Below are 53,612 nucleotides of genomic sequence, written 5' to 3' on the forward strand. Positions count from 1 at the left end.
GAAAGTGGAGCCGCCCATGATGAATATGGTGATCAGGAAGGTATGCTTGCGACCGACCAGATCGCCAAGGCGACCGAATACCAGCGCGCCGAATGGGCGCACCAGAAAGCCGGCAGCAAAGGCCAGCAGGGCAAAGATGAAGCTGGTCGTACTATCGCTGACAAAGAACTGCTTGGCGATAATCGGCGCCAGCGCACCATACAGATAAAAGTCGTACCACTCGAACACGGTACCGAGCGATGACCCGATGATGACCTTGCGTTCCTGCGGCGTAAGCGGCGCAGATGGATGCAGTGGGCGTGCCGCGGCGCCTCGCACCATGTTGGTCTCCTGAATTCTTTATTGTTATCGCTGGAAAGATTGCACCTTCACCAGCCTGTGGCTAGTCTGAGCCGTGTAACTTACGCAGTGCTTGCGGAGAACTTACCGCCCGCTTACAGAGGTTTTACGAACGACCGTGCTTATTTGTGCTATGCTGGGTTTTCTAACCTATACCGGAGACTTCGATGATGGATGCTGTAATCGTTTCGACTGCACGTACCCCGCTGGCCAAATCGTGGAAAGGCGCTTTCAATATGACCCATGGCGCCACGCTGGGCGGTCATGCTTTGCAGGCAGCCATCAGCCGTGCCGGACTGGAAGCAGGCGAAGTGGAAGATGTGCTGGTGGGCTGCGCCAATCCGGAAGGGGCCACCGGCGGCAACATCGCGCGCCAGATCGCGCTGCGCGCCGGCTGCCCGGTCAGCACGGCCGGCATGACCATCAACCGTTTCTGTTCCTCCGGCTTGCAGACCATCGCTACGGCGGCCCAGCGCATCATCGCGGGCGAAGGCGATATCTATGCGGCTGGCGGGGTGGAGTCGATTTCTTGCGTTCAGCAGGAAATGAATCTGCACATGTATAAGGAAGTGTGGCTGTCGCAACACAAACCCGAGGTGTACTGGCCCATGCTGCAAACGGCAGAAACGGTGGCCAAACGCTACAACATCAGCCGCCAGCGGCAGGATGAATATGGCGTGCAGAGCCAGCAGCGCGCGGCGGCGGCACAGGCTGCCGGCCTGTTCGACACCGAAATCGCGCCCATGACGACGGTGATGGGCGTGGCCGACAAGGCCAGCGGCATGCTGCTCTCGCGCGAAGTGACCATCAGTGCCGATGAAGGCATACGGGCCGATACCACCTACGAAGGCGTGGCGAAAATCCGCACGGCAGTGCCGGGCGGCGTGATCAGCGCCGGCAATGCCAGCCAGTTTTCCGATGGTGCTTCCATGGCCATCGTGATGAGCGCCGCCACTGCGGCGGCCAGGGGGCTGCAGCCGCTGGGCATCTTCCGTGGCTTTGCCGTTGCCGGCTGCGAGCCGGACGAAATGGGCATAGGCCCCGTGTATGCGATACCCAAGCTGCTCAAAAAAGCGGGCCTCAAGGTGGAAGATATCGGCCTGTGGGAGCTCAATGAAGCATTTGCCGTGCAGGTGCTGTATTGCGCCGACCAGCTCGGCATCCCCATGGATCGCCTCAACGTCAATGGCGGCGCGATCGCCGTGGGCCATCCGTATGGCGTATCGGGTGCCCGTCTGACCGGTCACGCGCTGATCGAAGGCAAGCGCCGCGGCGTCAAATATGTGGTGGTCACCATGTGCATAGGCGGCGGTCAGGGCGCGGCCGGCCTGTTCGAAGTGGTCTGAGCCGGCCTGCCTGCGGTGGTGCTGGCGGCCTAAAAGCGGTATGCTGCGCGCGACATCAACCAATTGGCGCGCGCAGCGCCGCACAGGAAAGCCATGATCAAGCACATCGTCATGTGGAAGCTCAAAGAGCACGCCGAAGGCGCCGACCGCGCCACCAATGCCGCCCGGATGAAAACCATGCTGGACGCTTGCGCCGGCATCGTGCCGGGCCTACTCAAGCTGGAAACCGTGGTGGCCCAGCCAGGGCTGGAAGCGACCTACGACGTGTTGCTGTACTCCGAATTTGCTGACAAGGCCGCGCTGGACGCCTATCAGCAGCATCCCCAACATGTGGCACTGAAGCCGTTCTTCGGCGCCGTGCGCGAAGCACGCCAGTGCATGGATTACGAGGTCTGAATCGCTATGCGTACTACTCAGGAATTATTCTCTCTGGCCGGTAAAACGGCATTGGTCACGGGCGGCTCGCGCGGGCTGGGCCTGCAAATGGCGCTGGCGCTGGGCGAACAGGGCGCCCGCGTGGTGATTTCTTCACGCAAACAGGCTGAGCTGGATCAGGCGGTGGCCTTCCTCGCGCAACGGGGCATCGCGGCCAGCGCGGTGGCGGCTGACCTGTCCAGCGAAGCGGACGCCGACGCACTGGTGACGGCGGCGCTGGCCCAGCTCGGTCATATCGACATTCTGATTAACAATGCCGGCGCCAGCTGGGGTGCTCCGGCCGAGGATCATCCGGTTGCTGCTTGGGACAAGGTGATGAACCTGAATATACGCGGCATTTTCCTCGTGTCGCAACTGGTCGGCAAGCGCTCGATGATTCCGCGCCAGTATGGCCGCATCATCAACATCGCGTCCATTGCCGGTCTGGCCGGCAACCCGCCCGGCACCATGCAGACCATCGCCTACAACACCTCCAAAGGCGCGGTGGTGAACTTCACCCGCACGCTGGCCGGCGAGTGGGGCCGCTTCGGCATTACCGTCAATGCGCTGGCGCCGGGCTTCTTCCCGTCCAAAATGACGCACGGCCTGCTGGCCCAGATGGGGGCCGACCAGCTGGCCAAAGATGCGCCGCTGGGTCGTCTGGGCGACGATGAAGACCTGAAAGGTGCGGCCGTGCTGTTCGCCTCCGATGCGGGCAAGCATATCACGGGCCAGATACTGGCGGTCGATGGCGGGGTGTCGGCAGTATGACGCAGAGTTTGACACTGGATATACCGGCAAGTTATCAGCGCATCGTACTGGCGGCCCGCCCACGCGGGCCCGTCGTGGCGGAAAACTTCCGGCTGGAGCAAGTGGCTGTGCCCGCACTGGCGGACGGTGAAGTGCTGCTGCGCAACCACTATCTGTCGCTAGACCCGTATATGCGTGGCCGCATGAGCGCGGCCAAGAGTTATGCCGCTTCGCAGGCACTGGACGAGACCATGATAGGCAATACCGTGGGGCAGGTGGTGGCCAGCCGCCATGCGGATTTTGCCGCCGGCGATTACGCTGCCGGTCTGCTGGGCTGGGCTGAAATGGGCGCAGCGCACGGCAGCGCTTTGCGCAAGCTCGATATCGCTCAGGTGCCGCTGTCGGTCTATCTGGGCGCTGCTGGCATGCCCGGCATGGCGGCCTGGTATGGCCTGACGCAGATCATCCTGCCCAAGGCCGGTGAAACCGTGGTGGTCTCCGCGGCCAGTGGCGCCGTGGGCAGCGTGGTCGGACAGCTGGCCAAGCTGCGCGGCTGCCGGGTGGTGGGCATCGCCGGTGGCGCTGCCAAATGCGCACATGTGCGCGATGTGCTGGGCTTTGATGCCTGTGTCGACTACAAGGCAGGCCGGCCGGAGGCCGATCTGGCCGCCGCAACGCCCGATGGGGTTGATGGCATCTTTGAAAATGTCGGCGGCGCTACTTTGGATGCGGCGCTGGCGCGCACCAATGCGTTTGCGCGCATTGCGCTGTGTGGCCTGATCGGCGGCTTCAACGGGCAGGAAATGCCGCTCAAGAATTCGCGCATCCTGCTGATTAAGCGCCTGTCGCTGCGCGGTTTCATCGTCACCGAGCATATGGAGCTGTGGCCGCAAGGCTTGCAGGAGCTGGCTGCGCTGGTTGCCGCCGGTCAGCTTAAATATCATGAAACCATTGCCGATGGGCTGGCCGCCGCGCCGCAGGCCTTCATCGGCCTGCTGCAAGGCCAGAATCTGGGCAAACAACTGGTGAGGCTGATCTGATGAGCGAGAATAAAATGACCGTAACGCTAGGCGACTGGCCGCGCATGAAAGAGCAGGCCCAGCGCATCCGTATGGAAGTGTTTGTGCAGGAGCAGAACGTTCCCGCCGAACTGGAAATGGACCAGATGGATGCGCTCTGCATCCATGCCATCGCCTACGACGCGGCAGGTGTAGCGGTAGGCACGGGCCGGCTGCTGCCTGATGGACATATAGGCCGGATGGCGGTGCGCAAAATCGCGCGCGGCAGTGGCGCCGGCGGGCTGATGCTGCAGGCGCTGATGGCGCGCGCATACGAACGGGGCGACCGCGTGCTGGCGCTGAGTGCCCAGACCCACGCCGCACCGTTCTACCTGCGCCATGGCTTTGTGGTCGAAGGCGACGAATTCTACGAAGCTGGCATTGCCCACATCAACATGGTGTATCGCTACTGAAAGGCAAGAACTGATGGCTGATTTTATTACCGCACTGAACCGCAACCCGCTCACGGGCCGTCTGGCCAAGGCGCTAGGACTGCCCAATCCGGTGGAACTGGCGCGTTGCGAGGCCGGGTATGATGCGGCGCCGTTTGCCGCTAAGCGCATCGTGCTGCGAGCGGCGGCCAACGGTTACGCGGAAGCAGCCTTGCTGGCTGCGCTGCGCTCCGGTGGCGGAGCGCCGCTGGCCCAGCCCGAAGAGGAAAAGATCGATATCGTGGTGTTCGATGCCACAGGCTGCGCCACGCCGGCCGATAGCCGCGCCCTGTATGAAACTTTCCACGCGCTGGCGCGCAAGCTGGCCGTGAACGGTCGGGTACTGATCGTCGCGGCGCTGCATGAAGCAGGCGCCGATCCGGTGGCGCTGGCTGCGGCACGCGGGGTGGAGGGCTTTGCCCGTTCGCTGGGCAAGGAACTGGGCCGCAAAGGCGTGACGGTGAATACGGCCTATGTGGCGCGTGATGCCGTGCAGCGGCTGGAAGGCGTGGTGCGCTTCTTCTGCGGCGTGCAGACCACCTATGTTTCCGGCCAGGCAGTCAGCGTGACCAGCACGGCGGCGGCGCCGGCACATCTGCCTTACAGCGCGGCACTGGCGGGCAAGGTGGCGCTGGTGACGGGGAGCGCACGCGGCATCGGTCTGGCGGTGGCGCAGCGGCTGCTGCAGGAGGGCGCGCAGGTGGTCTGCCTCGATGTGCCCGCAGTGGAGCAGGAACTACAGCAGACCTGTAGCCGCATAGGTGCCAGCGCGCTGGCGCTCGATATTACGGCAGACGATGCGCCTGCGCGCCTGTCCGCCTACTTCCGCGAGCATTTCGGCGGACTCGATATTCTGATCCACAACGCCGGCATCACGCGCGACCGCACCATCGCCAACATGACGCAAGCGCAGTGGGAACAGGTTGTGTCGGTGAATTTCGCCGCCATCACTGCGCTAGATGGCGTGCTGATGAACGATGGCACGCTGCGCGATGGTGGCCGTGTGGTCTGCCTGTCCTCGATCAGTGGCATCGCCGGTAATTTCGGCCAGACCAACTATGCCTATACCAAGGCGGCGCTGACGGCCTATGTGGCGGCGCAGGCGGGCCGGCTGGGCAAGCGCGGGATCTGCATGAATGCTGTGGCGCCCGGCTTTATCGAGACGGCGATGACGGCCAAGATGCCTTTCCTGATGCGGGAAATGGGGCGGCGCCTGAACTCAGTCCAGCAGGGCGGCCAGCCACGCGATGCGGCGGAACTGATTACCTTCCTCGCCACGCCCGGCGCATACGGTCTGACGGGCAATACCATCCGCGTCTGCGGACAAGGACTGATCGGCGCCTGAGCTGGCGCCGGTCTTTCTGCCACGGCAGCGGAGGTCTAGTGCACCTGTACTTCGTGCAGGGTAGCGGGCGCCTGCGCGTACAGCTTCACCACGGTGGAGGTGCGGGTGCCGTAAGCCGGGCTTTCGATGCGCACGGCCGACAGCATGCGTTCGACGTCGAGCGAGACACCGGTTTCCGGTAAGCGCATGTCCGGCGCCGTCGTAGTGTCGGACAGCATTTCGAAATAGGCTTCATCGGGCGCGCCCAGACATAGCAGGCTGGCGAACTGGGCTTTGGTCTTGACCACTTTCGGCCACGGTGCGTCCAGCAGCGCATTCGACAGGCCATACACGCCGGGCTCCAGCGGCTTGCCGTTGCGGGGATCGGCGTCGCCACGGTTGGCGTACCAGATCAGCGTCTTGCCGTCGCTGAGCACCAGATTGAAGCCGTTGTAGGCCTGTGCTCCGGGGCGGATCTGCGCCACGTATTCTTCCGGCGTCATACTGCCAGCCAGAAAATCAGCCACCAGCCTGCCGCGCGAAGGCGCATCGTCGCGGTGTTCGGCCGGTGCCCGTATATTGGTGATCGCGGCAAAGCGCGACGACGGGCCGCCATCCTCGGCGTGGGTAATGCCCATCCAGCTGCCACCGGCCTGCAGGTCGCGCCCCGCATAAATGCGCGGGTGCTCGGGCCAGTAGCCCGCCGCTGCGGTGGCGCGCTGATAGAATTCGTCGCGGTTGGCGGCGGCAATCAGCGGGACGGCCGGCACGACTTGCCATGCAAAGACGATCAGGCACATGGCACGACATCCACAAAAACTTCGCTATGGCGTTCACCGCTGATGTAGCGGCTCAGACCAGCCTGCGCAACGGCCTGAGCCAGCGTGTCGGCGAATTCCGGCGCGGTGGCGCCATACACTTCCATCCACGTCTGCACACCGTCCTTGCTTTCCGGGCGGCGCTTGAGAGCGGTCTGTACGCCACTGGCCGCAGCCAGACCGGCTTGCATGGCCTGTACTTGCGGCAGCAATGCATCCGCCAGCGTCTGGTCGACGCGGTAATAGATGTACAGATCCATATCAGACGTCGAGCGCGTCCAGCACGTAAGGCATGGGGTGGAATTCCAGCGCCGTCCCTTCGGCTGAGCCCAGCCGCACGGAAGCGGCTTCGATCGCGGCCAGCTTCATTTCCACCAGCGCGTCGATGCCGCCACGGCCGTTCGGCGCCGTGTTGACGATCATGCCGCAAGGCTGCTCGGGGTCTGCCGTGGCAAATACTTCGGCGCCGGCGACAGCGGCCGGATCCTGTATCGTCACCAGCGTGGTGCGGCGCTTGAGTTTGCCCAGATACTGGCTGCGTGCCACGATCTCCTGACCGGGATAGCAACCCTTCTTGAAGTTGACGCCGCCCAGCAGTTCGAAATTGACCATCTGCGGGACAAACTGTTCCTGTGTCGCTTTGCCGATCTGCGGCACGCCCGCGTGGATGGCGGACAGGTGCCATGCGGCGGCATCGCCCACCGTCAGACGCTCGGCCAGTTCCGGCAGGACGGTACGGGCCACATCCTTGCTCATCAGCCACTGGTAGCGCGCTGCGCCCAGAGCGTCGGCCAGACGGATTACCGTGCCCAGCGGATGGCTGATCTTGCTGTAAGGCCGCGCCGGCAGCGGTTCGAACCAGGTCTGCAGCACGGCTTCGGCCAGGCCGCCGCCCAGCCCGATGACGACTTCGTGCTCGGGCATTTCGCTTGCATCGCTGAGCTTGGTCTTGGCGCGCAGCACGAACATCGACAGGCGCTTCTGCACGGCGGCCTGGATTTCGCGCGGCAGTTGCAGCAGCAGGGTGCTACCGCTGCGCCACATGAGGAAGGACGCCAGCATGCGTCCCTTGGGCGAGCAGTAGCCGGCCAGTCGGGCTTCGTCGGCACCCAGATGTTCGACATCATTGGTCAGCTGGCCATGCAGGAAGTGGGCGGATTCCTCGCCGTCGAGGGCAATCAGACCCTGATCGAGTAGCGGCGCGACAAAGCCGGCGGCCAGCTGGGTGGTGTTCAGGGATTGCGCTTTGGGCGCTAATAATTCGTTCCAGATAGACATAATTTTTCGATTTAACGATTAAAGCATTATCATTACGGGCTCATTATAGTGATGTCGAGCAGATCGCGTCGGACACGGCGCAAAACATGACACTGGCGTTGCCAGCCAAGAACTGGCAAGCTGTGCGATTTAGTAGACAATAGACCCACAATCCCGTCCCGACCATGGCATTTGTTAAGAAAATAATCATATTGCTCTTTATGAGCGCGCTCGCCGGTGCAGGCTATTTTATGTACTGGTCGCAGCATCCCATCGTCGGGGATGAAGTCGAAGCGATAGAATTCTCCATTACTCCCGGTAGCGGTGCGCATGCTGCGGGGCAGCAGATCGCGGAAGCCGGTGCGCCGGTGCAGCCCTTGCTGTTCAACCTGCTGGCGCGGATCACCAGCAAGAGCAGCAAGCTCAAAGCCGGTACCTACGAACTCAAGCCCGGTACCACGCCGCTGGGATTGCTGGACCAGCTGGTGCGCGGCGAATTTGCCCAGGAACAGCTGACCATCATCGAAGGCTGGACCTTCCGCCAGATGCGCGCTGCCATCGCCGCCCATCAGGGCCTCAAGCACGACTCTATCGCCTTGTCCGACAAGGAGCTGCTGAGTGCCATCGGTTCGGAATACACCCAGGCGGAGGGCCTGTTCTTCCCCGATACCTATCTGTTTGCCAAAGGTTCGAGCGACCTGCATATCTACCGCCAGGCGCACGCCATGCTGCTGACCCGGCTCAACGATGCGTGGGCCCGGCGCGATCCGGCCTTGCCTTACAAGACGCCTTACGATGCGTTGATCATGGCTTCGATCGTGGAAAAGGAAACTGGCCAGAAGTCCGAACGCGGCATGATCGCCGGCGTGTTCGTCAACCGCCTTAAAATCGGCATGATGCTGCAGACCGATCCCACCGTGATCTACGGCATGGGCGCCCGCTACGACGGCAAGATCCGCAAATCGGATCTGGAAACGGACACGCCGTACAATACCTATACGCGCAACGGCCTGCCGCCTACGCCTATCGCTTTGCCGGGCGTGCAGTCGCTGGCAGCGGCGCTGGCGCCAGCTAAGACGGGCGCCCTGTATTTTGTTTCCAAGGGCAACGGCACCAGCCAGTTCTCCGATAATTTGACTGACCATAACCGGGCGGTCAACAAGTACCAAAGATAATCAATGACTCAACAACGCGGTAAATTCATCACTTTCGAAGGCATAGACGGTGCCGGAAAATCCACCCACATTGCCTTTGTCAGCGCCCATATCCAGCGCGCAGGTATAGCGCTGGTGAGCTCGCGTGAACCGGGCGGCACGCCACTGGGCGAAAAGCTGCGCGATCTGGTGCTGCACGAAAAAATGCATCTGGAAACCGAAGCGCTGCTGATGTTCGCCAGCCGGCGCGAGCATATTGCGCAGGTGATCGCGCCGGCACTGGAACGCGGCGCATGGGCGCTGTCCGACCGCTTCACCGATGCCAGCTTCGCCTATCAGGGCGGTGGCCGCGGCCTGGCCTTGAGCAAGCTCGATGCGCTCGAGCAGTGGGTGCATCCCGATCTGCAGCCGGACCTGACTTTCCTGTTCGATGTGCCGCTGGACGTGGCACGCGCGCGGCTCGATGCCACGCGCGATCTGGACAAGTTCGAGCAGGAAAAAGCGGATTTCTTTGCCGCTACCCGTAACGAGTACCTGCGCCGCGCGGCCCAGTTCCCGCAGCGTTTCCGTATCATCGATTCGACCCGCAGCATCGAAGCCATCCAGGCCGAACTGGCCAGCATACTTGATGCTTTGCTGGCTGCCTGAACGATGAGCGCGACCCTATACCCATGGCAGCAGGCCGCGTGGCAGCAGCTGCAGACGCTGCGCAGCCGCATGCCGCACGCTATCCTGTTCCACGGCGCTGCCGGTACCGGCAAGGCCGATTTCATCGAGCGCTTTGCCCAGAGTCTGCTGTGCGAGGCGGTGCTGGCGGACGGCCATGCCTGCGGCCATTGCGCGTCCTGCGGCTGGTTCCTGCAGGCGAATCACCCCGACTACCGGCGCATCCGGCCGGAAGCGCTGGAGGACGAACTGCCAGCCGACGGCGAGGACGGCGAGGGGGAAACCAAAAAGACCGCCAAGTCCAGCAAGACGCCATCGCGCGAGATCAAGATCGAGCAGATCCGTAATCTGGCCGACTTCATGAATATTTCCACCCACCGTCAGGGCTTGCGTGTGGTGGTGCTGTATCCGGCCGAAGCGCTCAATCTGCCTGCCTCGAATGCCTTGCTGAAGACGCTGGAAGAACCGCCACCGGGAACCGTGTTCCTGCTGTCGAGTAATAGTCTGGACCGCTTGCTACCTACTATTTTGTCGCGCTGCCGCAAGTTCGCGCTGCCCATGCCCAGCCATGCGGAGGCGCTGGCCTGGCTCAAGGCGCAGGGTGTGCCTGATGCCGATAGTTGGTTGCGCGAGCAGGGCGGTGCGCCACTGACGGCGCTGGCCCAGGCGGAAGGCGGCAACCGGGAGGAACTGGAAATACTGCTGCAGATGCTGGCCCGGCCCAGTGTGGAAAATGCGCTGCGGGTGGCGGACAAGCTACAGAAATTGCCACTTAGTACGCAGGTTTCCTGTTTGCAGCGCTGGCTTTATGATGTGTTTTCCTACAAACTGGCGGGAAATATCCGTTACTATCCGCGCTACCAGAAGGAACTGGCGCAACTGGCCGAGAAGATCCATGTGAGCCGGCTGCTGGCAGCGATCAAACGGGCTAACGAACGGCGCGCGGTGGCTGATCATCCCTTGTCGCCCAAGCTGTTCCTTGAGGATATGTTGCTCGATTATGCGGCTTGCTGCGCCTGAGGAAACCACCATGTCCACCGTCAACCCCATCACCCAGACTGCTGCGCCGCTGGCGCGGCCTACGGTGCTGTCGCTGGCGATCAAGGAAAAGGCTGCCCTGTATGCGGCCTACATGCCGTTTCTGAAGAACGGCGGCATGTTCGTGCCTACCCAGAAGCCCTACAAGATAGGCGACGAAATCTATCTGATCTTGTCGCTGATGGACGATCCGAATAAATACCCGATCGCCGGCAAAGTCGCATGGATTACCCCTGCTGGCGCCAATAACAACCGCGCCCAAGGGATAGGCGTGCATTTCCCCGACGACGAAAGCGGCCAGCGGGCCCGTCTGCGGATTGAAGAATTTCTCGGTGCGGCGCTACGTTCGGCCCGCGCTACCCACACCATCTGACTTTCCATGACTACTGCATTCCGCCACCGCATCGCCACGCTGGACGATTTACCCACTATCGTTGCCATTTACAACAGCACCGTCGCTTCGCGCGAAGTGACGGCCGATACCGAGCCGGTTGCGGTCGAATCGCGTCTGCCGTGGTTCCACGAGCACACGCCGGAGAAGCGCCCGCTGTGGATCATCGAACGGGCCGACGATACGGCCGTTCAGCCGGAGATATTGGGCTGGATGTCGTATTCGAATTTCTATGGCCGACCGGCCTATTCGGGCACGTCCGAGATTTCGATCTACATCGTCGAGGCCTGGCGCGGCAAAGGCGTGGGCGGCTACTGCATTGCTCAGGCGATTGCCCATGCGCCCGCTATCAAGGTGCACACCTTGCTGGGCTTTATCTTCGGCCATAACCAGCCCAGCCTCGGATTGTTCGCCAAGTTCGGCTTTGCTAGCTGGGCCCATTTGCCCAAGGTGGCCAATCTGGACGGCGTCGAGCGCGACCTGATCATTCTGGGCAAGCGCGTGGCCTGAGGTGGCGGCAGGCAGCTTGGGGTACAATCGCGCCATGTTTATCGATTCCCACTGCCACATCAATTTTCCCGAGCTGGCCGCTCGCATGCCCGAAGTGCTGGCCCAGATGGCCCACAACAAAGTCACCCACGCGCTGTGCGTGTCGGTGGATTTGCCGGATTTTCCGCAAGTGCTGGCGCTGGCCCATCAGTACCCGCATATCTACGCTTCGGTGGGCGTGCATCCCGATTACGAGGATACGCCCGAACCTAGCGTGGAACAGCTGGTGCAACTGGCTGACGATCCCAAGATTATTGCCATCGGCGAGACGGGGCTGGACTATTTCCGCCTGCAAGGCGATCTGGAGTGGCAGCGCGAGCGTTTCCGCACCCACATCCGCGCTTCGCGCCAGTGCCGCAAGCCGCTGATCATCCATACCCGCAGCGCCAGCGAGGATACCCTGCGCATCATGCGCGAAGAGGGGGCCGGTACCGATGCCGGCGGTGTGGCCGGCGTGATGCACTGCTTTACCGAATCGCTGGAAGTGGCGCGGGCCGCTATCGAGATGGGCTTCTATATTTCCTTCTCGGGGATAGTGACCTTCAAGAGCGCCAAGGAATTGCAGGCCGTGGCGCTGGAATTGCCGCTCGAGCGCATACTGATAGAAACCGATGCACCGTATCTGGCGCCGGTACCTTATCGGGGCAAGATGAACGAACCGGGATTTGTAGCCCACGTGGGCGAATATATCGCCAGGCTGAAGGGCGTATCGGTCGAACAGGTAGCCGAGCAGACCACGGCTAACTTCTTCCGCCTGTTCCAGCCACAGTCCTGACTAGCCGGAGCGAAACCATGTCCAGCCCTTATCGCCGCCTGACTATCGCTGCGCTGTTGGTCAGCGCTGCTGCCATGCTGTCGCCCGCTGTAGTGCAGGCGGAGACCGATGATGAAGTGGATCTGCTGCGTGCGGCCCAGCTCGACAATGTTTCCGGCGTGAGCGCGGCGCTGGCACGCGGCGCCAATCCCAATGCGCGCGACGGCAGCGGCGAGACGGCCCTGATCGTCGCCATGCGCAACGAGGCCTATCGTGTCGCCAGCTTGCTGATGAAACAGCCGCGCATCGATCTGGAAGCGCGTGCGCCGAATGGCAATACGGCGCTGATGATGGCTGCCTTCCGCGGCAATAAGCCAGCCGTAGTGGAAATGCTGGCCCATGGCGCCAGGGTGGAGCAGCCGGGCTGGACAGCTTTGCATTACGCGGTCGCTGCAGGCAGTATCGAAGTCGCTGAGCTGCTACTGGAACGTAAGGCCCATATCGATGCCGAAGCGCCATCGGGCATGACGCCGCTGATGCTGGCGGCCCGCGAGGGACAGGAAAAAGCCGTGTTATTCCTGCTGGAGCGGGGCGCCGATCCGCTGCGCAAGGATGGCGGATTTCATTACAATGCCGCCGAGTTTGCCGCAAAGGCAGAGAAACCCTGGATCGCCAAGGCCATTAATGACTTTATCGCACGCAAGGCGCAGCCCTGAGCGCGGCGATCCCGCGCAGCGTCATTCTCCTATGAGTTGAATTGAGCGGCAAACAGGCTTTAATTCGGAGCATTGCTTCAGGGAATCGTTAAGCATAATGCTTATACGTCCAGCAACCAGAGACTGGACGGTATTCTTGAGGATAACCATGCTGAACGAACGCGAGATTGAAAGCTGCTATCTGGGGCAATTCATTCCAGTCCACTACCATCACAACATGCTGATGGACCAGAACCGTATGTGTAGTTTCAAGGCGGCGATCGACTACGCTGTCAAACCGGGCGCCAAGGTGCTGGAGCTTGGCGGTGGAACGGGCGTGCTGTCATGGTTCGCAGCGGACAAGGCCGACAAGGTCTATTGCGTCGAATTCAATCCCGACATGGTGCAGGAAGCGCGCCGTATGCTGGCCCTCAATCCCAAGGGCGAGAAAGTGGAAGTGATCCATGCCGATGCGTTCGAGTATCTGCCGCCCGAGCCGGTAGATGTGGTGATCTGTGAAATGATTCACGTCGGCATGCTGCGCGAGAAGCAGGTGGAAGTGATCGAATCGTTCAAGCGGCGCTACACCGAGCGTTTCGGCGGTCCGCTGCCGGTGTTTCTGCCGGAGGCTGTGATCATGGCGGTGCAGCCCTTGCAGCAGGAGTTCGACTTCGAAGGCTATTACGCGCCCATCGTGCAGTTTCAGGAAACTGGCGTCAGCTATTCCGGCACCATAGAGCTGGCCCAGCCCGCCGTCTACAGCATTATCGATTTCACCCAGCCGAATGAACTCAGCTACGCATGGCAAGGCAAGTTCGTCATCGAGCGTGACGGCGTGATCAATGCGCTGCGCTTCGTCACCAAGAACATTCTCGCCGTGGTGCCGGAGCGTAACAGCACCATAGACTGGCTCAACCACTACATGGTGCTGCCGCTGGAACTGCCGGTCACGGCGCGCGAGGGCGATGTGCTGCAGGTCAGCTTCCAGTATCGTGCTGGCGGCAGCATTCCTTCGCTACAGACCACCTTGCAGGCCAGCCTGCTGTACCAGGCAGCGTTGCAGCCGGCCAGTTACGGCGCGGTCTACGCATAAAGTCCTAGGCGCTGATCGTCAGAACGCGTATATTCCGCCTTTTTAGCGAAGGAATATCATGCAGGAAATCGATCAGCGCTACCTCGTGCAGCAGAACCGGATAGTCGACGGCGCGGCCAAACCGCCCGTATTTGCCAAGGTCATGCGCAGCAAGGAAGGTGTGTTTGAAGGCGTATCGTTCATCAAGTCCAAGGACAAGGCGTCCGTACTGACCATCGAGCAGGCCCAGCAAGCCATAGACTGGGCGAACCGCAAGAAGCCCAACGCCAGCGAATACCAGACCAAGATTATCTGCCTCGGCCAGTGAGCCGGCGCCGGGCCACCATTCATGCCTGATTTGCTACCGTTGATCCGCGCTATCTGCAGTTGGTCGCATGCCAATTGCAGCGGAACGGGGGCATGCCTAAAGTGTCAGCATTGACAATATTTATCCTGTTCGGGAGCGCATGATGCTGGGATTTCTGCTGTGGCTGGTCTTGCTGTTTCTCTGTTGGCCGCTGGCTTTGCTGGCGCTGCTGGCCTATCCGCTGTGCTGGCTGATCCTGCTGCCATTCCGCCTGATAGGCATAGGCGTGGAAGGCGTGTTCGAGCTGCTGCGTGCCATCGTGCTGCTGCCGGCGCGCGTATTGCGCGGTTCTTCCCGCTAGAAATCCACCAGAAAACCGGCGCCCAGCGACTTCTGCGTATAGTTGTAGTCGATCAGACTCTGGCCGTAGCCGCTGAACGCCTGCACATAGCCTTTCAGATTGGCACGCACGGGGAAGGCCCAGCCTAGCTGCAGGGCGCCATTCTGCTTCTTGAAATTGCGCCGTGCCAGCACTGACCATTCGTGTCCGTCCACCCGATAGCTGGCCTGCAGGTCGCCATGACCGAGATAGTCGGCGATATCGAAATTGTCGTTGTTGGAGCGGGCATTATCGAGCCGTTTCCACAGGCGGAAGGTCAGGCCGAAGCGTTCTTTTTCCGCCCCCAGCTCCAGGTAGACCCGGTTCCAGCTGCGCGACAGCGTGGAAGTCTGTCCGTTCGACTGGTGCACGGCGCCCAGCGTCAGATAGCGCAGATCGATCACGCCAAGCGACAGGTTGAATGGCGCCGTCGCCATCAGTTCCGGTTGGTAGTTGGTTTCGCGGAAGGGGCTGGACGCAGCGCGATTGTAAGCCTGCCAGAAACTTTCCTGTGTGTAGGCAAACCATAGATCCACCGGGGTTTGCGCTACCTGTTCCATCAGTTTCATTTTGAAACTGAGCTGGTACATCAGCTCGGTATGCTGGGATTGGATGCCTGCCGGCGTAAAATTTTCAAATGGTGCATCATTGGAGCTGGTGCTGTAGTTGGCCAGCAGAATATAGGTATCGCGGTGCGGGCGGAAATTGAACACGCCGCGCTTGCTGGCGCTATCAAGCTCCCACAGCTGGGTCATGCGCGAAATGCCGGGCGAGGACGGTACGGTAGCAAGTTTTGCCAGTTGCGGCGGCAAGGTAGGCGCCACTGGCGGTGCGGGCGGCTGGGTAGGATCGGCCGGCAGGGCAGCCACTGCGCTGCCTACCGGTACGACTGGCGCTTTGCTCAGACCGTCGTAGCAGGCCAGTCGCGCACTGGCATCACCCAGCAGCGCGCAGCGTTCCAGCCGCTGTTCCAGATCGCTGCTGGCGCTGGCCGGACCGGCAGCACCAAGTAACAGCAGGGGCAGTGCGATGACTTTCATGGAGAACTCCGCATAACGATGGTTTATTGTACAGAAAACAGTTCCCACCGCTAAGCAAGCCTGTTGGCCGCACCCTTGAATTTGGCGCGAACTGCCGCACCTGTGCCTCCCTGATTTGAAATTGCTGAACAAGGAGCAGATGATGACCCGCAAAACCCCCATCGAGCGCTATCGCAACATAGGCATCAGCGCCCACATAGACGCCGGTAAAACTACCACGACCGAGCGTATCCTGTTCTATACCGGTGTGAATCACAAGATCGGTGAAGTGCACAACGGCGCCGCCACCATGGACTGGATGGAGCAGGAGCAGGAACGCGGGATCACCATTACGTCGGCAGCGACCACAGCCTTCTGGAAAGGCATGGCCGGCAATTTCCCCGAGCATCGCATCAACATCATCGATACGCCCGGCCACGTCGACTTTACCATCGAGGTGGAGCGTTCCATGCGCGTGCTGGACGGCGCCGTGATGGTGTATGACGCTGTCGGCGGCGTGCAGCCGCAGTCGGAAACCGTGTGGCGCCAGGCGAATAAATACGCCGTGCCCCGCATTGCCTTCATCAACAAGATGGACCGCGTCGGCGCCGATTTCTTCCGCGTGCGCGAGCAGATCGCCAGCCGCCTCAAAGGGGTGGCTGTGCCTATCCAGATTCCGTTGGGCGCGGAAGACGACTTCCATGGCGTGATCGATCTGGTCAAGATGCAGGCCATCCACTGGGACGACGCGAGTCTGGGCGTAAAGTTCAGCTATCAGGCCATACCGGCAGAACTGCAGGCGCAGGCGCAGGAATGGCATGAGCGTATGGTGGAAGCGGCCGCGGAGGGCGATCCTGTGCTGCTGGAGAAATACCTTGAAGGCACGCCGCTGAGCGAGGCCGAGATCAAGGCGGGCCTGCGCGCGCGCACCATCCGCAATGAAATCGTGCCCATGCTGGCCGGTAGCGCCTTCAAGAACCGCGGCGTGCAGGCCATGCTCGATGCAGTGGTGGAATATCTGCCTTCGCCGGCGGACGTGCCCGCCATTGCCGGCCATGACGAGGATGACCAGCCCGTCGAACGCCATCCTAGCGATGACGATCCCTTCGCCGCGCTGGCGTTCAAGATCATGACGGACCCGTTTGTGGGCCAGCTGACCTTCTTCCGTGTGTATTCGGGCGTGGTGAATTCGGGCGATATGGTCTATAACCCGACCAAGGGCCAGAAGGAACGTCTGGGCCGTATTCTGCAGATGCATGCCAACGAACGCAAGGAAATCAAGGAGGTGTACGCGGGTGATATTGCGGCGGCGGTGGGCCTGAAAGGCGTCACCACGGGCGATACCCTGAGTGCGCCGGACAAGGTGATCGTGCTGGAGAAGATGGTGTTTCCGGAGCCGGTGATTTCGCAGGCGGTGGAGCCCAAGACCAAGGCCGATCAGGAGAAGATGGGCATGGCCCTGAACCGGCTGGCGCAGGAAGATCCGTCGTTCCGTGTCCATACGGATGAAGAATCCGGCCAGACCATCATGTCCGGCATGGGCGAGCTGCATCTGGAGATACTGGTGGACCGCATGCGCCGCGAATTCGGCGTGGAAGCGGCCGTGGGCAAGCCGCAGGTGGCCTACCGCGAAACGATCCAGCGCACTGCCAGCGATGTGGAGGGCAAGTTCGTCAAGCAATCGGGCGGGCGTGGCCAGTACGGCCACGTGGTGCTGACGGTGGAGCCGCTAGAGGCGGGCAAGGGCTATGAATTTGTCGACGCCATCAAAGGCGGGGTGGTGCCGCGCGAGTTCATCCCGGCCGTCGATAAAGGCGTGCAGGAGACCTTGCGTACCGGCGTGCTGGCCGGCTATCCGGTGGTGGACGTGAAAGTGACGCTTACTTTCGGTTCCTACCATGACGTGGATTCCAACGAGAACGCCTTCCGCATGGCCGGTTCGATGGCGTTCAAGGATGCCATGCGGCGTGCCGATCCTGTGCTGCTGGAGCCGGTCATGCAGGTGGAAGTGGAAACGCCGGAAGAGTTCATGGGCAATGCCATGGGCGATCTGACGGCGCGGCGCGGCATGGTGCAGGGCATGGATGAAATTCCCGGTGGTGGCGGCAAGATCATCCGTGCGCTGGTGCCGCTGGCCGAGATGTTCGGCTATTCGACCAGCTTACGTTCGCTTACCCAGGGACGGGCCACCTACACCATGGAATTCAAGCATTATGCCGCCGTGCCCAAGCATCTGCTCGAGCAGGGCACTATTCGTAAAGCCTGAATTTGAGCTGGACTGAAATGGCGCCGTAGAGCCTGTCCTTATAGGTGGGCACTACGGCGACATTCACGCCGACCCGCTGGTATTCGAAGCTGGCGGTCGGTATGGCGGCGAGGAACCAGCCGCCTTGCCGCATTTTCGGATAGCCATTGAAACCGCCCGCAACGGCGCCCAGGCGTACCGGCCCGATCTGCCATGGCTGGTAGTACACGCCCGCATAGTTGGAATAGCTGCGGTCGCTATTGTAGAAGCGTCCCGCCGTCACCGACGCGACGCTGGAAAAACGGTATTCGAGCCCCAGCCCCGGATTGCTGTCGTTGAGGTTCTTGTTACGCTGGAAGTGGTAGGAGTAGAAGCCGCCGTTGACCCAGAGTTCATTCATGGGGCTCGCTTCGATAGTCTCGAAACTCTGGGCTTGCGCACTGTGCGCTGCCAAGATCAGACAAGTGGCCGTGATCAGACTGCTTTTCATTGTGATCCTGTCAGTCGGGAAAAGTGAGCCATTATAGCCAGCCGCACAGCGGCTCCGGCAGAATTCTTCACGCCTGTGAAACTAGCGGTCACAGCGCCATTACATCTGTAACAAGTGCTAACCAGAAAGCCTGTTTTCCTTTGTCAGATTTGCCATATAATCGCCCCGAATTCACTCACCGGGACTGTTATGAAAGCTCTGTTACGCCTCCGCCCTCTGATACTGGCCCTGCCGTTTCTGCTGGCAGGCTGCGCCGGCACGATGCAGCGCATTGCCGACTGCAAGGTCGGCGACTGGAATGCCATCGGCCATAAGGATGGGATCGCCGGTGAGCCAGCCAATTTCGCCGAGCGCAAGGAATTCTGCGACGACCATGCCGACAGCAAGCAGGCTACGGTAGGTGCCGACGGTCAGTATGCCGCAGGCTGGAACCAGGGTAACTGGGATCTGTGGTCAGGCTGGGGCCAGCAGGATGGCGTTAAAGGATTGCTGGCCACCCAGTTCGAGCAGCATGTCGGCAGTGCCGAAGTGCGCAAGCATGGCACGCCACTGAACCGTCCGGCCTATGACGATGGCTGGACCATGGGTAACTCCAGCTACTGGCATGCCATAGGCCGCACTGCCGGTACTGAGGGGCAGCCTATGAGTGCCCCGCTGGAAGCCGCGCGCAGCCGTGCCGCAGCTATGCAGATGCGCTTCGACGAAGCCGCATTCAGCAATGGCTGGCAGGCGGGTAACCGCACTTACTGGCAGGATGCTGGGTATAACGATGCCCATAACGGCGTGCCGGACAGCGAGCTGCAGAACCGTGCTGCCCGTGCCCGCAGTGCTGGCGTGCAGGTACAGGAGGATGCCTACCGGGCCGCATGGAATGGCGAGCTGATTAATTACTGGCGCAATCTGGGGACAGAAGATGCCGTCAATGGCCGCGAATTCACCCTGCGCAGCAAGGAAGCGCGCGCCAGGGGGCTGAAAGTGCTGGAAACCGAATACCGGCTGGCGTGGGAAAACCGCCTGACCGATTACTGGCGTCAGGCGGGTGCCGATGATGGCTATGGCAAACCCTTCCTGCTGGAGGATAGGATTGCTAACGCCAACCGCAACAAGGTATTCGTGCTGCCGTCTACCCGTTCGGTCTACACGGCGGCATGGCAGGAACAGAATGCCCGCTACTGCCAGCCGGAAGTGGCATTCGAGCGTGGCCGTGCCAACCGCGGGATGGCCGTCGAAGTCTGCCGCCCCGAGCAACGTGACCAGCTCAAGCATGCTTACGTGAGCGGGCAGGATTACGAGGCTGCCGCAGCGCGCTATCGTCAGGCAGCCAATGATCTGGATGAGTACAACGGCCGTGTCCACGATGGCTATCAGCGCCTGAACCGGCTGGAGCGCGAGATGCGCAATGCCAGCGAAGCCAAGGACCGTGTCGTCAACGAGGAAAGCAAGAAGCAGGATGCTCGGCGCGAGCAGGAGCGCCACGAATTGCTGGACCAGATACGCCGCAACGAGCGCCGCCGTGACGACGCGCGTATGTGGGCAGAGCAGTATCAGCGCGACATGGAAAGCCTGCGCCGGAATATCTACTGAGCGAGGAAGGCGCCGCTAGAGGTGACAAAGGCGGCAAACGCCCCGACGTTCAGGCTGCCAAAGCCGCTGGTGTAGTCCCAGCCTTTGGCGGCGCTATAGCCGCCGTTGCTGCCGCTGGTGACATCGTGGAACAGGCCTGTCTGGGCCACGCCGTATTTGTACAGGGCGGGGGCAGGGAAGGCCAGCCGATTATTATTGGCGGACTGGATGCGGGCCCAGAAGCCGGCGAAGATGGGGGCGGACAGACTGGTGCCGCCATACTGGAGTTTGGCACCTTTGACTACGGTAATGGCACCGCTGCTGGGGTCGCCCGCGAAGGCGAGATCAGGCACGCCGCGCCGTGTCGAGGTGCCAAGTACTTTCGCACTCAGCTGCCAGCTGGGTGCCGGTTCGATCAGGCTGGCGCCGCCGCCAGTGCCGCCGTTGCTGGCGCAGGTACTGGCGGTGCTGCATGCCCAGACGGTCTCGCTGGCCCAGGCACCTGTGCTGCTGGTGCTGAGCGAGGTGCCGCCGACTGCGATGACGTAGGGCGACGATGCCGGATAGCTCTGCGCGCTGCTGCTACCGCCGCAGGTGTACGATCCGGCATCGCCGGACGCAACAACGAAAGTCTGTCCCTGCGCTATGCCGGCGAGGAAAATCTGGTCATCGGCTGCAGCGGTGCCGCTGGCACGCGCATTGGTTTCGCATTCACCGATCGAAATACTGATGACTTTCGCCACGTTGGCGCTCACCGCTGCATTGATGGCTGCCGTGAGATCCGATTCCACCATCGAGGCGGCGTTGTAGAACACCATGGATTTGACGGCACCACCAGCTGCCCCCAGCGCATTCTGGCTATCGATATTCCATTCCGCCGTGTTATCGCTTGTGCTGCTGACATTGCTGACGCGGCGCGCGTTGACCACGCTCACTGCCGGCCGGGCATAACCGGCGCTGGTGGCGAAGGTATTCAGGTCAGTCAGGGTCTGGCTCACGCCGCCGGCGGTGATAATGCCTATGCTGGTTTTCGCTGCAGTGGGCAAGGCGCTGGCGTTGTAGATGTCGGGCCAGGCCGTCGGGCTATGCCCCACTTTGCCGGCCGTGGCATAGGCGGTGCTGACGTTGAGCGCCTGTATCTGCGCCGTGTGTGCCGTGTGCACCGTTTGCAGGCCATGCACACTGAGTACGATATTGGCCAGTGCTGCAGGCACCACGGGGGCGTTAGTGTTGGCGTAGGCTTGCCGTTCGCCCCGGCTGTAGCGGGCCATGCGCACGTTGAAGGCTTTGCCGGCAGTGGCCGCTGTGCCTTCTGCCGTGACCAGCAGACGGTTCTCGCTTACTTCGATATTGACGTAGCCGCTCTGGCGCAAGTGCTGAACCACCGCTTCGACGTCCGCACTGCTGGGCGCGTACTGGGCCAGAAACTGCTCGCTACTCAGGGCGGAACCACTTGTGCCCGACATCAAGTTTGCCGCAAAGGTCTCCAGTTGCGCGCGATTACGTAATTGCAGGGAGACGGCCACCGGCACCGTATCGCCGGAACGCAATTCTGCCCCTGCCGTGTACTCGCTGGTATCGGGCGTCTGGGTGCGGATGGCGCGCCAGTTTTGGCGGTTATCCGCATAAACACTGCTGCTGATGGCAAGCGCCAGTGTCGCGGCGAACAGGGTAAGGGCAGGTTGGGATGGGCGCAGCATGGCGTACTCCTCAAGATAACGGTAAAAGTTTATCTCAGGAAATGCTTATTGCGTGAAAATTTACGTACATTTACCGCTAGTTTGACGCTAAGATGCCCACAGTTAGTTGCAATATTCTTATATCTTGCTAGCATTGCCACGTAAATAGTGACGGAGAAATAATGAATTCACCCAGTGTGCCGCACCCTTATTATGAAATTCTGATTGCCGCTGCCCGCAAGTCCGGTCCTGCCACCGTGGCCGTGGCTCATGCCTGTGACCGGCATGCACTGGAAGCTGCGCTCGATGCTGCCAGCATGGGCTTGATCAGTCCGATTCTGGTGGGGCCAGAGGCGCGCATCCGTCAGGCGGCGCAGGAGGCCGGGCTCGATATTTCGGCGCTGCCTATGGTCGACACCGAACATAGCCACGATTCGGCCATGCGGGCGGTGGAGCTGATACGTGAAGGCAAGGCCAGCGTGCTGATGAAAGGCAGCCTGCACACGGATGAACTGATGGGTGCCGTGGTGGCCAGCGAGACGGGGCTGCGCACTAACCGCCGCCTCAGCCACTGTTTCGTCATGGATGTGCCGGGCCGTAGCGAACCGTTGATCATCACGGATGCAGCGGTCAATATCACGCCGACGCTGGCAGATAAAGTCGATATCATCCAGAACGCGATCGATCTGGCCCATGTGCTCAAGTTCGATCCCGTCAAGGTGGCGATACTGGCGGCGGTGGAAACCGTGAGCGCACGTATGCCATCGACCATCGATGCAGCGGCCCTGTGCAAAATGGCGGACCGCGGCCAGATTACCGGCGCTATTCTCGATGGCCCGCTGGCCATGGACAACGCCATCGATCCCGAAGCGGCGCAGATCAAACATCTGGTTTCGCCGGTTGCCGGACAGGCCAACATCCTGCTGGCGCCGGATCTGGAAGCTGGCAATATGCTGGCCAAGAGCCTGACCTTCATGGCGGGTGCGGCAGCAGCGGGCATCGTGCTGGGGGCACGCGTGCCCATCATTCTGACCAGCCGGGCAGATTCGGTGACGGCCCGTCTGGCCTCCTGCGCGGTGGCCGTGCTGATGGCGCGCAGTGCACTGGCCACTGGCCGCGTGATGGGAGGCTGAGCCTATGCGCCCGAATGAAAGTATCGTGGTGATCAACGCCGGCTCGTCGAGCATCAAGTTTTCGCTCTACAGCGGCGCGCAACTGGAACTGACTTTCCGCGGCAAGATAGAAAATCTGTATAGCGGCATTACCCATTTTGCTGCCGTAGATGCGCAGGAAAACAGCATAGGCGAACGTCATTGGGCCGAGGCGCCGCTCGATCACGAAGCGGCCATGCGCTTTCTGTTCGAGTTTGCCGACAGCCATCTGGACGGCCATCAGGTGGTGGCGGTGGGCCATCGCATCGTACATGGCGGCGTACATTACAGTGGCCCAAGGCGGCTCGATGGCGCGGTGCTGGCCCAGCTGGAAAAGCTGATACCGCTGGCGCCGCTGCATCTGCCGCACAATCTGGCGCCGGTGCGCGCCATGATGGCGCTGGCGCCCGAGCTGCCACAGGTGGGCTGTTTCGATACCGCCTTCCACGTGGGCCAGCCTGCCGCAGCACAGTCGTTTGCGCTGCCGCAGCGTATCACCGGGCAGGGCGTGCGGCGTTACGGCTTCCATGGCCTGTCGTATGAATATATTGCGCTCAGCCTGCCCACGGTCGATGCCACGCTGGCGCAGGCCCGCGTGGTCGCTGCGCACCTCGGCAATGGCGCCAGCATGTGCGCTATCCATGCCGGCCGCAGCGTGGCCAGTACCATGGGCTTTACCGCAGTGGACGGACTGCCTATGGGCACGCGCTGCGGCGCGCTGGATCCCGGTGTGGTGCTGTATCTAATCGACGAACTGGGCATGAGTGTGGCCGCCGTGCAGAAAATGCTGTACCAGGAATCGGGCCTGCTAGGCGTTTCCGGCATAGCCTCGGATATGCGCACGCTGGAACAGAGCAGTGATCCGCGCGCGCGGCAGGCAATCGATCTGATGGTCTACCGTATAGGCCGCGAACTGGGTTCCCTGAGCGCAGCACTGGGCGGGCTCGATGCGCTGGTATTTTCCGGCGGCATAGGCGAAAACAGCGCCAGCCTGCGCGCGGCGGTGTGCGCGCAAGCCGCGTGGCTGGGCGTGCAGCTCGATGCCAGCGCCAACGCAGCGTCCGGACACGGCATACGCCGCATCAGCGCGGACAGCAGCCGTGTGGCCGTGTGGGTAGTGCCTGCCAACGAAGAACTGATGATAGCCCAACATACGCAAGACTTACTGGAGCCGCTATGACTACACAAACTGTTTATCCTATTTTGACAGGCAAACGCGCGCTGGTAGTGGGCGTGGCCAATGAACATTCGATCGCCTGGGGCTGCGCGCTGGCATTCCGCAAGCTGGGCGCGGAAGTGGTGCTGACCTATCAGAACGACAAGGCCAAACCCCATGTCGAACCGCTGGCCCAGTCTATCGATGCGCAGTTGCTGCCGCTCGATGTGACCCAGCCAGAGCAGATGGAAGCGCTGTTTGCCACGCTGGCCCAGCAGGGCAAGCTCGATATACTGGTGCATTCGATCGCATTCGCTCCCAAGGCGGACCTGCAGGGCGGCCTGATAGACTCTTCGCTAGCCGGTTTTCTGACGGCCATGGATATCTCCTGCCACTCCTTCCTGCGCATGGCAAAGCTGGCTGCGCCGCTGATGGAGCAGGGCGGTGCCATGTTCGCCATGAGTTACCATGGTGCGGAGAAGGTTGTGCCCAACTACAATCTGATGGGGCCGGTCAAGGCGGCGCTCGAATCGGCCTGCCGCTATCTGGCGTATGAACTGGGGCCGAAAGGCATACGGGTGCACGCTATTTCGCCCGGCCCGCTGCAAACCCGCGCAGCATCTGGCCTGAAGGAATTCGACCGTCTGCTGAGCGATGCGCTGAACCGCGCGCCACTGGGCGAGCTGGTCGATATCGAAGATGTGGGCAATACCTGCGCCTATCTCGCTTCGCCGTTGGCCCGTCACCTGACGGGTAGTACGGTCTATATCGATGGCGGTCTGAACATCATCGCTTGACCTTGCTGTCGTGGGAAGGTGTAACATACCGGCCATGCGTCCCGTACTCCGCTTTCTGTTATGGCTGTTGATCGTCGCCCTGCCTCTGCAGGGCGGCGCTGCTTCCATGCTGCCGTGCGTGCAGCTGAGCCAGCCGGTGCAGCACAGTGCCCATTGCGCCCCCGAAGCTGGCCAGCAGAAGAAAGCGCCTGACCCGCATGCCCATGCCAAATGCAGCCACTGCACAGCCTGTGCCAGTGTGCTGGGCGCGCCGCTAGCGACGGACCTGCTGCTGACCACGCTGTCAGCGCCCGTTCCGCTAGCCGCTGATCCGGCCATGTGCGGCCACATTCCTGCCACGCTGGAACGGCCTCCCCAATCTGCCTGAAATTCTGCCGTAGTCGCGGGCTGTGCGCCCGTATCCCGACATTATTGAAGGAAATCCATGAATACAATGAGTTTGCCGCAGCGCGCGACAGACGGCGCTGCCGCACCGGCTCAGCGTAGTGCGCGTCGCCCACAGTCCACTGTCAGGTGGCGTGCTGCCGTGTTGCTGCCTTTTATATTGCTGACTGGCTGCGCTTCGCTATCGGCTGATAGCGGTTATGGCGAGGTAGCCGAATTGACCAGCAAGCGTCTGGGCCAGCCAGTGCAGTTCCAGCGTGTAGCCGACCAGACAGCCCAGATACAGGGGCTACTGGCCCAGCCTCTGACAGCCGATACGGCTGTGCAGCTGGCTTTGCTCAACAACAGCGGTCTGAAAGCCACGCTGGCCGAGCTAGGGATAGCCGAGGCCGAGCTGGTGCAGGCCGGGCGTTTGCGCAACCCGTCGTTCAGCTTTGGCCGCGTCAGCGGTGGTGGTGAGGCCGAGATCGACCGCAGCGTGATGTTCGATCTGGCCGGCTTGCTGACCATGCCGCAGCGCCGCCGCATGGAGCAGCACCGTTTCGAACAGACCCGATACAGCGTGGCCAGCCGTGCCTTGCAGCTGGCCAGCGATACCCGTATTGCCTACTTTACTGCGGTCGCTGCCATACAGTCGCAGGAGTTTGCCGAGCAGGTGGCACTTGCTGCCCAGGCTTCCGGCCAGCTGGCCGAGCGCATGGCCAAGGCAGGCAACTGGAGCCGGCTCGATCAGGCGCGGGAAACTGCATTCCAGCACGAAGCGACCAGCCAGCTGCTGCGCGCGCGCCACGAGGCGCTCGCCAGCCGCGAAGCGCTCCTGCGGCTGCTGGGAATGGGCAGCAACGATACCACGGTGCTGTTGCCGGCTCGTCTACCTGAGATGCCGCAGCAGGCGCTGGCCATGCGCGATGCCGAGGCGCAGGCCTTGGCTAGCCGTCTCGATGTGCTGGCGGCCCGCGCTGCCAGTGCTGCCAGTGCGCAGGCGCTGGGCCTGAGCCAGACCACCAGCTTCGTAAACGTGTTCGAGCTTGGCTATGCCGACAAGCGCAGCAGGGGCACTCCGCGCGAGAAAGGCTACGAAGTGTCGCTGGAATTGCCGCTGTTTGACTGGGGCACTGCCCGCAGAGCGGGTGCACAGGCCAGCTATATGCAGAGCGTGTACCATGCCGCCGATGTCGCGCTACAGGCCCGCTCGCAGGTGCGGGTGGCGTATTCCGCTTACCAGAGCCAGTACGAAATTGCGCGCAATTATCAGGACCATGTGGTGCCGCTACGCAAGCAGATCGCTGATGAAGTTCTGCTGCGCTACAACGGCATGCTGGCCAGCGTATTCGAACTGCTGTCTGATGCACGCGAGCAGCTTGCGGCCGTCAACGGTGCCATAAATTCCCAGCGCGACTTCTGGATCGCGGAAACCAGCTTACAGGCCGCTATTCATGGCGGTAGCAACGAGAACAGGAGCCAGCCATGATTACGCGGCGTGATTTTTTCAAGGGCGCGGGTGCCGCCGCCGTCAGTGCGACGGCAGTGAGCAAGGTGGCTGCAGCGAGCTTGCCGGAAGCGGTGCTGATGGGCAGTGCCGATACGCATGTTCCACCGGCGCCGTCCAACGGTCGCCACTTCAACCCCGTGGTAACGCTGAACGGCTGGTCGCTGCCGTGGCGTATGCGCGACGGGGTCAAGGAGTTCCATCTGGTGGCCGAACCGGTAGTGCGCGAAATGGCGCCCGGCATGAAGGCGCATCTGTGGGGTTACAACGGCCAGTCGCCTGGCCCAACCATCGAGGTAGTGGAAGGCGATCGCGTGCGCATCTTCGTTACCAACAGGCTGCCCGAGCATACCAGCGTGCACTGGCATGGTCTGCGTGTGCCGAACGGCATGGATGGCGTCACCGGCCTGACCCAGCCCGGCATCGCGCCGGGTAAAACCTATGTGTACGAATTTGTGGCCACGCGGCCCGGCCAGTTCATGTACCACCCCCACGCCGATGAAATGACCCAGATGGCCATGGGCATGATGGGCTTCTGGGTCACCCACCCGAAAGACTACCGCCAGCAGGCGGTAGACCGTGATTTCGTGTTCCTGCTGAGTGCCTTCGATATCGACCCGGGCAGCTACAAACCGAAGCCGAACACCATGCTCGATTTCAATCTGTGGACGTTTAATAGCCGTGTATTCCCCGGCATCGATACGCTACCCGTAAGGCAGGGCGACAAGGTGCGCATACGGGTAGGCAATCTGACCATGACTAACCACCCGCTGCACATGCATGGCCATGAATTTGTCGTGACCGGTACGGATGGCGGCTGGGTATCGCCGACGGCGCGCTGGCCTGAAGTGACCACCGATATCGGTGTGGGACAGATGCGTGCCATCGAATTCCACGCTACCGAACCGGGCGACTGGGCACTGCATTGTCATAAATCGCACCACACCATGAATGCCATGGGGCATAACGTGCCCAGCATGATAGGCGTCGATCATGACGGCATCGCCGAGAAGATCAACCGCATCGTGCCCGGTTACATGGCCATGGGTGACAAGGGCGGTTCCATGGGCGGCATGCAGATGCCCTTGCCAGAGAACACTTTGCCCATGATGACAGGCGAGGGACCCTTCGGCGGAGTGGAGATGGGGGGGATGTTCACCGTGCTCAAGGTGCGCAAGGAGCAGAAGCGGGGCGATTACAGCGATCCGGGCTGGTATCAGCATCCGCCGGGCACGCTGGCCTATGAATGGACGGGCGAATTGCCGGCAGCCACGCGTCAGTATGATGCTGGCCGCGCGGCTATGCCGGCACGCAAAGTGGAGGAAATAGAAGTCACTGTGCGTAAGCCGGCTGGACATGAGGGCCACAGCGGGCATTGACGGCGGATAGTGCGCCGCCAGTCCGCAGGGCTAGCGGCGCGTGTAGGTGCGCAGGATGCGGTCGTAAGTCCCATCCTTGCGCATGTCCTGCATCACTTTGTCGTATCGGGCGATGAGTGCCGCGTGGTCCCTCTGGCGCGAAAAGCCGAGGTAGGCCACCAGACCCAGATCAACCGAGGGTTTGAGTTCTTTTACGGCATTGCCATTGCCTGATACTTCAGCGGAATACTGCATGACCAGCCTAGGCCCAACTGCAATATCGAAGCGTTTTCCCACCAGTTTGGCCAGGTTCTGTGCCTGCGTAGCGGCTTCATCGGTTTTCCTAATCTGGCCTGTCAGCAGTGCCTGGGTAAAGTTGCTGCCATACACGGCCCCCCGTTCGACGCCGAAGGTGTACTGGCCCAGTTTGCCGATATCGCCTTCAAAACGTATGTCGGAATCCTGCCTGACGAAGAAGGAAATACGATCTTCGACCAGTTTTTCATGCGGATAGCTGATGTAGGCTAGCCGCTCCTCTTTGAACGCCAGCGGAAATACCGCGTCGGCACTGCCGCTGGACATCATGGTCTGGGCGCGCGTCATGGGCATGAAAACGATGCTGATGGGTACTTTCAGACGCAGGAAAGCTTCTTTCACGAGGTCCACGGCGATGCCACGGGCCAGGCCATGTTCTTCAAAGGAAAAAGGGGGCAGAGCGGCTGTGACCAGTTGCAAAGGTGCAGCCGCCTGCGCTGGCGGAAAGACGAGTAAAACGAGCGATAGCAGACGTAGCCCGGCGTTGCCGTAAAAGTTATTTAACAAAGCATGCAAATAGTTCATGCCCGCAAGTTTAGCGGAACATTAGCAAATTTCACGCACTCAATGCTTCTTTAGAGGCAGCAATCCACTTTTTTCTTCAAAAACAGTCACATAATTGTTGCAAGTTAATTTCAAGCGAGCAGTGCGGCAGGACGCATTCCGCCACCGGCACGCGGAGTGCGGCGTACCAGTCCATCGAGGCGGAATACCCCGACGGCTTCATTCAGGCTATGGACCTGTTCCTGCATGGCCTGCGCTGCGGCGGCGGCCTGTTCTACCAGCGCAGCGTTCTGCTGGGTAACGTCATCCATCTGGGTCACCGCTTCGGTAATCTGTTCTATGCCGGCGGACTGTTCATGGCTGGCCTGCATGATCTCGCCCATGATGTCGGTAACCCGCTTGACGCTGTCCACCACCTCGTTCATGGTGGCGCCCGCCTCTTCAACGAGCCGGTTGCCTGCCTGTACCTTGTCGACGGAGTCGCCTATCAGTTCCTTGATCTCTTTGGCGGCAGCGGCGCTGCGCTGGGCGAGTGTTCTGACCTCGCTTGCGACAACGGCAAACCCCCGGCCCTGTTCGCCTGCGCGTGCGGCTTCGACGGCGGCATTCAGCGCCAGAATATTGGTCTGGAAAGCGATGCTGTCGATGACGGAAATGATGTCGACAATTTTGCGTGCAGAGTTGTCGATGGCGGCCATGGTATTGACCACCTGCGCCACGACGGCACCGCCACGCCCAGCGACTGTCGAGGCGGATTCGGCCAGAACATTGGCCTCACGCGCACGATCAGAGTTCAGGCGCACGGTACCGGTCAGTTCTTCCATCGAGGACGCCGTTTCTTCGAGCGTCGTGGCTTGCCGCTCGGTGCGCGACGATAGATCGAGATTGCCGGAGGCGATCTGCCCCGCGGCGCTGGCGATGGTGGCGCTGCTGTTCTGAACCTGGCCGACGATGCGGCTCAGGCCGTCGCGCATGGACTGCATGGCGTAGAGCAGGCTGCTGTTATCGTCGCTGCGTGCATGAATAGCGACCTGCAGATTGCCCGCCGCAATTTCCGAGGCTATCGCGGCCGCCTGATCCGGCTCGCAGCCCAGCTGCCGGACGATGCTGCGGGTGATCATCCAGCCTGATACCAGACTGCACAGCAACGTCAGCCCGCCCAGCACCAGCATGCGCTGGCGCGCGCTGTCGTAGGCCGCTTCGGCATTGGCCACTGCTTCGGTATTCTGTTTCTGTTCCAGTGCCACCAGCTGGCGGATCAGTTCCCACCATTTTTTCTGGATAGGGCGGAATTCGTAGCGCAGCAGTTTGTAAGCGTCATCCTGTTGCTGATTCAAGGCCATTTCTTGCGCACGGGCAATGAAAGGGCGGGCTAGCTCGCCTTGCTTGCGTATGTTGTCGAGCAGCTGCTTTTCTTCCGGCGTGGTGTTAACTTCGGCGCTGAACATCTGGCTGAGCTTGTTCAGGTTGGCCGCATATTTGGCATCCTGATCCGTGATCCGTTTCACTTCGATCTGGATTTCCTTGGTTTCTTTTAGCAGTATCAGATTGCGCAATGCCAGTGCACGCTCTGTCACCGTCAGATCCAGCGTCTGGGCGAGCTGGGTTTCCACATCGTTGACCTTGGTAATTTCTTCCATGCGCTGCTGGATCTCGCGCATGCATGCCAGTCCTAGGACAATGACCATGCCCAGCAAGGCACAGACCAGACCGAAACCGAGGCTCAGCCGCTTGGCTATATTCATATTCCGCATCACTACCCCCTAAAAAAACTGCCATTGAGCGTTGGATATTAAGGTTGGGGTAGGGGAACAAATATCTCCATTCCTCACACTGGCGCAGAAGCAACACAAATTAATTTACTTGAATTATCGTCGGAGTGTGCTAGCAATCTGTCGTGGCCGTTAGTAGCGGTATGGCTGAATATGTGCTGGTTTCGATATGGAAGTTAGCGAGGCTCGCTAGCGCAGGCACTCTTGCCTAGGCTTTGCGGGCAAAACCACCGATAATGGCGGCCAAATCAATTTTTGCACTGTCTGGAAGCCGCACATGGAAATTAAAGTCAACTTTCTCGATAAGCTACGTCTCGAAGCTAAATTCGATGATTTTACGGTGATCGCCGATCAGCCCATCCGCTACAAGGGCGATGGCTCGGCACCGGGCCCGTTCGACTATTTTCTCGCTTCGTCGGCCCTGTGTGCTGCCTATTTCGTGAAGTTGTATTGCAATACGCGCAATATTCCAACTGAAAATATTCGTCTGTCACAGAATAATATTGTTGATCCGGAAAACCGCTATCAGCAGATATTCAAAATCCAGGTAGAGCTGCCGCCCGATATCTCGGCCAAGGACCGCGAAGGCATCTTGCGCTCCATCGACCGTTGCACGGTGAAGAAAGTGGTGCAGACCGGCCCTGAATTCGTCATCGAGGAGGTGGAGAATCTCGATGCCGACGCACAGTCGCTGCTGACGCTGAAACCGGATACCGATGTGGCAACCTATATTCCCGGCAAGGATTTGCCGCTGGAACAGACCATCGCCAATATGTCGGGGCTGCTTGCCGAGATCGGCATCAAGATCGAAATCGCGTCGTGGCGCAATATCGTGCCGAATGTGTGGTCGCTGCATATCCGCGACGCCCATTCACCGATGTGCTTCACTAACGGCAAGGGCTCGACCAAGGAAAGTGCACTGGCTTCGGCGCTGGGCGAATACATCGAACGTACCAGCTGCAACCATTTCTATGCCGGATCCTACTGGGGCGTAGAGATCGCCAACGCCGAATTCGTTCATTACCCGACTGAACGCTGGTTCAAGCCGGGGCGTAAAGATGCCTTGCCTAAAGAAATACTCGATGAATACTGTCTGGATATCTACAACGCTGATGGCGAACTGCGCGGTTCGCATCTGATCGATACCAACTCGGGCAATGTGGCACGCGGCATCTGTTGCTTGCCGTATGTGCGCCAGTCCGATGGCGCGACGGTGTATTTCCCGAGTAACCTGATCGAAAATCTGTTTGTCAGCAATGGCATGAGTGCAGGCAATACGCTGGCTGAAGCACAGGTGCAATGTCTGTCGGAAATCTTCGAGAGGGCGGTTAAACGGGAAATTCTGGAAGGCGAGATCGCCTTGCCGGACGTGCCGCCGGAAGTCCTGGCCAAGTACCCGGGCATCGTGGCCGGCATACAGGGACTGGAGGAACAAGGTTTCCCTGTGCTGGTGAAGGATGCCTCGCTCGGCGGCCAGTATCCGGTGATGTGTGTGACGCTGATGAATCCCCGTACGGGCGGGGTATTTGCCTCGTTTGGCGCCCATCCTAGCTTCGAAGTGGCGCTTGAACGCAGCCTGACGGAGTTGCTGCAGGGACGTAGTTTCGAAGGCCTGAACGATCTACCGCCGCCTACCTTCACCAGCAATGCCGTGACGGAACCTAACAATTTTGTCGAGCACTTTATTGATTCGAGTGGTCTGGTATCGTGGCGCTTCTTTAGTGCCAAGGCCGACTACGACTTCGTAGAATGGGATTTCACGGCGCAGGGGGCGGATGCCAATGCCGAGGAAGCCGCTGCCATGTTCGGCATTCTGGCCGGCATGGGCAAAGAATCCTACATGGCTGTCTATGATGAACTGGGCGCGGTAACCTGCCGCATACTGGTGCCCGGCTATTCGGAAGTGTATCCGGTAGAAGATCTGGTGTGGGACAACACCAACAAGGCTTTGCTGTTCCGCGAGGATGTGCTGAATCTGCACCGTCTCGATGACGCAGCGCTGGAAGCGTTGCTGGACCGTCTGGAGAACAATGAACTGGACGAGTATGGCGATATAGCAACCCTGATCGGCATCGAATTTGATGAAAATACGGATTGGGGCCAACTGACTGTGCTGGAACTGAAACTGCTGATTCATCTGGCGCTGGGCCAGTTGGAAGACGCCCATGATCTGGTGGGCGCATTCCTGCAATACAACGACAATACGGTGGAGCGTCGCCTGTTCTACCAGGCACTGAATGCGGCGCTGGAGGTTGAACTGGACGACGAACTCGAAATGGCCGACTACGAAGCCAATTTCCGCCGCATGTTTGGACAGCCACGCATGGATGCTGTACTGGGCTCGCTGGACGGTAGCGTCAAGTTCCATGGCCTGACGCCGACCAGCATGCAGCTCGAAGGCCTGGACCGTCACCAGCGTCTGCTCGACAGCTACAAAAAACTGCATAGCGCGCGCGCCAGCTACGCCGCCAGCAAGAGCTAAAGGCGAGGGCGCTATGGGCTGTGCTCGCTAGCAGTGTGCTGCCAAGGTTGCACACTGCTAGCGGCGCAGGTTCGCTGCTGTGCCTTTCAACAAAATCCAGACAGACAACAGGCCCGTCAGCACTAAGCCTAAGGTAGCGGGCAGAGGAATCGGGCGGGCGGCATCATAAACCGGTGTCATGAATTCCAGTCTGTAATTCGGATTCAGGGCTGAAGTCAGCTCGAATTTGAATTGGAAAAATGCATTGAACTCCAGTGCGCCAAGTTCGGCCAGATAGCCTGCATTGGATCTGCAGCCCAGGGCGCAGAGGCTATTGAGGGTCGTGGGGTCTATATTGATGCCGAAATTTATGAAAGCCAATTGATTTGCATTGGTAAATCGGGGCAGATTGGTCGTCTGTATATAAGTGCCTGCCGGATCATCGAAGAACTCATCTTTTTCCACGATACCCATATCCGCCTCGGTAATCTGGAGTTCTACCGGGTAGTTGATGTTGGCACGCAGGCCGACGCGCAGCAAAAAAGGCACTGCTGAAGTAAAACCGCAAGAGCCTCCGCAAAAGAATCCGGTGGGTATATCCAGCGTCTTAGGTGAGAAGGAAACGCTGGTGATTTTCAACAAATTCGAGTTGATGGGAAGAGCCAGACATCTATTGCTCAACATGAAGATCATTACACCAATTATCAGAAGTATCCTGCGCATGATTGCCTCCCGTCACAGCTGGTTAAATGAATGTGCCAGTGCCTGACACCCGCCGGATCGACACGCAATATTCATGCAAATGGTAATAAGGTGCTGATTTTATGGGCTTATCAGCGCAGCTCGGTGTCTACAGAATCTGCTCTGTAAGACCTGCCGACAGGGTATGAACATGCGGCCACTGCACTTACGCCATACCGCAGGGCTTCCATCACGCGCCACCACCATGCGACCGGCCACAGGGATTCGTGTAATCAAACCAATTATTTGATGTTTCGCTGATCTAGCGCAAATTCCATTTTTCGCTTGCAAGCATGGTTGTTCTGCTAATTTGACGGAGAACAACTATATCAACGCTCCGCCGATTAGTTCAGTACTACTACAACTATCAGGAGACTACATGCGTCAGAAATTTTTCCTCATGGCGTCCTTGGCCTTGCTTCTCAGCACCGCCAGCGACGCTGTGACACCACCCGAACAGGCCGTAGGCAGCCGCGCAATATTGTTGCAGGGTTTTCACTGGAATTCGGCCAATTATGCCTATCCAAGCTGGTACAACACGCTCGCTGGCAAGGCGTCCGATATCCAGAGTCTGGGATTTACCCACGTCTGGTTCCCGCCACCGTCCGATTCGTCGGCAAGCCAAGGCTATATGCCAAGGCAGCTCAACAGTCTGAATTCATCGTACGGCAGCAGTGCCGAACTGCAGGCAGCGGTGTCGGCCATGACTAGCCGTGGCATACGCGCGGTGGTCGACCTTGTCGTCAATCATAGGGTGGGCTCGACCGGATGGTATGACTTCACCAATCCTACGTGGTCGCAATATACGATCGTCAACAATGACGAATGCTATTGTGGCTGGGGCAATCCCGATACCGGCCAGGGCTTCAGCGCGGCGCGTGATCTTGACCACAAGAATGTGGCGGAAGTCCAGAACGGCATCACGTCCTGGCTTAACAATGTGCTGAAGCCGGTTGGTTTCAGCGGTATCCGCTTTGATTACGTTAAAGGCTTCGGCGCCCAATACGCGGGGCAGTATGCCGATGCGTTTGGCGCACAATTGTGCGTGGGCGAGATGTGGCCGGATACCTTCGACTTGAACAATCTGAATGCGAACCGTCAGGCCATCATGGACTGGATCAACGGCACCGGGAATAACTGCGGCGCGTTCGATTTCACCACCAAGGGCATACTGAATGATGCGCTGGCCAACGGCAACTATTGGCGCCTGAAGGACACGTCGGGCAAGCCGGCGGGCGCTATCGGCTGGTGGCCGGCCATGTCGGTGACCTTCGTTGATAATCATGACACCGGTCCGGCAGAGAGTTGCGGCAGCGGCCAGAATCTGTGGCCCGTGCCATGCGGTTCGGTGATGGAAGGATACGCTTATGTGTTGACGCACCCGGGAATTCCCAGCGTCTTTTATCCGCACATCTATAACTGGAGTCTGGAGACGCCGATCCGAGCGCTGATCGGTGCACGCAAGGCGGCCGACGTGACATCGACGTCGCCAGTTGCCATCCAGCAGGCGACTCAGGGTCTGTACGCGGCCATTATCACTGGCAATAGCGGTAAGCTGGCTATGAAGATCGGCCCGAATAGCTGGTCGCCGGGCGGTGGCTGGAAGCTGATGACTTCGGGGAATAATTACGCTGTGTGGATGCAGTAAATTATGTTGAATACGGAGGGATGCGTGACCAGCAGGTCACGCATCCTCATGCTAGGCAGAATTTCGCATAATTTACGTTTTCCGAAGCTCGGCCTTTTACTGCCTATTGGCGCATGAAACCTAGGCTACATGCGGGCCGTAGCCCAATAGGAGGTTACGAAAAGACACGGAAAATTTTTCCGAAATTCCCTTCCAGAAGTCCATCTGCGCAGCATTCTTTGCGCGCTCAATCTGACCATCCGCATATACGGCGTGGCCGTCAATTCCCAAAATCTCTCCGACCTTCATTGACACTTCGATACCAAAGGCCGAACGGCCATGACGGTAGGCGATGATGGTTGACGTTACGACTCCGAACAATTTAGCCAGTGCGTAGTCCGATGGAAGGTCAAGTTTCGCCTTGACCGCATCCAGGTATTCCGTGGTTTTCATGTAGCTCTCCTAGGGCTAGGCCGTCTAGGGATAGACGGCATAGGGCGTAGCATAACTGCACAGCGTGCGACATACAACGACTGCAAACCGTTGCTATATGCAGACTGTGCAGTTATGATGCCGTTGTCGCGCGGGAAATCTTAACGCCTTCCTAGGGCAAACCGGTTAGCTACCGGCTCCCGTGCGGCTTTCTGCCCTGGGAAACATTGCCCTAGGAGGCCGTATGTCTGTCACAACTTCTTACAAAACAGCTACCTTTTCCCCTGCTGAGTGCTTCGCCGTTGTACGCGGCCTGCGCACCCGCATCGATCTGCTGACCGCCCAGCTGGCGGCCACCGTGGCAACCGGCGACGAACCGGAATCCCCCTATCTGGAACAACAACTGGCCGCCGCGCATGACGCGCTGGCCCAGCTCAACGGCCTGCCGTTCATGGTGCGCGTATGAGCGCCCGCTATGTTGTTGAACTGGATGAAGTTGACCTTCGACTTATCGCCGTGCTGTTACTGATCGAAATTGACAAGGTCGAGGACCAGGTGAGGATGTCTCCGAAGCTGTTAAAACCACGTCTGCGAGCGTTGCGCCGCGCATTCAACAAGATCGAAGCAGTGGGAGCACCGGTATGAGGACCATCGGTGTTGCAGTGGGGGAGGCGGTGGCTGGCGCCTTGATCTTGCAGCTGATCAAGGCGCATCCGGACGAGTTTGCGGAGTTTTGCGAATCACTTAGTGCGCGACGCGAGGCCAAAGCCGCCGGCAAAGCTTATGAGGGGGATAAGGAGTTTTTCGGCGGTATCGAATCTTCCCTGGTATCCAGCCATGAGGGCCGCTGCGGTAACGCCAACGCAGACGACACCAGCAAGGCAGACCAATCTGCTATGCATCACATTCGCGGCCTCTGTGGCTGCTTTATTCGTTGCTTGGGACTGCGTCAGCAAGCCCGAAAGCATGTCGGGGAGAGCTGAAATGATCTTCTCCACATTCTCCGGTGTATCCCAGCCACTTGGCCCTGATCGCTTCACATGGATTTCTTCGTCCATGACCTCTCCTGTTGTTAAAACCGCCAGTGTAGCAGGAGGGGTGCTATGACCGCAGATCTCGTCCTATCCCTACCGCCCGAGCTGTGCAGGGCGTATTCCCCCACCGAAGTGATCATTCAGGAAATGGGCTACGCGGCCGACCTGCTGCTGCGGGCCGAGCAGTCCCTGAGCCGTGAGTTCGACGTTCTGCGGGCCGGTGGCGTGGTGATCGACTATCAGGCCACCCAGCTGCTGTCCACGCAGCTGGTGCGCATGTCGGCCCAGCTGACCATGCTGGCCCTGCGCTGCGTGGAGGGCCGCGCATGATCGCCGCCAGCCACACCGCACAACCGGCCTCTAATATCCTTGGTAGTAGTGGTAAATCGCTGTACGGGGCACAGCAAGCCGGAATTCCGCTGTCCGGTATCCACAAGGCCAAGAGCCTGAAATATGACCTGCTGCGTGAATCCAGTTCGCTTCTGTTCGACCGTGAGAAGCAAGCCGCGGAGCAGCACCCTACGTGCTGGTGCCATGGTGGTGTGCCAAACGCCTCCGATACCATCGATCTGCTGCGCCGCCGCGATGGAGAATCGGCGCGCATGTCGGGGATCATCACATGCAAGAACGTGTGGGCATGCCCAGTGTGCAGCTCCCGCATCTGCGTTACGCGGCAGGGTGAAGTCGAGCAGGCCATGAAGGCCCATATCGCCAACGGCGGCTATGTGTTCCTCATGACCCGCACATTCCCGCATGAGCTGGATATGCCGCTGGCCGATCTGCTGCAGAAGGAGGGAAAAGCCCGTACCCTGTTCCGGAACTCTCGCCGCTGGCGCGATGGCAAGGGTGCCCGCACCGGCTATATCTGCAGTCTTGAGGTCACATTGGGGGAGCGCAGCGGGTGGCACCCACATACCCATGAGCTGATATTCGCCACGCCTGACGCCTTCGGTGACACACGGGAAGAGCAGGGCGGCCGCCTAATGTCGCGCCTGATCGACGAACTGAAAGAGGCATGGTATCTGGCCCTGCGCAAAGTTGGCCTGTGCGACCAGAGCGAAATGTCCGACGTGCTAGCACATGGCTTAGACGTACGCGGCGGCCAGTACGCCGCAGAATACATTTCGAAGTTTGGTAAGGACCAGAAGTGGGGCTTGTCGAACGAGATCACCAGGCACGCGGCAAAGACTGGCGGTGGCCTGAAAGGGCTACATCCGTTCCAGCTGCTGATGATGTCGATGGCGGGCGATATTGTCGCCGGCCAGAAGTTCCGTGAGTACGTGGCAGCCTTCCAAGGAAAGCGGATGCTGTCATGGTCCAAAGGGTTGAAAAAGCTGCTGCTCGGACTGGAGGATATCGCGGACGAAGATATGGCCGATGACCAGCTGCCCGACGAAGTGTCGGTCGCAAAGCTCACCAGTGAGGAAATATCGATTCTCCGGAAGCGCGGCTTGTTCGGTAATTTCCTCGGGTTCGTTGCTGAGTATTGCGGTGATCCGGAAACCGCGAAGGCTGACATCGACGCCTATTTTGCGTGGGCCCGGACGATCCCACCCAATCGGCGCGGGTTGGTGAAAGTTAAGATGTGGTCCCGCGGCGCCGCCGACCCAGCCTTTGCTGCAAAGGGGCGCGGCTTTATGTTTGTGGATCAGGAAAAGAGGATGGCATGAAGAAGATCGTTAGCGCTGCATCAGCGGATTTCGTAGAACTGAGCATCTCACGTGCCCATGCACAGCAGATATCGAATCTGAAAAGCACCAATAGCCGCTGGGGAACTCAGCCCAAAATGATGACGGAAATTATCAGAGACCTACAGGAAATGGGAATGATCGCATGGACACGTTTCACCCCATCGACGTTGTACCCCACGAATCTAGGTCTGGCTGCTTTGAATTTATATCTTGCGTACGGAGGCGAAATAGATGGAAGAGAAAGTTAAGGCGCTGGTCGCCGGCATGTACATGATGCCGGCCGCAGCCAAGGCGGCATTGCAGGAAATGGGCGCGGAATTCGACCGGCTGCGCACAGAAGTTGACCAGGTCAAAACCCAACAGAAGGAGTGCTGTAAATGCAAGTAAACGACCAAGTACAGATCGCCCGCGCTGCGGACGATGACCAGGAGAGCGTCGGCCGTGCCGGTGTAGTGGTCAAGGTAGTGGGCCGCGATGATGACCCTAATCAGGTATGTCACGTCAACCTGGACGAAACCACGACCCACGAAGCCGGCGAAGTGGAAGTGCTTACCGCCAACCTGACCTTCCTGGGGCGCTAAGTGCTGGCGGCCGAATGCCTACCTGGTACGGCCGTGATCGTGCGGGCCGCCGATGACTTCTACAAGTACATCGACGGCTGGCGCGGCGTTATCTCTGATCGCCCCAGTCAGGCCGGTGGCATCTGGATCAATTGCCCATCGCCTAGCACACCGGAGCAGCAGATAGGCCCGCTGCTGGAATTTCTTGTACCACCTGACCAACTGGAGCGATATGAAGAAACCCATCAAGTTTAAAATCGGGCATGTTGAGTGCCAAAACTGTAAAACGAAAGTCCCAGTACGCAAGAACGATGCGACTGGGGCTTTGTCGTTTCCGTGCTATGAATGTGGCCTCCCAGGCTACGCCAAAAACGACGGAAACGACTACTACCGGGACGTGCTGAAACGCATGACACCAATAGCTACGCCTCAGGACGTGCCAACACCTGCTAGCACGTCCCAGCACGTGCCAGCAAAGCCGGTTCCTGCACCTCCCCAACACGTCCCAGCACCTGCTAAGGACGTGCCAGCACCTCCCCAACCAAAACCGCCCGCTACCGTCTGGGGCTAACCTGAAAGCCATCACATGAACGAGCTTGACCAACTGGCGGGCGTCGTTGCCGCCGCTGATGAACATGCTGCTGCCGGTCTGCCTCCGCAGCCGGGGCAGGAACCCGAACCACCCGCGCCGGTTGTCCCTGGTGCAGACGAACAGGCCGTCGATCTGGTGAATACCTTCGCTGGCCTTTTGGCAGCTTATGCCCCGGATACTGCCGCCATCTGGACTGAGCATGCGCGCCAGGCCAGCGCCGCAGCCATCGCGCCGCTGATGATCAAATACAACATCAGCATCACTGCCATGCCGCCCGAACTGACTGCCGCCATTGTCGTCGGGCCGCTGCTGTACCGCTCCGCTACCATCGTGGGCGAGAAGATGCGGGCTGATCGCGCTGCCAAGCATTCGCCGGCCGTGGCTGCGCCGGCACCGAAGACGGCAGCCAATGACACCGCCGCGTCGGCACCACCAGCACCACCGGCACAAGACCCGAACCAGTCGCCAGCCGTGGCCGTGCATCCTCAGATGGCGCTGTACTCATGATCGGCAACAACCAGATCGCCGAGATTCACGCCGTCATGGGATCGAGTGGCGGCGGAAAGACCACCCACGCCAAGTCGCGGATCATGAAAAAGAAGCGGCGCCGCACGATCGTCTGGTCACCCAAGGAAACGATCGACAACTATGCCGGCTGGTGGCCGGGTTCCGTGGTCTGCACTAGCGCGGCCGAAGTACTGGACGTTGTGCGTGCAGCTGGCCCACGTGGATCGTTCCATATCGTCTTTCGGCCGTCCCTTCGGCGCCAGGCAGACGAGGCCCAGTTCGGCGCCGTATGCCAGATCGCGCTGGCCGCCAAGCAGCTGCTGTTCGTGGTCGATGAACTGCACACCGTGACTAAGGCCACGCATTCCGTCGACGGCTGGGGGAAGCTGGTGATGATGGGGCGGGGCTACGGCATTGAAATCTGGGGTATGTCTCAGCGGCCGGCCAGCATGGATAAGGATTTTCTGGGCAATGCCAGCACGATCCACACCCGCCGCCTGTCCTATCCTGAGGATGCGAAAACGGTCGCGCGCAGTCTCGGCGTGAAACAGGCTGATGTGTCCGGTTTGAGCGGCTACATGTGGATAGAACGCAACAACCAGACGGGGCAAATTACGCGGGGATAAATATATTTTCGGACCAGGTGGCGAAAACGGTATGTGTCCATGATCACATACACATTGACACGTGAGGTGCACAGTGCGGCCGGAAAAATTAAGGTGAGTTCTCGCAACAGAGAACTCACCTTTTTTACTTTTCGGAGTCGCAAAACATGAATACCTACGTCAAATCGTACCTGACCTTCGTGGCTTTCACGCTGGTTACTGCCGTCATCGTTCGCCCGATGGCCAAGAGCATGAACATTCCTTATCTGTCGGATATCTAAGCCGCCGCGCTCTGATCCCATCCTTCAACGAATAAGAAAGCTCCCATGCTCCTGATTAAAAACCTACCTTTCAATAACGTGGCCGCCACCGGTATGGCTTCCGTTTCCCTGCCTATCGGCATGAGCTACAACAAAATCATCCTGGCACTGGGTGGCACCAGCTTCACGAAGTCGATGATTACCAACATCAAAGTCAAGCTCAACGGCAAAACCGTCTGGGAAAACATCGGTTCGCGTCTCGATCTGCAAAATAGCTATCGTGGTATGTCGTCGGCAGCCGGCTACCTTGTGATCGACTTCACTGAGCCGCGTGCAAAAGTGATGGCCGAACAATACCTGGGCAACTACAACACCGCTCAAGGCGTGTCGTCGCTGACGCTGGAAGTTACGATCTCGGGCGCCACTGCTCCGACGCTGGACAGTTACGCCGAGCTGGGCCCGCCTGCACCACTGGGCATCATCGCCAAGCAAATTCTGTTCACCAGTTCGAACAGCGGCGCGGGCAAGTTCCCTGTCAAGCTGATCGATCTGGCAAACCGTGGCGCAATCATCAAGCGTGTTCACCTGGCGCACACTGGCAATCTGACCCAGCTGGAGGTAAAGAAAAACGGCATCGTCATCCATGACAATATCCCGACCGCCGTGAATACCTTCTGGCAGGCGGATTATCAAAAGACCGCGCAGGCCAACCTGTATACCTATGATCCGTGCGCGGACAACAACTACGCCAACGCCATCAAAACGGCCGATATGGTGTCCCTGGAGTTCAACCCGACCTTCTCCGCAACCGACACTTTGACCTGCGTGCTGGAAACGCTGGACGTGCTGGGCAACATGTAATGGCATGGGCAGCTTCGGCTGCCCTGCCTCTCAAGAGGGGAAGAGATGGACGAAACTCAATACACCGACCAGCTTGACCTGGCGGCTTACGGCTTTGTGCCGGAAACCTATGATGTTGGGCCAACCAATGACGGCACCTACAACGTGCCGACGGCTGCCCAGCCGAACAATCAGCCATGGGACGCGGCGGGCGGCACGCTGGGCCAGTACAGCACCAAGGACGTGATTGGCCTTCTGCGTGATGGCATCGGCATCTGGAGCCAGAATAAGCGAAACAATCAATTTCTGGACTACCAGCGGTATGAAGCCACTCAGGGCGGCGTGTTCACGCAAGGTCGACCAGTCGGCACCCGCGCTACGGTGACGGCACAGGCTAGTGGCAACCCGACGATGCTGATTCTGCTGATTGGCGGCGCTCTGCTGCTGCTCCGCAAGTAAGGGGCGCTGATGGACCCAATGACCATTGCCGGGCTGATCAATGCCGGCAGCAGCATCCTTAAGGGGCTAGGTAGCAATAGTGGACCAACCACTACGCCATCTGGCCCACAAAAGGCTGACGGCTACGCGATGGGCGGCTATGCCGACACGTCGGGCAGTCCGAACAGCATGGGCAGCGGTGCAACAGGCGGTGCGACGGGTGGCGCCTATGGTGGCGCCTATTCGCAGTCGTATCTGGACGGTTCGAACTGGGCGGTATCGACGGGCAAATCGAATGCCACCGGCGGCGGAAAGAGCGGCGGCAATGGCGGTATGTCGCCAATTCAGTCGAACGCTACCGGCGGTGTCTCGCCGGCTTCGCCTTTTACGTTTGGCAGTGGTGCAGTAACGCCAGCTGGTGTTGCTGGTAACAGCAGTACGGGGCTGATTGTTCTGGCTGCAGCCGCATTACTTATCTGGAAGCTGTAAACATGGGCTTATTGAGTTTCTTAAGTGGTGGTGATTCGTCTAGTTCGTCGTCGAGTACTTCCACCACGTCGATCAACGAAAGTAACACGTCGTCGTCCGTCGATAGCCACAACACGGCTGTCAATACATCGACCAATACCAGCAGCAACAGCACGGTCAACGATACCAACACGCTGACCCAAGACCGTCGCACGGTGATTGATCACGGTCTCGGCGTGTCTGCTGATAACTCGTCTGTATTCACGTCGAACAGCGGCAACTCGTCGTCTACCGATATCAGCAGCGATAGCCACAATGTCTTCAATACCGTAAGCGATTTTGGCGGCATCAGTGCAGGGCGTGATATTGCCATTGCTGGCATCAACAGCAATCAGGCGCTGGCTTCGAAGACGGTAGACGTAAGTCGCGTATTTGTCGATCAAGGGCTTGATCTGCTGAACGCAAACATTGCGTTTGCTGAACACATCTCCGATACGGCCGCCGCGCAAACCCGCCAGTCGATTGATCAGATTGTTGCATCGTCGCGGGATGCTATTGGACAGGTGACCGCGATCGCGGCCAAGCCGCTCAACGCGCAAGACCCACAGCACATTCTGGTGATCGTCGGTCTGGTGGTGGTAGGCGCTGTTCTATTTTCTAAAATCAAGTAAGGGGCCAGCATGGGCTTGCAGTATTACGACATCAATATCGGCCTGACGGCAACGCAGGAAGTCGCCGCACAAGGGCGATATCTCTACTACCTGAGCGGCACCACGCCCAACGTGACCAACAATGTGCAGGGCGCCGCAGGCAACCAGGCAATCAAGGTGCGCGCCAGTTCCAACGGCAACACTGTGATCCTGATGCCTGGGCAAGCGCTACGACTGCCGCACGATGACAAGTCACCTGAACGCTGGTTCGTCAGCAACTACAAAGGGCTGGAAGTGATCACCGGGCTGGTGATGGTGGGCGAGGGCGAATTTGTCGACAACAACACCAGCAACCTGGTGACGCTGACGGCAACCGCCATTTCCAACGCGCAGGCTATGGCAGTGCAGAAACAGGCGCTGAACACGATCACTACCTTTGCGGCCGTCACGATCAATACGGGCGCGGCGCAAGCGCTGGTGTCGGATGCTACCCAGCGCTGCCTGCGCATTCGCAATACCCATGCTACGGCTAATCTTGCTATCGGTGGCCCGACTGTGACGCTGGCTAATGCTGCCGTCGTAATCCCGCCTGGTGGGGTCTGGATCGAAGAAGAAGCGGCCGGCGCTGCCTGGTATGCCACCAGCGACACGGCCGGCACCAACGTCACTATCCAAGGACTGAAACTGTGAGCGGCGCTGCTAATCCTGCTGTCGTCTATCCGGCACAACTACCGCCTAAGGCTATCGTCAACGGTTATTCAACGAGCGGCTGGACTTTGATGGCGCCGCCAAATGGCGCGCCGGTTACAGGGCTGCCGCAGGTTGGAAGCGGTGCGCTGACGGCTGGCGTCCTGACGACGGTGCTTAACGTCGTCGGCCCTGGTGTCATGGAATTTCTGAGCGTGGTCAACTACAACGCTACTGCGCGCACCCTGCGCATTCAGCTGGTAATTGATGGCGTGACGGTATTCGATTCGACGTCTGGGGCATTGAGCGCGGCCGGTGTTGCGTGCCTTATCGGGACGCATTCGGTCTGGTCCTCTGGTATTCCGTCTGTATCGCTAGATGCCATTGCTTTCAATTCATCGTGCGTCTTGAAGCTGGCATCTAGCCTTACCGAGGCAAACCCTTTCTATGCGCAATACGCTTATCGGACGGTCTAATGAGTAACGGAATCAATGCAGTCAAGCCGAACCCTGTGATGGGGGCGGCCAAAACGCTGACTATCGGAACTGGCGTGCAGGGTGTCGACAAGACCGGCCTTTGCATGATGAAGCAAATCCAATCGGGGGCGCTAACGGGTGGTGTCTCGCAGCAGATCCTGAATATCGCAGGCCCGGGTGTTATCGATTTTCTTGGCCTCACCAGTGACGATGGGACGGCGCGAATCCTGTCGATTCAGGTCGTCATTGACGGCGTCATGCTGATCAGTGCCGGCTTCGGTATGCCGGCCTCGTTTGGTAATGGCTTCATCGTCATCGGTAGCTATCAAACCGGCTCTATACACGTGAAGCAAGATATTCCGTTCAAGAGTTCGTGCGTGATCACTATTCAAAGCAATTTGACGGAAACAGCGAAAAGCACGTTGCTGACCTCTTACCGGACGTGCTGATGCGGCCGGTGCAATTCGCCGCCGCTGCCCTGGCTATCGGTGCTGCCGCTTACTGGTGGTACAGCAACCAGCAGGATGACCAGGCAGCAGCGGATAGCCAAGACAACCCGCCAGAACCAACCATTTTAGGAGATGCATTGAGCACTGTTACAAACCTTGTCACTTCGGTGACCGATGCGGTGGATGACCCGCAAGTACAAGCCTTTCTGGCGCTGATCCGCGTGGGGGAGGGGACGACTGGCCCGAATGGCTACCGCACCATGTTTGGCGGTGGCCTGTTCGTGAGCTACACCGACCACCCGCGCCAGCTGAACCGCCGCAACGGCATCACCAGTTCGGCAGCCGGCGCCTATCAGTTCCTGTCCGGCACCTGGGACGAAATGCGCAACAAGTACGACCTGTCGAACTTCGGGCCTGAATGCCAGGATATCGCTGCCGTGGGCCTGATCAAGCGCCGCGGCGCGCTGGCCGACGTGCTGGCCGGCCGGTTCCGCTCTGCTATCGACAAGTGCAACAAGGAATGGGCATCACTGCCTGGTTCGCCTTACGGCCAGCCAACGCTGACGTATGCCCGTGCTGAATCGGTACTGGTCAGTGCTGGCGCCCAGATCACGGAGGCCATTGCATGAAAAAAGATGACCTGATCATGTTGGCGATGCTGGGTGCGGGTGTTTTCCTGATCCCCAAGCTGTTCGCTAAGAAAGCCGGCACCAGTGCCAGCACCAGCAGCAGTTCGCAGCCTTGGGTGTCCGAGATCATGCGTGATAACGGATATGTCTACTACAGCGACGGTACGGTGATCACTCCTGATGGCCAGTATTACAAGCAGGGCGATCTGGTGTATTCGCCGGGAGGTATGTATGCGAGTTGAAACTATTTTTTGGGCTGGTATAGCGCTGATGGCGCTGAATCGTAGCCGCCAGCTCGCCCAGGTACAGCAGTCACAATCGGCCAAGATGAATGACCCAACGAACTGGGGTGCTGATCAGTGGACGCGCCTGTATGCGGCGGATATCGCGGCTGTCGGTGGTCCCAATCGGACCCAGTCGAGCCTGACGGCTTACGGGCTGACCGGAACGGTGGACTATTACCCTGGGAGCGCTGTGCAATGAAGGAGAAGAAGCTGATTGTTTTTGCGGCCGTGGGCCTCGCCGTGGTCTTGCTGACCAGGGCGGGAAAGGCTACGGCCGCCGCAAAGGCCCAACTGGCGAAAGCGAAAGCAGACGCCTATCAGCTGCCGTATGACTTTGGGATCCACGATCCCAGTACTTGGGACTAGAAATGAAAGATGACCTACTGATTATGGGCGGCATTGCCCTGGCCATACTGGGAGTACTTTGGTACGTGAAGAAGTCGGCGACTGATGCGCTGGACAACATCGTGAAGGGCACCAACGACGCGATCTTCGGCGAGGGCCAGAACATCGATTCTGTGATCCCTCTGTACAACAAGGAATTGAAACAGCGGCCGGCTGACTACGACCCCGGAAGCATTTACGACGGCGCTATTTTTTAAGGAAGCGGGCCATGGACGCAAAAGAGATTCGGATGTACATGTTTTTCGCAATCGGCAGCATCTTCCTGACCGATTACATCAAGAGCCAGGTCATTGGCGTCATCACCGAGGGCGCGCGCGCGGCCGGCGGCGGTGTCGGCGGCGGCATCATGGACGGCATCAGCAAATGGCTGGGCGCCGGTAGCAACAACTGATTTTTTAACCACTGAAAGGAAGTACATGCAACGACTGAAAGAACCCTCCACCTGGGCCGGCTTCGGCATCCTGTTCCAAGCACTGAAGACTCTGGCGCCGCACTACGCGCCAGTGTTCGACTCTCTGTCGTTCGTCGCCGGCACCGTTGCCGCCGCCGTGACTGAGAAAGGCGCAGCACAGGCATGACGTGGGAAGCGCTGGCGCAGCTGGCTAACGTGCTGGTGCTGCCAGCGTTTGGCTACATCGTGCTGCTCGAAAGGCGGATTACCCGCATGCAGACCCAGATCGAGCAGCTGTTAGAAACCATCAAGAAAGGAACTGTATGACCAAGAAACGCAAACCGGCGAAGAAGCCGGCCCGCGCCAAGAACGGCCGCTTCAAGCGCCGATGACCAGCCGCACCTGGTCAAAATCATCAAGCCGCAGCTCTGTCATGGACTGCGGCTTTTTGTTGTTCAGCTGGTGGCGCTGTAGCTGGCCCAGCTCGGTAACGGTGGCTAGCGGTGGCCGATTAAATTGTTTGTAGCTATCAGACGCGTACGATATGTGCCGGTTCATGTCCTGAACTTCCTTATGCTGTAAACGCAACACTTCCGGAACCCACCATGGGACGCGTTTTTTTCCTGCCAGCCAGTCTTTTACGGTGCGTTCATCCCGCCGCAGTCGGCGGGCCAGTTTGGGGATCGGGATGCCGGCCGCGTAGTAGGCCATTTCGGTAGGATTGCCATACCTAAGATTTGGATACCTCATTCAATCGTCCTGAACAAAAAAATAGCCGGACAATTATGGTCCGGCTATCGAAGGTTTAAAACGTAAAGGAGAGCTACTTTTCTTGCTGTGTGACAATGTGTGACTTTTTTCAATCACTAGGCCGAACTTCGTATAATTTACATTATGTCAAATCGGATGCTATGGCTAAATATGGCCTTGCGCCATACGTTTTAAAATTTTAGACCCTCCCAGCGCCTAAAGGCAAATGTTTAGACAATCTAACCCTATCACCTCTTGGCCTGCAATTTTACCCTGTGTCTAAACCTTTGCCTTTGAAGATTCTGCCTGCCTCTTCTGTCTAAAGAATTTGAGGGATGGCCGGGATTACGAATTTTTTCGCAGAAATTGAACTAACCTGTTGATCTATAATAGAAAACTGCGTTAATGGATAGCTCTCTTTCCTCGACCTATCCCCGACTTAGTCATCAAGAATCAGAGGCCTTCAGTCCCCGCCTATTTCCAGGAATTTTTGGTGAATTGGCCTTTTTAGCTGCCCAGCAAAAAGGGACGTTTCGCCAAATTTTGATGCTCTCATATAGCGAACACCCATGTAATTGATGCGAACGCCTTGTCACTGGCGTGGCCGCTACTCAAAAACGATTAGAGCTGAGAGTGAAGGACGTCATTTTCGGCGTTTTTGCCAGGCCTCCAGCGCAAACAACGTGACCGTGTGGGCGCAATGAATCGCCAGTCGCGCGTGGCGTGGTTCTAGACACAGAAACGGGATTTCAGCAGCAAGCCAATTCACACCTGTGCCTTATTCCTTCTGCCAGCATCATGGAAATATGAAGGAAAGCTTGCCTCACCTCGCGATATAACTCCGGATCCGAATCACGTTCACCAGGTCCAATAGAAATTTCGCCCAAGACAGAACCATCTTCCAGTCTCTCTGCTGCTTTGAATTGTTGGATGAGTTGGCTGATATGGAAATCAGAAAAATGTATAGCACCTGAAGTTTTTGTATAAACAATAGGTATCCATTTTCCAAGCGGTTTGATCTGCTCAATCAGCCATCGATCAGTCGCGTTCTCCTTCGATTTCTTAAACTTCATGTTCTTAATACTTTTCCCCTGCGCGATATCCTTTGCAAGGGATTCTGCCGACATTCCCTCTGTCTGCTCTGCCCAATACAGGGTGTAGAACCTCGCTAAAGTGTCAAGGTTCAAACGAACGAGTGTCATAGCCATTTGGCCGTTATTAGACTCAACCGACTGGACAAAGGCTTTTTCTAGAGAAAGTGTTCGTCGAATCGCAGCCAGGAGAAAGTGGCGTTCGTGCTCATTTTTTTGCGGAAATGCGAGGACCCTTGCGCACATACCGTACAGGTCGCTCCGCAATTTCTCATACTGATCCCAATCGCCAAATCTTTCGGCATGGGTAGAATTTACCATCGCGCACTCACTATTATTGTTCATCATTGTCAATCTGCCGTGGCGGCGCCGGCCGGTAGCGCGCAAAGCGGTCACTGCTGTCAATGTAACGCATCGCGCTTTGAATGCTTTTCCAGCCGACGTACTCCATCATGGATTTAGTATCCCAGCCGTCGGCTGCGGCCCAGTTCGCAAAACCGCGACGCAGGGAGTGTCCGCTGTATCCGTCGGCGTCGTCAATGCCGGCTTTACTAAAAATCGAGCGAAGCAAAGGTATCAGGCTGTTGGAATGCAGGCCATCATCCCCGACATGCCCCCAGCGGTCAATGCTGCGAAATGCGGGGCCGCTCTCGATGTGCGCCAGCGAGACCCAGTCCAGATAGGCAGACACCGGGCATAGACGTGCCAGCGCCGGAGCCTGGAACGTGACACCCTTGTGCTGGCGGTCCCCCTTCGTGCGCGGAAAGAAGCAGCTCATGCCTTCGCCGGCGGCGACTTGAACATGCTCGGCCTGCAGGCTGGTCAATTCATCGCCGCGAAAGCCGCGCCAGAAGCCCAATAACACCAGCGCGCGATCGCGCGTGTGCCGCAGGTGCTCGCCACGCTGGCCCGCTTCGCGCGCCGCTGTGATGGCATCGGCAAGCCAGCGGTCGACCTGATCCAGTTGCTCGATCTGGAGCGGCTTGGCTTGTTTTTCCTGCGCCGGGTGCTCGGCCCGAATACCCCGCAGCACCTTGCGCACCAGCGGCGCCTTAGTGGGGTCTGGAAAACCCTGCTCGATGTGCCATTGCGCCAGGGCCGCCAAGCGCTGCGTCAAGGTGCTGATGGCCAGCGAGCCGGCATAGCTGACCAGGTACCTGGAGATCGAATCGCTACTGGCGGGCAAAAAGCCACCCCAATCCACTTCGAAGTGGCGCACGGCGGCCTCATAGCTGCGCTGGGTGTTTTTCCGGGTGGCGGCGTCGAGGTAAAACTCGACGTCAGGGGCCTGATTTATCGTCATGGGCGTTGTCTGGGCGGATTGCCCATTTCGTACTGGATTGGGCCGATTTTACGCCCAAATTCGGCATCATGCGGGATAAGATTAGCTTATCTAATCTTAGTTTTCACAACTATACCCAGCCAAATGTGCGTTAAAATAGTATGTAAATATGTGGTACATACCTTAGTACATTATTTCATTCATGGGGGCACAATGGCTCGCTCAGGCTTATACAAATCGGAAGTCCAGAAGGCCCGCGACGCACTGCTCGCCAAAGGCCAGCGTCCATCCATTGACGCAGTACGTATCGAACTGGGTAATACGGGCTCAAAAACCACGATCCACAAGTACTTGCGCGAGCTGGAAGAGGAAGATGGCATCGGGGATCAAAAACGCACTTCGCTCAGCGAGGCCTTGACTGATTTGGTTGAACGGCTTGCTGCCCGGATTCAAGAGGAAGCGGACGAACGGTACGCTACGCGCACCAACGTTATTGAAGCCAAAGCGGTAGCGCAACAGGCCGCTATGCAGTCCATTGAAGCGGAGAACGCCCGTTTGGGCGTGCAGATCGCCGCTATCGAGACGGCAAATCGACAGAACGAAGCTGCGCTTGCCGGTGTACAGGAAGCGTTGTCGCGGGAGTCCACCTCCCGCCAGCTGGCAGAACAGGAAGCCAATAGCTTGTCCAAGAGGCTGGCAGAAAATGAGGCCCATCGCCGTTCGCTGGAGGAAAAACACCAGCACGCGCGCGACGCCTTGGAGCACTATCGCGTCGCGGCAAAAGAGCAACGGGAGGCCGAATCGCGCCGGCACGAGCTTCAGGTCCAGCAACTACAAGCGGAGCTGCGTCAGTCTAACCAGACTCTGGTTAGCAAGAATGATGAAATTACGATGTTGAACCGCGACGGCGCCCGGTTCATGGCGGAGCTGACGCACACACGTCAGGCACTACGTACAGCCGAAGAACACGCCAAACGGCAGCTCGATGAAATCGAACGTCTACATGCTATCCAATCTGCCTACGAACAATTGAGCGCCCAGATGGCCGAGCGTGAGGCACGCATCGCCGAGCTTCAGGGGCAGCTTGCAAGCAGTCTTGGCGAACAGGAAAAGCAGTCGTCACAGGTGCATACTCTTGCGCTTGCACTTGCCCAATCGCGCACCCAAGTCGAGATGCAGGAAAAAATGAATGCCCAGTTGCAGGAAATTCTCGCAACTGGGCAAAGGCCAACTAGCTAAGATCAGGCGCGCTACGATGCGCCCTGGCCTATTCCGGGCGCCGTCTTGCGCTGCCGCCGGCGCAGCACCAGGTAGGCGGCCGGCACCACGAGCATGGACAATAACGGCGCCGTGATCATTCCCCCAATCATCGGCGCCGCGATGCGCTGCATAACTTCGGAACCTGTTCCGCTGCCGAACATGATTGGCACCAGCCCCGCCAGAATGACGGCAACGGTCATCGCCTTGGGGCGCACGCGCAGTACGGCACCTTCACGGATCGCGTCCAGCAGGTCTTCAGCGCTGGTTTTCCCAGTCTGTACGCGGGTATCCCAAGCCTGCTTCAAGTACAGCAGCATGATCACGCCGAACTCGGCCGACACGCCGGCCAGCGCGATAAACCCGACGCCCGATGCGATAGAAAGATTGTGCCCCAGCAGCCAAAGTAGCCACACGCCGCCGGCCAACGCAAAAGGCAGCGTGGCCATGATCAAAGCGGCCTCATCAAAGCGTTTGAAAATCAGGTATAGCAGAACAATGATGATCAACAAGGTGGCCGGCACCACGATCTTGAGTTTGGCAGTGGCGCGTTCAAGGTATTCGAATTGTCCAGACCAGGATACGGAGTAGCCGGGCGAAAGCCGGACTTCCTTGGCGACCACCTGCTGCATCTCGTGTACCGCCGAGCTGAGATCGCGTCCGCGAATATCAATGTACACCCAGCCAGACAGGCGTGCGTTCTCGCTCTTTAACATTGGCGGCCCATCCTCGATGTGGATAGCGGCGACGTCTCCGAGGCGGATTTGCGCGCCGCGCTCAGTGAGCACCGGTAGCTCGCGCAATTTTTCGACCGAGTCGCGCACCTCGCGCGGGTAGCGGACGTTGATCGGGAAGCGCTGCAAGCCTTCGACGGTTTCGCCGATATTGTCGCCCCCGATTGCCGACGACACGATGCTTTGCACGTCGGCGATATTCATGCCGTAGCGGCCTGCAGCGTCGCGGTCGATCTGCACATCGATGTAGCGGCCACCGTTCAGACGCTCGGCCAGCGCGGAGGACACACCGGGTACATTTTTGACGGCCCGCTCGACTTCGCTGGTGATGCGATCGATTTCCTTCAAGTCGACGCCGGCGACCTTCACACCCACCGGGCTCTTGATGCCGGTGGACAGCATGTCGATCCGATTGCGAATGGGCGGTACCCAGATGTTCGACAGCCCCGGCACCTTCACGGTGCGGTCCAGTTCTTCGACCAGCTTATCCGGCGTCATGCCCGGCCGCCACTGGTCGCGCGGCTTGAACTGGATCGTGGTCTCGAACATCTCCAGCGGTGCCGGATCGGTGGCGGTTTCCGCCCGGCCAGCCTTGCCGAACACACTTTGCACCTCCGGCACCGTCTTGATCAGGCGATCGGTTTGCTGCAGCAGCTCGGCTGCCTTGCCAATCCCGATGCCCGGCAAGGCCGACGGCATGTACAACAGGTCGCCTTCATCAAGCGGCGGGATGAATTCGCCTCCTAGGCGTGCCAGCGGCCAGATGGTCGCCATAGCGACGATACCGGCCGCCACCAACGTCGTCTTCGGATATTTCAGCACGCACTCCAGCAGCGGCCGGTACAAGCGGATCAGTCCGCGATTGAGCGGATTGCTTTGCTCGTCCGGGATACGGCCACGAATCAGGTAGCCCATCAACACGGGGATCAGGGTAACGGCCAGGCCTGCCGCGGCGGCCATCGCATAGGTCTTGGTGAAGGCCAATGGCGCAAACAGCTTGCCTTCCTGCGCCTCCAGCGTAAAGACCGGCACGAACGAGAGCACGATGATCAGGAGTGAGAAGAACAGCGCCGGGCCGACTTCGGCGGCGGCGTCGCCTACCACGCGCCACTGCTCGTCGCCAGCCAGCGCCTGGCCGGGGTGGCCGTGCTTCCACGCCTCAATGTGCTTGTGCGCGTTCTCGATCATCACGACGGCGGCATCGACCATCGCCCCGATGGCAATCGCAATACCGCCCAGCGACATGATGTTGGCATTCACCCCTTGGTAGTACATCACCAGGTAGGCTGCGAGTACACCGAGCGGCAACGACACGATGGCCACTAAGGCCGAACGCAGGTGGAACAGGAAAATGGCGCAGACCACGGCCACAACGACAAATTCCTCGATCAGCTTGTGTTCGAGATTGGTCACGGCCCGCTTGATCAGGTTCGAGCGATCATAAGTCGGCACGATCTCCACGCCTGGCGGCAGGCTGGCTTTGAGCTTGTCGAGCTTGGCTTTGACAGCCTCGATGGTCGAAAGCGCGTTTTTCCCTGACCTCATGACGATCACGCCGCCGGCCACTTCGCCTTCACCGTTCAGTTCTGCCACGCCGCGCCGCGTTT

68 protein-coding genes (2 of these 68 running past the window's edge) are annotated in these 53,612 nt (G+C 59.3%); 52 read left to right on the top strand and 16 right to left on the bottom strand.

The genetic code is table 11. The features are described from left to right. Positions 1-321: the start of an MFS transporter gene (locus GTP27_RS09705; RefSeq protein ID WP_161038978.1), read on the bottom strand. 1,389 nt of this gene lie to the left of the window's left edge; only the first 321 of its 1,710 coding nucleotides appear in the window; its start codon is at positions 319-321; the stop codon falls past the left edge of the window. Positions 322-506: 185 nt separating this feature from the next. Between GTP27_RS09705 and GTP27_RS09710 the strand changes: the two genes are divergently transcribed. The 6 genes from GTP27_RS09710 to GTP27_RS09735 all read left to right on the top strand — a co-directional run bounded on the left by GTP27_RS09710 (position 507) and on the right by GTP27_RS09735 (position 5,683). Next, a complete protein-coding gene (locus GTP27_RS09710; protein ID WP_161038979.1) occupies positions 507-1,685 on the top strand; it encodes an acetyl-CoA C-acyltransferase in 1,179 nt (392 codons plus the stop codon). Positions 1,686-1,778: 93 nt separating this feature from the next. Then, a complete protein-coding gene (locus tag GTP27_RS09715; protein WP_161038980.1) occupies positions 1,779-2,081 on the top strand; it encodes a Dabb family protein in 303 nt (100 codons plus the stop codon). 6 nt (positions 2,082-2,087) lie between these two features. Continuing rightward, positions 2,088-2,870 (top strand): SDR family oxidoreductase, encoded by a 783-nt coding sequence (locus GTP27_RS09720; protein ID WP_161038981.1) that lies wholly within the window; start codon positions 2,088-2,090, stop codon positions 2,868-2,870. A gap of 20 nt (positions 2,871-2,890) precedes the next feature. Then, the gene (locus tag GTP27_RS09725; RefSeq protein ID WP_161039064.1) at positions 2,891-3,889 is read left to right on the top strand and encodes an NADP-dependent oxidoreductase; all 999 of its coding nucleotides are present in this window, start codon (positions 2,891-2,893) and stop codon (positions 3,887-3,889) included. Next, positions 3,889-4,320 carry a GNAT family N-acetyltransferase gene (locus tag GTP27_RS09730; RefSeq protein WP_161038982.1) on the top strand — a complete coding sequence of 144 codons (432 nt, stop codon included), beginning with the start codon at positions 3,889-3,891 and terminating at the stop codon, positions 4,318-4,320. The genes GTP27_RS09725 and GTP27_RS09730 overlap by 1 nt, the downstream gene beginning before the upstream one ends. 13 nt (positions 4,321-4,333) lie before the next feature. Further along, complete coding sequence (locus GTP27_RS09735) at positions 4,334-5,683, top strand: 3-oxoacyl-ACP reductase (protein WP_161038983.1); 1,350 nt, start codon at positions 4,334-4,336, stop codon at positions 5,681-5,683. 35 nt (positions 5,684-5,718) lie between these two features. On the opposite strand, the gene GTP27_RS09740 is transcribed toward GTP27_RS09735, so the two are convergent. Genes GTP27_RS09740 through ygfZ form a run of 3 tightly spaced genes read right to left on the bottom strand, consistent with a single transcriptional unit; the run spans position 5,719 to position 7,758 of the window. After that, on the bottom strand, positions 5,719-6,462 hold the full coding sequence (locus GTP27_RS09740; protein ID WP_161038984.1) for an NRDE family protein: 744 nt from the start codon (positions 6,460-6,462) through the stop codon (positions 5,719-5,721). Beyond that, positions 6,453-6,740, bottom strand: coding sequence for a DUF4936 family protein (locus tag GTP27_RS09745; RefSeq protein WP_161038985.1), 288 nt, complete (start codon positions 6,738-6,740; stop codon positions 6,453-6,455). The genes GTP27_RS09740 and GTP27_RS09745 overlap by 10 nt, the downstream gene beginning before the upstream one ends. Position 6,741: 1 nt before the next feature. After that, a complete protein-coding gene (ygfZ, locus tag GTP27_RS09750; RefSeq protein WP_161038986.1) occupies positions 6,742-7,758 on the bottom strand; it encodes a CAF17-like 4Fe-4S cluster assembly/insertion protein YgfZ in 1,017 nt (338 codons plus the stop codon). 164 nt (positions 7,759-7,922) lie between these two features. Here ygfZ and mltG point away from each other — a divergent pair, with 164 nt between their 5' ends. From mltG to GTP27_RS09800, 10 genes are all read left to right on the top strand, one after another. Next, a complete protein-coding gene (gene mltG / locus GTP27_RS09755) occupies positions 7,923-8,912 on the top strand; it encodes an endolytic transglycosylase MltG (protein WP_161038987.1) in 990 nt (329 codons plus the stop codon). 3 nt (positions 8,913-8,915) lie between these two features. Further along, entirely contained in the window at positions 8,916-9,539 is a 624-nt protein-coding gene (tmk, locus tag GTP27_RS09760) for a dTMP kinase (protein WP_161038988.1), read from the top strand. A 3-nt stretch (positions 9,540-9,542) separates the two neighbouring features. After that, positions 9,543-10,577 (top strand): DNA polymerase III subunit delta', encoded by a 1,035-nt coding sequence (locus GTP27_RS09765; protein ID WP_161038989.1) that lies wholly within the window; start codon positions 9,543-9,545, stop codon positions 10,575-10,577. A gap of 10 nt (positions 10,578-10,587) precedes the next feature. After that, positions 10,588-10,968: a PilZ domain-containing protein gene (locus tag GTP27_RS09770; RefSeq protein ID WP_161038990.1), complete on the top strand. Its 381-nt coding sequence runs from the start codon at positions 10,588-10,590 to the stop codon at positions 10,966-10,968. Between the two features lie 6 nt (positions 10,969-10,974). Beyond that, positions 10,975-11,496: a GNAT family N-acetyltransferase gene (locus tag GTP27_RS09775; RefSeq protein ID WP_161038991.1), complete on the top strand. Its 522-nt coding sequence runs from the start codon at positions 10,975-10,977 to the stop codon at positions 11,494-11,496. A 34-nt stretch (positions 11,497-11,530) separates the two neighbouring features. Then, positions 11,531-12,310 carry a TatD family hydrolase gene (locus GTP27_RS09780; RefSeq protein ID WP_161038992.1) on the top strand — a complete coding sequence of 260 codons (780 nt, stop codon included), beginning with the start codon at positions 11,531-11,533 and terminating at the stop codon, positions 12,308-12,310. Positions 12,311-12,327: 17 nt separating this feature from the next. Then, positions 12,328-13,005 (top strand): ankyrin repeat domain-containing protein, encoded by a 678-nt coding sequence (locus GTP27_RS09785; RefSeq protein ID WP_161038993.1) that lies wholly within the window; start codon positions 12,328-12,330, stop codon positions 13,003-13,005. Between the two features lie 148 nt (positions 13,006-13,153). Continuing rightward, positions 13,154-14,077 carry a class I SAM-dependent methyltransferase gene (locus GTP27_RS09790; RefSeq protein WP_161038994.1) on the top strand — a complete coding sequence of 308 codons (924 nt, stop codon included), beginning with the start codon at positions 13,154-13,156 and terminating at the stop codon, positions 14,075-14,077. A 58-nt stretch (positions 14,078-14,135) separates the two neighbouring features. Further along, on the top strand, positions 14,136-14,384 hold the full coding sequence (locus tag GTP27_RS09795; RefSeq protein WP_161038995.1) for a hypothetical protein: 249 nt from the start codon (positions 14,136-14,138) through the stop codon (positions 14,382-14,384). A 142-nt stretch (positions 14,385-14,526) separates the two neighbouring features. Next, positions 14,527-14,724, top strand: a complete 198-nt coding sequence (locus GTP27_RS09800) for a hypothetical protein (protein ID WP_161039065.1) — start codon at positions 14,527-14,529, stop codon at positions 14,722-14,724. Here GTP27_RS09800 and GTP27_RS09805 read toward each other — a convergent pair. After that, the gene (locus GTP27_RS09805) at positions 14,721-15,782 is read right to left on the bottom strand and encodes a phospholipase A (RefSeq protein ID WP_161038996.1); all 1,062 of its coding nucleotides are present in this window, start codon (positions 15,780-15,782) and stop codon (positions 14,721-14,723) included. The two genes, GTP27_RS09800 and GTP27_RS09805, sit on opposite strands and share 4 nt — an antisense overlap. A 142-nt stretch (positions 15,783-15,924) precedes the next feature. On the opposite strand from GTP27_RS09805, the gene fusA reads away from it, so the two are divergent. Further along, the gene (gene fusA / locus GTP27_RS09810; protein WP_161038997.1) at positions 15,925-18,027 is read left to right on the top strand and encodes an elongation factor G; all 2,103 of its coding nucleotides are present in this window, start codon (positions 15,925-15,927) and stop codon (positions 18,025-18,027) included. Here the strand turns inward: fusA and GTP27_RS09815 are convergent. Then, the gene (locus GTP27_RS09815; protein ID WP_161038998.1) at positions 18,011-18,496 is read right to left on the bottom strand and encodes a hypothetical protein; all 486 of its coding nucleotides are present in this window, start codon (positions 18,494-18,496) and stop codon (positions 18,011-18,013) included. The two genes, fusA and GTP27_RS09815, sit on opposite strands and share 17 nt — an antisense overlap. Positions 18,497-18,685: 189 nt before the next feature. Here GTP27_RS09815 and GTP27_RS09820 point away from each other — a divergent pair, with 189 nt between their 5' ends. After that, positions 18,686-20,080: a DUF2799 domain-containing protein gene (locus GTP27_RS09820; protein ID WP_161038999.1), complete on the top strand. Its 1,395-nt coding sequence runs from the start codon at positions 18,686-18,688 to the stop codon at positions 20,078-20,080. Here GTP27_RS09820 and GTP27_RS09825 read toward each other — a convergent pair. Next, a complete protein-coding gene (locus tag GTP27_RS09825) occupies positions 20,074-21,759 on the bottom strand; it encodes a S53 family peptidase (protein ID WP_161039000.1) in 1,686 nt (561 codons plus the stop codon). The genes GTP27_RS09820 and GTP27_RS09825 overlap by 7 nt on opposite strands. A gap of 161 nt (positions 21,760-21,920) precedes the next feature. On the opposite strand from GTP27_RS09825, the gene GTP27_RS09830 reads away from it, so the two are divergent. The 6 genes from GTP27_RS09830 to GTP27_RS09855 are packed head-to-tail and all read left to right on the top strand — an operon-like array spanning position 21,921 to position 28,094. Continuing rightward, entirely contained in the window at positions 21,921-22,871 is a 951-nt protein-coding gene (locus GTP27_RS09830; protein ID WP_161039001.1) for a phosphate acetyltransferase, read from the top strand. 4 nt (positions 22,872-22,875) lie between these two features. Continuing rightward, a complete protein-coding gene (locus GTP27_RS09835) occupies positions 22,876-24,069 on the top strand; it encodes an acetate/propionate family kinase (protein ID WP_161039002.1) in 1,194 nt (397 codons plus the stop codon). Continuing rightward, complete coding sequence (fabI, locus tag GTP27_RS09840) at positions 24,066-24,842, top strand: enoyl-ACP reductase FabI (RefSeq protein ID WP_161039003.1); 777 nt, start codon at positions 24,066-24,068, stop codon at positions 24,840-24,842. The genes GTP27_RS09835 and fabI overlap by 4 nt, the downstream gene beginning before the upstream one ends. Before the next feature lie 34 nt (positions 24,843-24,876). Next, positions 24,877-25,209, top strand: a complete 333-nt coding sequence (locus GTP27_RS09845) for a hypothetical protein (protein WP_161039004.1) — start codon at positions 24,877-24,879, stop codon at positions 25,207-25,209. A gap of 57 nt (positions 25,210-25,266) precedes the next feature. Further along, positions 25,267-26,697 (top strand): TolC family protein, encoded by a 1,431-nt coding sequence (locus GTP27_RS09850; protein ID WP_229633599.1) that lies wholly within the window; start codon positions 25,267-25,269, stop codon positions 26,695-26,697. Continuing rightward, on the top strand, positions 26,694-28,094 hold the full coding sequence (locus tag GTP27_RS09855) for a multicopper oxidase family protein (RefSeq protein WP_161039005.1): 1,401 nt from the start codon (positions 26,694-26,696) through the stop codon (positions 28,092-28,094). Before GTP27_RS09850 ends, GTP27_RS09855 begins: the two co-directional genes overlap by 4 nt. A gap of 30 nt (positions 28,095-28,124) precedes the next feature. On the opposite strand, the gene GTP27_RS09860 is transcribed toward GTP27_RS09855, so the two are convergent. Next, the gene (locus tag GTP27_RS09860; RefSeq protein ID WP_161039006.1) at positions 28,125-28,913 is read right to left on the bottom strand and encodes a substrate-binding periplasmic protein; all 789 of its coding nucleotides are present in this window, start codon (positions 28,911-28,913) and stop codon (positions 28,125-28,127) included. Positions 28,914-29,023: 110 nt separating this feature from the next. Then, positions 29,024-30,637: a methyl-accepting chemotaxis protein gene (locus GTP27_RS09865; protein ID WP_161039007.1), complete on the bottom strand. Its 1,614-nt coding sequence runs from the start codon at positions 30,635-30,637 to the stop codon at positions 29,024-29,026. Between the two features lie 304 nt (positions 30,638-30,941). Between GTP27_RS09865 and GTP27_RS09870 the strand changes: the two genes are divergently transcribed. After that, positions 30,942-33,146 carry an OsmC domain/YcaO domain-containing protein gene (locus tag GTP27_RS09870; protein ID WP_161039008.1) on the top strand — a complete coding sequence of 735 codons (2,205 nt, stop codon included), beginning with the start codon at positions 30,942-30,944 and terminating at the stop codon, positions 33,144-33,146. Between the two features lie 57 nt (positions 33,147-33,203). On the opposite strand, the gene GTP27_RS09875 is transcribed toward GTP27_RS09870, so the two are convergent. After that, a complete protein-coding gene (locus tag GTP27_RS09875) occupies positions 33,204-33,848 on the bottom strand; it encodes a hypothetical protein (protein WP_161039009.1) in 645 nt (214 codons plus the stop codon). 397 nt (positions 33,849-34,245) lie between these two features. Here GTP27_RS09875 and GTP27_RS09880 point away from each other — a divergent pair, with 397 nt between their 5' ends. After that, a complete protein-coding gene (locus GTP27_RS09880) occupies positions 34,246-35,514 on the top strand; it encodes a glucan 1,4-alpha-maltotetraohydrolase domain-containing protein (RefSeq protein WP_161039010.1) in 1,269 nt (422 codons plus the stop codon). Between the two features lie 120 nt (positions 35,515-35,634). Here GTP27_RS09880 and GTP27_RS09885 read toward each other — a convergent pair whose 3' ends face one another. Beyond that, positions 35,635-35,946 (bottom strand): hypothetical protein, encoded by a 312-nt coding sequence (locus GTP27_RS09885; protein ID WP_161039011.1) that lies wholly within the window; start codon positions 35,944-35,946, stop codon positions 35,635-35,637. A 223-nt stretch (positions 35,947-36,169) separates the two neighbouring features. Here GTP27_RS09885 and GTP27_RS09890 point away from each other — a divergent pair, with 223 nt between their 5' ends. Together GTP27_RS09890 and GTP27_RS09895 are read left to right on the top strand one after the other, a co-directional pair. Then, positions 36,170-36,391, top strand: a complete 222-nt coding sequence (locus GTP27_RS09890) for a hypothetical protein (RefSeq protein WP_161039012.1) — start codon at positions 36,170-36,172, stop codon at positions 36,389-36,391. Beyond that, positions 36,388-36,570 (top strand): hypothetical protein, encoded by a 183-nt coding sequence (locus GTP27_RS09895; protein WP_161039013.1) that lies wholly within the window; start codon positions 36,388-36,390, stop codon positions 36,568-36,570. Before GTP27_RS09890 ends, GTP27_RS09895 begins: the two co-directional genes overlap by 4 nt. 95 nt (positions 36,571-36,665) lie before the next feature. Here the strand turns inward: GTP27_RS09895 and GTP27_RS09900 are convergent, their stop codons facing one another. Continuing rightward, a complete protein-coding gene (locus GTP27_RS09900; RefSeq protein ID WP_161039014.1) occupies positions 36,666-36,983 on the bottom strand; it encodes a hypothetical protein in 318 nt (105 codons plus the stop codon). A gap of 45 nt (positions 36,984-37,028) precedes the next feature. Between GTP27_RS09900 and GTP27_RS09905 the strand changes: the two genes are divergently transcribed. The 23 genes from GTP27_RS09905 (at position 37,029) to GTP27_RS10015 (ending at position 47,218) form a co-directional block, all read left to right on the top strand. Beyond that, positions 37,029-37,289: a hypothetical protein gene (locus tag GTP27_RS09905; protein WP_161039015.1), complete on the top strand. Its 261-nt coding sequence runs from the start codon at positions 37,029-37,031 to the stop codon at positions 37,287-37,289. Further along, positions 37,286-38,629 (top strand): rep family protein, encoded by a 1,344-nt coding sequence (locus GTP27_RS09910; RefSeq protein WP_161039016.1) that lies wholly within the window; start codon positions 37,286-37,288, stop codon positions 38,627-38,629. The genes GTP27_RS09905 and GTP27_RS09910 overlap by 4 nt, the downstream gene beginning before the upstream one ends. Beyond that, positions 38,626-38,898: a hypothetical protein gene (locus GTP27_RS09915; RefSeq protein ID WP_161039017.1), complete on the top strand. Its 273-nt coding sequence runs from the start codon at positions 38,626-38,628 to the stop codon at positions 38,896-38,898. The genes GTP27_RS09910 and GTP27_RS09915 overlap by 4 nt, the downstream gene beginning before the upstream one ends. Continuing rightward, positions 38,882-39,037, top strand: coding sequence for a hypothetical protein (locus GTP27_RS09920; protein WP_161039018.1), 156 nt, complete (start codon positions 38,882-38,884; stop codon positions 39,035-39,037). Before GTP27_RS09915 ends, GTP27_RS09920 begins: the two co-directional genes overlap by 17 nt. Next, a complete protein-coding gene (locus GTP27_RS09925) occupies positions 39,028-39,231 on the top strand; it encodes a hypothetical protein (RefSeq protein ID WP_161039019.1) in 204 nt (67 codons plus the stop codon). Before GTP27_RS09920 ends, GTP27_RS09925 begins: the two co-directional genes overlap by 10 nt. Continuing rightward, positions 39,232-39,465 carry a hypothetical protein gene (locus GTP27_RS09930; RefSeq protein WP_161039020.1) on the top strand — a complete coding sequence of 78 codons (234 nt, stop codon included), beginning with the start codon at positions 39,232-39,234 and terminating at the stop codon, positions 39,463-39,465. A 331-nt stretch (positions 39,466-39,796) separates the two neighbouring features. Beyond that, complete coding sequence (locus GTP27_RS09935; protein ID WP_161039021.1) at positions 39,797-40,309, top strand: hypothetical protein; 513 nt, start codon at positions 39,797-39,799, stop codon at positions 40,307-40,309. Next, positions 40,306-40,935 (top strand): ATP-binding protein, encoded by a 630-nt coding sequence (locus GTP27_RS09940; protein ID WP_161039022.1) that lies wholly within the window; start codon positions 40,306-40,308, stop codon positions 40,933-40,935. The genes GTP27_RS09935 and GTP27_RS09940 overlap by 4 nt, the downstream gene beginning before the upstream one ends. Before the next feature lie 305 nt (positions 40,936-41,240). Beyond that, positions 41,241-42,035, top strand: a complete 795-nt coding sequence (locus GTP27_RS09945) for a major capsid protein P2 (RefSeq protein WP_161039023.1) — start codon at positions 41,241-41,243, stop codon at positions 42,033-42,035. Between the two features lie 45 nt (positions 42,036-42,080). Then, positions 42,081-42,473 (top strand): hypothetical protein, encoded by a 393-nt coding sequence (locus GTP27_RS09950; protein ID WP_161039024.1) that lies wholly within the window; start codon positions 42,081-42,083, stop codon positions 42,471-42,473. A 9-nt stretch (positions 42,474-42,482) separates the two neighbouring features. Then, positions 42,483-42,941: a hypothetical protein gene (locus GTP27_RS09955; protein ID WP_161039025.1), complete on the top strand. Its 459-nt coding sequence runs from the start codon at positions 42,483-42,485 to the stop codon at positions 42,939-42,941. Between the two features lie 2 nt (positions 42,942-42,943). Continuing rightward, complete coding sequence (locus GTP27_RS09960) at positions 42,944-43,591, top strand: hypothetical protein (RefSeq protein ID WP_161039026.1); 648 nt, start codon at positions 42,944-42,946, stop codon at positions 43,589-43,591. 9 nt (positions 43,592-43,600) lie between these two features. After that, positions 43,601-44,260, top strand: coding sequence for a hypothetical protein (locus tag GTP27_RS09965; protein WP_161039027.1), 660 nt, complete (start codon positions 43,601-43,603; stop codon positions 44,258-44,260). Next, positions 44,257-44,733, top strand: a complete 477-nt coding sequence (locus GTP27_RS09970) for a hypothetical protein (RefSeq protein WP_161039028.1) — start codon at positions 44,257-44,259, stop codon at positions 44,731-44,733. The genes GTP27_RS09965 and GTP27_RS09970 overlap by 4 nt, the downstream gene beginning before the upstream one ends. Continuing rightward, positions 44,733-45,182 (top strand): hypothetical protein, encoded by a 450-nt coding sequence (locus GTP27_RS09975; RefSeq protein ID WP_161039029.1) that lies wholly within the window; start codon positions 44,733-44,735, stop codon positions 45,180-45,182. Before GTP27_RS09970 ends, GTP27_RS09975 begins: the two co-directional genes overlap by 1 nt. A gap of 137 nt (positions 45,183-45,319) precedes the next feature. Further along, complete coding sequence (locus GTP27_RS09980) at positions 45,320-45,811, top strand: glycoside hydrolase family 24 protein (protein WP_161039030.1); 492 nt, start codon at positions 45,320-45,322, stop codon at positions 45,809-45,811. Then, positions 45,808-46,053 carry a hypothetical protein gene (locus tag GTP27_RS09985; RefSeq protein WP_161039031.1) on the top strand — a complete coding sequence of 82 codons (246 nt, stop codon included), beginning with the start codon at positions 45,808-45,810 and terminating at the stop codon, positions 46,051-46,053. Before GTP27_RS09980 ends, GTP27_RS09985 begins: the two co-directional genes overlap by 4 nt. After that, on the top strand, positions 46,043-46,294 hold the full coding sequence (locus GTP27_RS09990) for a hypothetical protein (protein ID WP_161039032.1): 252 nt from the start codon (positions 46,043-46,045) through the stop codon (positions 46,292-46,294). The genes GTP27_RS09985 and GTP27_RS09990 overlap by 11 nt, the downstream gene beginning before the upstream one ends. Further along, positions 46,291-46,461: a hypothetical protein gene (locus GTP27_RS09995; protein WP_161039033.1), complete on the top strand. Its 171-nt coding sequence runs from the start codon at positions 46,291-46,293 to the stop codon at positions 46,459-46,461. Before GTP27_RS09990 ends, GTP27_RS09995 begins: the two co-directional genes overlap by 4 nt. A 2-nt stretch (positions 46,462-46,463) precedes the next feature. Then, positions 46,464-46,697, top strand: coding sequence for a hypothetical protein (locus GTP27_RS10000; protein ID WP_161039034.1), 234 nt, complete (start codon positions 46,464-46,466; stop codon positions 46,695-46,697). Between the two features lie 11 nt (positions 46,698-46,708). Further along, positions 46,709-46,891, top strand: a complete 183-nt coding sequence (locus GTP27_RS10005; protein WP_161039035.1) for a hypothetical protein — start codon at positions 46,709-46,711, stop codon at positions 46,889-46,891. Positions 46,892-46,916: 25 nt separating this feature from the next. Next, entirely contained in the window at positions 46,917-47,078 is a 162-nt protein-coding gene (locus GTP27_RS10010; protein ID WP_161039036.1) for a hypothetical protein, read from the top strand. Then, positions 47,075-47,218: a hypothetical protein gene (locus tag GTP27_RS10015; protein ID WP_161039037.1), complete on the top strand. Its 144-nt coding sequence runs from the start codon at positions 47,075-47,077 to the stop codon at positions 47,216-47,218. The genes GTP27_RS10010 and GTP27_RS10015 overlap by 4 nt, the downstream gene beginning before the upstream one ends. A gap of 51 nt (positions 47,219-47,269) precedes the next feature. Here GTP27_RS10015 and GTP27_RS10020 read toward each other — a convergent pair whose 3' ends face one another. The 3 genes from GTP27_RS10020 to GTP27_RS10030 all read right to left on the bottom strand — a co-directional run bounded on the left by GTP27_RS10020 (position 47,270) and on the right by GTP27_RS10030 (position 50,035). Next, positions 47,270-47,602, bottom strand: a complete 333-nt coding sequence (locus GTP27_RS10020) for a hypothetical protein (RefSeq protein WP_161039038.1) — start codon at positions 47,600-47,602, stop codon at positions 47,270-47,272. 788 nt (positions 47,603-48,390) lie between these two features. After that, entirely contained in the window at positions 48,391-49,080 is a 690-nt protein-coding gene (locus GTP27_RS10025; protein WP_161039039.1) for a hypothetical protein, read from the bottom strand. Further along, entirely contained in the window at positions 49,067-50,035 is a 969-nt protein-coding gene (locus tag GTP27_RS10030; RefSeq protein WP_161039040.1) for a site-specific integrase, read from the bottom strand. Before GTP27_RS10030 ends, GTP27_RS10025 begins: the two co-directional genes overlap by 14 nt. A gap of 192 nt (positions 50,036-50,227) precedes the next feature. Between GTP27_RS10030 and GTP27_RS10035 the strand changes: the two genes are divergently transcribed. After that, on the top strand, positions 50,228-51,253 hold the full coding sequence (locus GTP27_RS10035) for a DNA-binding protein (protein WP_161039041.1): 1,026 nt from the start codon (positions 50,228-50,230) through the stop codon (positions 51,251-51,253). An 11-nt stretch (positions 51,254-51,264) separates the two neighbouring features. Here GTP27_RS10035 and GTP27_RS10040 read toward each other — a convergent pair whose 3' ends face one another. After that, a protein-coding gene (locus GTP27_RS10040) for an efflux RND transporter permease subunit (protein ID WP_161039042.1) crosses the window boundary here: on the bottom strand, positions 51,265-53,612 show its 3' portion. Its footprint extends 808 nt past the window's final position; the window shows 2,348 of its 3,156 coding nt (coding positions 809-3,156); the start codon falls outside the window, past its right edge; it ends in the stop codon at positions 51,265-51,267.

The sequence above is a fragment of the Duganella qianjiadongensis genome (genome assembly GCF_009857915.1).
Lineage (GTDB): Bacteria > Pseudomonadota > Gammaproteobacteria > Burkholderiales > Burkholderiaceae_D > Rugamonas > Rugamonas qianjiadongensis.

Excerpts from the sequence above, each read along its gene's own strand:
- GTP27_RS09710 (WP_161038979.1), top strand. The coding sequence starts at position 507 with ATGATGGATGCTGTAATCGTTTCGACTGCACGTACCCCGCTGGCCAAA.
- GTP27_RS09715 (WP_161038980.1), top strand. The coding sequence starts at position 1,779 with ATGATCAAGCACATCGTCATGTGGAAGCTCAAAGAGCACGCCGAAGGC.
- GTP27_RS09720 (WP_161038981.1), top strand. The coding sequence starts at position 2,088 with ATGCGTACTACTCAGGAATTATTCTCTCTGGCCGGTAAAACGGCATTG.
- GTP27_RS09730 (WP_161038982.1), top strand. The coding sequence starts at position 3,889 with ATGAGCGAGAATAAAATGACCGTAACGCTAGGCGACTGGCCGCGCATG.
- GTP27_RS09735 (WP_161038983.1), top strand. The coding sequence starts at position 4,334 with ATGGCTGATTTTATTACCGCACTGAACCGCAACCCGCTCACGGGCCGT.
- GTP27_RS09740 (WP_161038984.1), bottom strand. The coding sequence starts at position 6,462 with ATGTGCCTGATCGTCTTTGCATGGCAAGTCGTGCCGGCCGTCCCGCTG.
- GTP27_RS09745 (WP_161038985.1), bottom strand. The coding sequence starts at position 6,740 with ATGGATCTGTACATCTATTACCGCGTCGACCAGACGCTGGCGGATGCA.
- ygfZ (WP_161038986.1), bottom strand. The coding sequence starts at position 7,758 with ATGTCTATCTGGAACGAATTATTAGCGCCCAAAGCGCAATCCCTGAAC.
- mltG (WP_161038987.1), top strand. The coding sequence starts at position 7,923 with ATGGCATTTGTTAAGAAAATAATCATATTGCTCTTTATGAGCGCGCTC.
- tmk (WP_161038988.1), top strand. The coding sequence starts at position 8,916 with ATGACTCAACAACGCGGTAAATTCATCACTTTCGAAGGCATAGACGGT.
- GTP27_RS09765 (WP_161038989.1), top strand. The coding sequence starts at position 9,543 with ATGAGCGCGACCCTATACCCATGGCAGCAGGCCGCGTGGCAGCAGCTG.
- GTP27_RS09770 (WP_161038990.1), top strand. The coding sequence starts at position 10,588 with ATGTCCACCGTCAACCCCATCACCCAGACTGCTGCGCCGCTGGCGCGG.
- GTP27_RS09775 (WP_161038991.1), top strand. The coding sequence starts at position 10,975 with ATGACTACTGCATTCCGCCACCGCATCGCCACGCTGGACGATTTACCC.
- GTP27_RS09780 (WP_161038992.1), top strand. The coding sequence starts at position 11,531 with ATGTTTATCGATTCCCACTGCCACATCAATTTTCCCGAGCTGGCCGCT.
- GTP27_RS09785 (WP_161038993.1), top strand. The coding sequence starts at position 12,328 with ATGTCCAGCCCTTATCGCCGCCTGACTATCGCTGCGCTGTTGGTCAGC.
- GTP27_RS09790 (WP_161038994.1), top strand. The coding sequence starts at position 13,154 with ATGCTGAACGAACGCGAGATTGAAAGCTGCTATCTGGGGCAATTCATT.
- GTP27_RS09795 (WP_161038995.1), top strand. The coding sequence starts at position 14,136 with ATGCAGGAAATCGATCAGCGCTACCTCGTGCAGCAGAACCGGATAGTC.
- GTP27_RS09800 (WP_161039065.1), top strand. The coding sequence starts at position 14,527 with ATGCTGGGATTTCTGCTGTGGCTGGTCTTGCTGTTTCTCTGTTGGCCG.
- GTP27_RS09805 (WP_161038996.1), bottom strand. The coding sequence starts at position 15,782 with ATGAAAGTCATCGCACTGCCCCTGCTGTTACTTGGTGCTGCCGGTCCG.
- fusA (WP_161038997.1), top strand. The coding sequence starts at position 15,925 with ATGACCCGCAAAACCCCCATCGAGCGCTATCGCAACATAGGCATCAGC.
- GTP27_RS09815 (WP_161038998.1), bottom strand. The coding sequence starts at position 18,496 with ATGAAAAGCAGTCTGATCACGGCCACTTGTCTGATCTTGGCAGCGCAC.
- GTP27_RS09820 (WP_161038999.1), top strand. The coding sequence starts at position 18,686 with ATGAAAGCTCTGTTACGCCTCCGCCCTCTGATACTGGCCCTGCCGTTT.
- GTP27_RS09825 (WP_161039000.1), bottom strand. The coding sequence starts at position 21,759 with ATGCTGCGCCCATCCCAACCTGCCCTTACCCTGTTCGCCGCGACACTG.
- GTP27_RS09830 (WP_161039001.1), top strand. The coding sequence starts at position 21,921 with ATGAATTCACCCAGTGTGCCGCACCCTTATTATGAAATTCTGATTGCC.
- GTP27_RS09835 (WP_161039002.1), top strand. The coding sequence starts at position 22,876 with ATGCGCCCGAATGAAAGTATCGTGGTGATCAACGCCGGCTCGTCGAGC.
- fabI (WP_161039003.1), top strand. The coding sequence starts at position 24,066 with ATGACTACACAAACTGTTTATCCTATTTTGACAGGCAAACGCGCGCTG.
- GTP27_RS09845 (WP_161039004.1), top strand. The coding sequence starts at position 24,877 with ATGCGTCCCGTACTCCGCTTTCTGTTATGGCTGTTGATCGTCGCCCTG.
- GTP27_RS09850 (WP_229633599.1), top strand. The coding sequence starts at position 25,267 with ATGAATACAATGAGTTTGCCGCAGCGCGCGACAGACGGCGCTGCCGCA.
- GTP27_RS09855 (WP_161039005.1), top strand. The coding sequence starts at position 26,694 with ATGATTACGCGGCGTGATTTTTTCAAGGGCGCGGGTGCCGCCGCCGTC.
- GTP27_RS09860 (WP_161039006.1), bottom strand. The coding sequence starts at position 28,913 with ATGAACTATTTGCATGCTTTGTTAAATAACTTTTACGGCAACGCCGGG.
- GTP27_RS09865 (WP_161039007.1), bottom strand. The coding sequence starts at position 30,637 with ATGAATATAGCCAAGCGGCTGAGCCTCGGTTTCGGTCTGGTCTGTGCC.
- GTP27_RS09870 (WP_161039008.1), top strand. The coding sequence starts at position 30,942 with ATGGAAATTAAAGTCAACTTTCTCGATAAGCTACGTCTCGAAGCTAAA.
- GTP27_RS09875 (WP_161039009.1), bottom strand. The coding sequence starts at position 33,848 with ATGCGCAGGATACTTCTGATAATTGGTGTAATGATCTTCATGTTGAGC.
- GTP27_RS09880 (WP_161039010.1), top strand. The coding sequence starts at position 34,246 with ATGCGTCAGAAATTTTTCCTCATGGCGTCCTTGGCCTTGCTTCTCAGC.
- GTP27_RS09885 (WP_161039011.1), bottom strand. The coding sequence starts at position 35,946 with ATGAAAACCACGGAATACCTGGATGCGGTCAAGGCGAAACTTGACCTT.
- GTP27_RS09890 (WP_161039012.1), top strand. The coding sequence starts at position 36,170 with ATGTCTGTCACAACTTCTTACAAAACAGCTACCTTTTCCCCTGCTGAG.
- GTP27_RS09895 (WP_161039013.1), top strand. The coding sequence starts at position 36,388 with ATGAGCGCCCGCTATGTTGTTGAACTGGATGAAGTTGACCTTCGACTT.
- GTP27_RS09900 (WP_161039014.1), bottom strand. The coding sequence starts at position 36,983 with ATGGACGAAGAAATCCATGTGAAGCGATCAGGGCCAAGTGGCTGGGAT.
- GTP27_RS09905 (WP_161039015.1), top strand. The coding sequence starts at position 37,029 with ATGACCGCAGATCTCGTCCTATCCCTACCGCCCGAGCTGTGCAGGGCG.
- GTP27_RS09910 (WP_161039016.1), top strand. The coding sequence starts at position 37,286 with ATGATCGCCGCCAGCCACACCGCACAACCGGCCTCTAATATCCTTGGT.
- GTP27_RS09915 (WP_161039017.1), top strand. The coding sequence starts at position 38,626 with ATGAAGAAGATCGTTAGCGCTGCATCAGCGGATTTCGTAGAACTGAGC.
- GTP27_RS09920 (WP_161039018.1), top strand. The coding sequence starts at position 38,882 with ATGGAAGAGAAAGTTAAGGCGCTGGTCGCCGGCATGTACATGATGCCG.
- GTP27_RS09925 (WP_161039019.1), top strand. The coding sequence starts at position 39,028 with ATGCAAGTAAACGACCAAGTACAGATCGCCCGCGCTGCGGACGATGAC.
- GTP27_RS09935 (WP_161039021.1), top strand. The coding sequence starts at position 39,797 with ATGAACGAGCTTGACCAACTGGCGGGCGTCGTTGCCGCCGCTGATGAA.
- GTP27_RS09940 (WP_161039022.1), top strand. The coding sequence starts at position 40,306 with ATGATCGGCAACAACCAGATCGCCGAGATTCACGCCGTCATGGGATCG.
- GTP27_RS09945 (WP_161039023.1), top strand. The coding sequence starts at position 41,241 with ATGCTCCTGATTAAAAACCTACCTTTCAATAACGTGGCCGCCACCGGT.
- GTP27_RS09950 (WP_161039024.1), top strand. The coding sequence starts at position 42,081 with ATGGACGAAACTCAATACACCGACCAGCTTGACCTGGCGGCTTACGGC.
- GTP27_RS09955 (WP_161039025.1), top strand. The coding sequence starts at position 42,483 with ATGGACCCAATGACCATTGCCGGGCTGATCAATGCCGGCAGCAGCATC.
- GTP27_RS09960 (WP_161039026.1), top strand. The coding sequence starts at position 42,944 with ATGGGCTTATTGAGTTTCTTAAGTGGTGGTGATTCGTCTAGTTCGTCG.
- GTP27_RS09965 (WP_161039027.1), top strand. The coding sequence starts at position 43,601 with ATGGGCTTGCAGTATTACGACATCAATATCGGCCTGACGGCAACGCAG.
- GTP27_RS09975 (WP_161039029.1), top strand. The coding sequence starts at position 44,733 with ATGAGTAACGGAATCAATGCAGTCAAGCCGAACCCTGTGATGGGGGCG.
- GTP27_RS09985 (WP_161039031.1), top strand. The coding sequence starts at position 45,808 with ATGAAAAAAGATGACCTGATCATGTTGGCGATGCTGGGTGCGGGTGTT.
- GTP27_RS09990 (WP_161039032.1), top strand. The coding sequence starts at position 46,043 with ATGCGAGTTGAAACTATTTTTTGGGCTGGTATAGCGCTGATGGCGCTG.
- GTP27_RS09995 (WP_161039033.1), top strand. The coding sequence starts at position 46,291 with ATGAAGGAGAAGAAGCTGATTGTTTTTGCGGCCGTGGGCCTCGCCGTG.
- GTP27_RS10000 (WP_161039034.1), top strand. The coding sequence starts at position 46,464 with ATGAAAGATGACCTACTGATTATGGGCGGCATTGCCCTGGCCATACTG.
- GTP27_RS10005 (WP_161039035.1), top strand. The coding sequence starts at position 46,709 with ATGGACGCAAAAGAGATTCGGATGTACATGTTTTTCGCAATCGGCAGC.
- GTP27_RS10010 (WP_161039036.1), top strand. The coding sequence starts at position 46,917 with ATGCAACGACTGAAAGAACCCTCCACCTGGGCCGGCTTCGGCATCCTG.
- GTP27_RS10015 (WP_161039037.1), top strand. The coding sequence starts at position 47,075 with ATGACGTGGGAAGCGCTGGCGCAGCTGGCTAACGTGCTGGTGCTGCCA.
- GTP27_RS10020 (WP_161039038.1), bottom strand. The coding sequence starts at position 47,602 with ATGGCCTACTACGCGGCCGGCATCCCGATCCCCAAACTGGCCCGCCGA.
- GTP27_RS10025 (WP_161039039.1), bottom strand. The coding sequence starts at position 49,080 with ATGATGAACAATAATAGTGAGTGCGCGATGGTAAATTCTACCCATGCC.
- GTP27_RS10030 (WP_161039040.1), bottom strand. The coding sequence starts at position 50,035 with ATGACGATAAATCAGGCCCCTGACGTCGAGTTTTACCTCGACGCCGCC.
- GTP27_RS10035 (WP_161039041.1), top strand. The coding sequence starts at position 50,228 with ATGGCTCGCTCAGGCTTATACAAATCGGAAGTCCAGAAGGCCCGCGAC.